The 57,369-nt window shown below is 38.3% G+C and carries 64 protein-coding genes and 1 other annotated feature (2 of these 65 running past the window's edge); of the genes, 54 read left to right on the top strand and 10 right to left on the bottom strand.

Annotated elements, in window-relative coordinates; genetic code table 11:
• Nucleotides 1–406 carry the 3' portion of a histidine phosphatase family protein gene (locus tag PT287_RS00635; protein ID WP_277131811.1) on the top strand. 182 nt of this gene lie to the left of the window's left edge, so the window shows 406 of its 588 coding nt (coding positions 183–588); its start codon lies off the left edge, out of view; the stop codon is at nt 404–406.
• Nucleotides 407–495: 89 nt separating this feature from the next.
• Here PT287_RS00635 and PT287_RS00630 read toward each other — a convergent pair whose 3' ends face one another.
• Both PT287_RS00630 and PT287_RS00625 read right to left on the bottom strand, forming a co-directional pair.
• Nucleotides 496–1,080, bottom strand: a complete 585-nt coding sequence (locus PT287_RS00630; protein ID WP_277131810.1) for a DJ-1 family glyoxalase III — start codon at nt 1,078–1,080, stop codon at nt 496–498.
• Between the two features lie 36 nt (nt 1,081–1,116).
• Entirely contained in the window at nt 1,117–1,776 is a 660-nt protein-coding gene (locus PT287_RS00625) for an HAD family hydrolase (protein ID WP_277131809.1), read from the bottom strand.
• Between the two features lie 71 nt (nt 1,777–1,847).
• Here PT287_RS00625 and PT287_RS00620 point away from each other — a divergent pair, with 71 nt between their 5' ends.
• The 12 genes from PT287_RS00620 (at nt 1,848) to PT287_RS00565 (ending at nt 13,424) form a co-directional block, all read left to right on the top strand.
• Nucleotides 1,848–2,609, top strand: a complete 762-nt coding sequence (locus tag PT287_RS00620; protein ID WP_277131808.1) for a sulfite exporter TauE/SafE family protein — start codon at nt 1,848–1,850, stop codon at nt 2,607–2,609.
• Between the two features lie 34 nt (nt 2,610–2,643).
• Nucleotides 2,644–3,324 (top strand): histidine phosphatase family protein, encoded by a 681-nt coding sequence (locus tag PT287_RS00615; protein WP_277131806.1) that lies wholly within the window; start codon nt 2,644–2,646, stop codon nt 3,322–3,324.
• Nucleotides 3,325–3,384: 60 nt separating this feature from the next.
• Nucleotides 3,385–4,275, top strand: coding sequence for a cation diffusion facilitator family transporter (locus PT287_RS00610; protein WP_277131805.1), 891 nt, complete (start codon nt 3,385–3,387; stop codon nt 4,273–4,275).
• An 11-nt stretch (nt 4,276–4,286) separates the two neighbouring features.
• Nucleotides 4,287–4,466 (top strand): hypothetical protein, encoded by a 180-nt coding sequence (locus PT287_RS00605; RefSeq protein WP_277131804.1) that lies wholly within the window; start codon nt 4,287–4,289, stop codon nt 4,464–4,466.
• Entirely contained in the window at nt 4,467–5,141 is a 675-nt protein-coding gene (locus PT287_RS00600) for a 2,3-diphosphoglycerate-dependent phosphoglycerate mutase (protein ID WP_277131802.1), read from the top strand.
• Nucleotides 5,142–5,245: 104 nt separating this feature from the next.
• Nucleotides 5,246–6,181, top strand: coding sequence for an AAA family ATPase (locus tag PT287_RS00595; protein WP_277131801.1), 936 nt, complete (start codon nt 5,246–5,248; stop codon nt 6,179–6,181).
• A gap of 130 nt (nt 6,182–6,311) precedes the next feature.
• Nucleotides 6,312–7,142 carry a DUF4097 family beta strand repeat-containing protein gene (locus tag PT287_RS00590; RefSeq protein ID WP_277131799.1) on the top strand — a complete coding sequence of 277 codons (831 nt, stop codon included), beginning with the start codon at nt 6,312–6,314 and terminating at the stop codon, nt 7,140–7,142.
• 105 nt (nt 7,143–7,247) lie between these two features.
• The gene (locus tag PT287_RS00585; RefSeq protein WP_277132446.1) at nt 7,248–8,414 is read left to right on the top strand and encodes a galactokinase; all 1,167 of its coding nucleotides are present in this window, start codon (nt 7,248–7,250) and stop codon (nt 8,412–8,414) included.
• Nucleotides 8,415–8,435: 21 nt separating this feature from the next.
• Entirely contained in the window at nt 8,436–9,911 is a 1,476-nt protein-coding gene (gene galT / locus PT287_RS00580) for a UDP-glucose--hexose-1-phosphate uridylyltransferase (protein ID WP_277131797.1), read from the top strand.
• Between the two features lie 163 nt (nt 9,912–10,074).
• A complete protein-coding gene (locus PT287_RS00575; RefSeq protein WP_277131796.1) occupies nt 10,075–11,646 on the top strand; it encodes an ABC transporter ATP-binding protein in 1,572 nt (523 codons plus the stop codon).
• Between the two features lie 23 nt (nt 11,647–11,669).
• Complete coding sequence (locus tag PT287_RS00570; RefSeq protein WP_277131794.1) at nt 11,670–12,290, top strand: Type 1 glutamine amidotransferase-like domain-containing protein; 621 nt, start codon at nt 11,670–11,672, stop codon at nt 12,288–12,290.
• Nucleotides 12,291–12,530: 240 nt separating this feature from the next.
• The gene (locus PT287_RS00565) at nt 12,531–13,424 is read left to right on the top strand and encodes a hypothetical protein (RefSeq protein WP_277131792.1); all 894 of its coding nucleotides are present in this window, start codon (nt 12,531–12,533) and stop codon (nt 13,422–13,424) included.
• 55 nt (nt 13,425–13,479) lie between these two features.
• Here PT287_RS00565 and pepC read toward each other — a convergent pair whose 3' ends face one another.
• Nucleotides 13,480–14,826, bottom strand: coding sequence for an aminopeptidase C (pepC, locus tag PT287_RS00560; protein ID WP_277131790.1), 1,347 nt, complete (start codon nt 14,824–14,826; stop codon nt 13,480–13,482).
• 282 nt (nt 14,827–15,108) lie between these two features.
• Here pepC and PT287_RS00555 point away from each other — a divergent pair, with 282 nt between their 5' ends.
• The 5 genes from PT287_RS00555 (at nt 15,109) to PT287_RS00535 (ending at nt 20,944) form a co-directional block, all read left to right on the top strand.
• Entirely contained in the window at nt 15,109–15,987 is an 879-nt protein-coding gene (locus tag PT287_RS00555) for a LysR family transcriptional regulator (RefSeq protein ID WP_277131788.1), read from the top strand.
• Nucleotides 15,988–16,069: 82 nt separating this feature from the next.
• Entirely contained in the window at nt 16,070–17,545 is a 1,476-nt protein-coding gene (locus tag PT287_RS00550; protein ID WP_277131786.1) for an FAD-binding protein, read from the top strand.
• 10 nt (nt 17,546–17,555) lie between these two features.
• Entirely contained in the window at nt 17,556–18,290 is a 735-nt protein-coding gene (locus PT287_RS00545) for an SDR family NAD(P)-dependent oxidoreductase (RefSeq protein ID WP_277131784.1), read from the top strand.
• Between the two features lie 11 nt (nt 18,291–18,301).
• Nucleotides 18,302–19,747, top strand: coding sequence for an FAD-binding protein (locus tag PT287_RS00540; RefSeq protein WP_277131782.1), 1,446 nt, complete (start codon nt 18,302–18,304; stop codon nt 19,745–19,747).
• Nucleotides 19,748–19,750: 3 nt separating this feature from the next.
• On the top strand, nt 19,751–20,944 hold the full coding sequence (locus tag PT287_RS00535) for an MFS transporter (RefSeq protein ID WP_277131780.1): 1,194 nt from the start codon (nt 19,751–19,753) through the stop codon (nt 20,942–20,944).
• A gap of 77 nt (nt 20,945–21,021) precedes the next feature.
• Here the strand turns inward: PT287_RS00535 and PT287_RS00530 are convergent, their stop codons facing one another.
• Nucleotides 21,022–21,324: a hypothetical protein gene (locus PT287_RS00530; RefSeq protein ID WP_277131779.1), complete on the bottom strand. Its 303-nt coding sequence runs from the start codon at nt 21,322–21,324 to the stop codon at nt 21,022–21,024.
• A gap of 114 nt (nt 21,325–21,438) precedes the next feature.
• Here PT287_RS00530 and PT287_RS00525 point away from each other — a divergent pair, with 114 nt between their 5' ends.
• From PT287_RS00525 to PT287_RS00495, 7 genes are all read left to right on the top strand, one after another.
• Complete coding sequence (locus PT287_RS00525; protein ID WP_277131777.1) at nt 21,439–21,990, top strand: dUTP diphosphatase; 552 nt, start codon at nt 21,439–21,441, stop codon at nt 21,988–21,990.
• The gene (radA, locus tag PT287_RS00520; protein ID WP_277131775.1) at nt 21,991–23,367 is read left to right on the top strand and encodes a DNA repair protein RadA; all 1,377 of its coding nucleotides are present in this window, start codon (nt 21,991–21,993) and stop codon (nt 23,365–23,367) included.
• A 76-nt stretch (nt 23,368–23,443) separates the two neighbouring features.
• Nucleotides 23,444–24,943, top strand: a complete 1,500-nt coding sequence (gene gltX / locus PT287_RS00515) for a glutamate--tRNA ligase (protein WP_277131773.1) — start codon at nt 23,444–23,446, stop codon at nt 24,941–24,943.
• 175 nt (nt 24,944–25,118) lie between these two features.
• Nucleotides 25,119–26,522: an APC family permease gene (locus tag PT287_RS00510; RefSeq protein WP_277131772.1), complete on the top strand. Its 1,404-nt coding sequence runs from the start codon at nt 25,119–25,121 to the stop codon at nt 26,520–26,522.
• 141 nt (nt 26,523–26,663) lie between these two features.
• On the top strand, nt 26,664–27,272 hold the full coding sequence (locus PT287_RS00505) for a helix-turn-helix transcriptional regulator (protein WP_277131770.1): 609 nt from the start codon (nt 26,664–26,666) through the stop codon (nt 27,270–27,272).
• A 75-nt stretch (nt 27,273–27,347) separates the two neighbouring features.
• On the top strand, nt 27,348–28,238 hold the full coding sequence (locus PT287_RS00500) for an ATP-binding cassette domain-containing protein (RefSeq protein ID WP_277131768.1): 891 nt from the start codon (nt 27,348–27,350) through the stop codon (nt 28,236–28,238).
• Nucleotides 28,231–29,448 (top strand): ABC transporter permease, encoded by a 1,218-nt coding sequence (locus tag PT287_RS00495; RefSeq protein WP_277131766.1) that lies wholly within the window; start codon nt 28,231–28,233, stop codon nt 29,446–29,448. Before PT287_RS00500 ends, PT287_RS00495 begins: the two co-directional genes overlap by 8 nt.
• Before the next feature lie 153 nt (nt 29,449–29,601).
• On the opposite strand, the gene PT287_RS00490 is transcribed toward PT287_RS00495, so the two are convergent.
• Nucleotides 29,602–30,477 carry a helix-turn-helix transcriptional regulator gene (locus tag PT287_RS00490; protein WP_277131765.1) on the bottom strand — a complete coding sequence of 292 codons (876 nt, stop codon included), beginning with the start codon at nt 30,475–30,477 and terminating at the stop codon, nt 29,602–29,604.
• Nucleotides 30,478–30,743: 266 nt separating this feature from the next.
• Here PT287_RS00490 and PT287_RS00485 point away from each other — a divergent pair, with 266 nt between their 5' ends.
• The 9 genes from PT287_RS00485 (at nt 30,744) to PT287_RS00445 (ending at nt 39,797) form a co-directional block, all read left to right on the top strand.
• Nucleotides 30,744–32,228: an FAD-dependent oxidoreductase gene (locus PT287_RS00485; protein WP_277131763.1), complete on the top strand. Its 1,485-nt coding sequence runs from the start codon at nt 30,744–30,746 to the stop codon at nt 32,226–32,228.
• A 1-nt stretch (nt 32,229) separates the two neighbouring features.
• Nucleotides 32,230–33,423, top strand: coding sequence for an MFS transporter (locus PT287_RS00480; protein ID WP_277131761.1), 1,194 nt, complete (start codon nt 32,230–32,232; stop codon nt 33,421–33,423).
• A gap of 288 nt (nt 33,424–33,711) precedes the next feature.
• Complete coding sequence (locus tag PT287_RS00475) at nt 33,712–34,719, top strand: LacI family DNA-binding transcriptional regulator (protein WP_277131759.1); 1,008 nt, start codon at nt 33,712–33,714, stop codon at nt 34,717–34,719.
• A 49-nt stretch (nt 34,720–34,768) separates the two neighbouring features.
• Nucleotides 34,769–35,245 carry a PTS sugar transporter subunit IIB gene (locus PT287_RS00470; protein ID WP_277131757.1) on the top strand — a complete coding sequence of 159 codons (477 nt, stop codon included), beginning with the start codon at nt 34,769–34,771 and terminating at the stop codon, nt 35,243–35,245.
• 10 nt (nt 35,246–35,255) lie between these two features.
• Nucleotides 35,256–36,059: a PTS sugar transporter subunit IIC gene (locus PT287_RS00465; protein ID WP_277131756.1), complete on the top strand. Its 804-nt coding sequence runs from the start codon at nt 35,256–35,258 to the stop codon at nt 36,057–36,059.
• On the top strand, nt 36,052–36,864 hold the full coding sequence (locus tag PT287_RS00460; protein ID WP_277131755.1) for a PTS system mannose/fructose/sorbose family transporter subunit IID: 813 nt from the start codon (nt 36,052–36,054) through the stop codon (nt 36,862–36,864). Before PT287_RS00465 ends, PT287_RS00460 begins: the two co-directional genes overlap by 8 nt.
• Before the next feature lie 41 nt (nt 36,865–36,905).
• Nucleotides 36,906–37,328, top strand: coding sequence for a PTS N-acetylglucosamine transporter subunit IIBC (locus tag PT287_RS00455; protein WP_277131753.1), 423 nt, complete (start codon nt 36,906–36,908; stop codon nt 37,326–37,328).
• Nucleotides 37,328–39,010, top strand: coding sequence for an alpha-glucosidase (locus PT287_RS00450; RefSeq protein WP_277131751.1), 1,683 nt, complete (start codon nt 37,328–37,330; stop codon nt 39,008–39,010). The genes PT287_RS00455 and PT287_RS00450 overlap by 1 nt, the downstream gene beginning before the upstream one ends.
• Nucleotides 39,011–39,038: 28 nt before the next feature.
• A complete protein-coding gene (locus PT287_RS00445; protein WP_277131750.1) occupies nt 39,039–39,797 on the top strand; it encodes a MurR/RpiR family transcriptional regulator in 759 nt (252 codons plus the stop codon).
• Between the two features lie 210 nt (nt 39,798–40,007).
• Here PT287_RS00445 and PT287_RS00440 read toward each other — a convergent pair whose 3' ends face one another.
• Nucleotides 40,008–40,382: a hypothetical protein gene (locus tag PT287_RS00440; protein WP_277131749.1), complete on the bottom strand. Its 375-nt coding sequence runs from the start codon at nt 40,380–40,382 to the stop codon at nt 40,008–40,010.
• A 136-nt stretch (nt 40,383–40,518) separates the two neighbouring features.
• Between PT287_RS00440 and PT287_RS00435 the strand changes: the two genes are divergently transcribed.
• Nucleotides 40,519–40,791: a hypothetical protein gene (locus tag PT287_RS00435; protein ID WP_277131747.1), complete on the top strand. Its 273-nt coding sequence runs from the start codon at nt 40,519–40,521 to the stop codon at nt 40,789–40,791.
• 385 nt (nt 40,792–41,176) lie between these two features.
• Here PT287_RS00435 and PT287_RS00430 read toward each other — a convergent pair whose 3' ends face one another.
• From PT287_RS00430 to PT287_RS00420, 3 genes are read right to left on the bottom strand one after another with little or no spacing between them, the layout of a single operon-like run.
• Nucleotides 41,177–41,473, bottom strand: coding sequence for a hypothetical protein (locus PT287_RS00430; protein ID WP_277131746.1), 297 nt, complete (start codon nt 41,471–41,473; stop codon nt 41,177–41,179).
• A 9-nt stretch (nt 41,474–41,482) separates the two neighbouring features.
• Entirely contained in the window at nt 41,483–41,785 is a 303-nt protein-coding gene (locus tag PT287_RS00425) for a hypothetical protein (RefSeq protein WP_277131745.1), read from the bottom strand.
• A 9-nt stretch (nt 41,786–41,794) separates the two neighbouring features.
• A complete protein-coding gene (locus PT287_RS00420; protein ID WP_277131744.1) occupies nt 41,795–42,097 on the bottom strand; it encodes a hypothetical protein in 303 nt (100 codons plus the stop codon).
• Nucleotides 42,098–42,292: 195 nt separating this feature from the next.
• On the opposite strand from PT287_RS00420, the gene cysS reads away from it, so the two are divergent.
• The 5 genes from cysS (at nt 42,293) to PT287_RS00395 (ending at nt 45,963) form a co-directional block, all read left to right on the top strand.
• Nucleotides 42,293–43,717, top strand: coding sequence for a cysteine--tRNA ligase (gene cysS, locus PT287_RS00415; protein WP_277131742.1), 1,425 nt, complete (start codon nt 42,293–42,295; stop codon nt 43,715–43,717).
• Nucleotides 43,710–44,153, top strand: coding sequence for a ribonuclease III domain-containing protein (locus PT287_RS00410; RefSeq protein ID WP_277131741.1), 444 nt, complete (start codon nt 43,710–43,712; stop codon nt 44,151–44,153). The genes cysS and PT287_RS00410 overlap by 8 nt, the downstream gene beginning before the upstream one ends.
• Nucleotides 44,140–44,895, top strand: a complete 756-nt coding sequence (gene rlmB / locus PT287_RS00405; RefSeq protein ID WP_277131739.1) for a 23S rRNA (guanosine(2251)-2'-O)-methyltransferase RlmB — start codon at nt 44,140–44,142, stop codon at nt 44,893–44,895. Before PT287_RS00410 ends, rlmB begins: the two co-directional genes overlap by 14 nt.
• 210 nt (nt 44,896–45,105) lie before the next feature.
• Nucleotides 45,106–45,669, top strand: a complete 564-nt coding sequence (locus PT287_RS00400; protein WP_277131737.1) for a sigma factor — start codon at nt 45,106–45,108, stop codon at nt 45,667–45,669.
• A 78-nt stretch (nt 45,670–45,747) separates the two neighbouring features.
• The gene (locus PT287_RS00395) at nt 45,748–45,963 is read left to right on the top strand and encodes a hypothetical protein (RefSeq protein WP_277131735.1); all 216 of its coding nucleotides are present in this window, start codon (nt 45,748–45,750) and stop codon (nt 45,961–45,963) included.
• A 102-nt stretch (nt 45,964–46,065) separates the two neighbouring features.
• Here PT287_RS00395 and PT287_RS00390 read toward each other — a convergent pair whose 3' ends face one another.
• On the bottom strand, nt 46,066–47,802 hold the full coding sequence (locus PT287_RS00390) for a 1-deoxy-D-xylulose-5-phosphate synthase (protein ID WP_277131733.1): 1,737 nt from the start codon (nt 47,800–47,802) through the stop codon (nt 46,066–46,068).
• Between the two features lie 295 nt (nt 47,803–48,097).
• Between PT287_RS00390 and rpmG the strand changes: the two genes are divergently transcribed.
• From rpmG to PT287_RS00320, 14 genes are all read left to right on the top strand, one after another.
• Nucleotides 48,098–48,247, top strand: a complete 150-nt coding sequence (gene rpmG, locus PT287_RS00385) for a 50S ribosomal protein L33 (protein WP_277130642.1) — start codon at nt 48,098–48,100, stop codon at nt 48,245–48,247.
• 6 nt (nt 48,248–48,253) lie between these two features.
• Nucleotides 48,254–48,424, top strand: coding sequence for a preprotein translocase subunit SecE (gene secE, locus PT287_RS00380; RefSeq protein ID WP_277131731.1), 171 nt, complete (start codon nt 48,254–48,256; stop codon nt 48,422–48,424).
• 101 nt (nt 48,425–48,525) lie between these two features.
• Nucleotides 48,526–49,074, top strand: coding sequence for a transcription termination/antitermination protein NusG (gene nusG / locus PT287_RS00375; protein ID WP_277130644.1), 549 nt, complete (start codon nt 48,526–48,528; stop codon nt 49,072–49,074).
• A 124-nt stretch (nt 49,075–49,198) separates the two neighbouring features.
• The gene (gene rplK, locus PT287_RS00370) at nt 49,199–49,624 is read left to right on the top strand and encodes a 50S ribosomal protein L11 (protein WP_046307440.1); all 426 of its coding nucleotides are present in this window, start codon (nt 49,199–49,201) and stop codon (nt 49,622–49,624) included.
• A gap of 73 nt (nt 49,625–49,697) precedes the next feature.
• The gene (rplA, locus tag PT287_RS00365; protein ID WP_277131727.1) at nt 49,698–50,390 is read left to right on the top strand and encodes a 50S ribosomal protein L1; all 693 of its coding nucleotides are present in this window, start codon (nt 49,698–49,700) and stop codon (nt 50,388–50,390) included.
• Nucleotides 50,391–50,535: 145 nt separating this feature from the next.
• On the top strand, nt 50,536–51,411 hold the full coding sequence (locus tag PT287_RS00360; protein ID WP_277131725.1) for a phosphate ABC transporter substrate-binding protein: 876 nt from the start codon (nt 50,536–50,538) through the stop codon (nt 51,409–51,411).
• A complete protein-coding gene (pstC, locus tag PT287_RS00355; RefSeq protein ID WP_277131724.1) occupies nt 51,404–52,399 on the top strand; it encodes a phosphate ABC transporter permease subunit PstC in 996 nt (331 codons plus the stop codon). The genes PT287_RS00360 and pstC overlap by 8 nt, the downstream gene beginning before the upstream one ends.
• On the top strand, nt 52,399–53,292 hold the full coding sequence (gene pstA / locus PT287_RS00350; protein ID WP_277131722.1) for a phosphate ABC transporter permease PstA: 894 nt from the start codon (nt 52,399–52,401) through the stop codon (nt 53,290–53,292). Before pstC ends, pstA begins: the two co-directional genes overlap by 1 nt.
• A gap of 9 nt (nt 53,293–53,301) precedes the next feature.
• Nucleotides 53,302–54,102: a phosphate ABC transporter ATP-binding protein PstB gene (gene pstB / locus PT287_RS00345; RefSeq protein WP_277131720.1), complete on the top strand. Its 801-nt coding sequence runs from the start codon at nt 53,302–53,304 to the stop codon at nt 54,100–54,102.
• A 12-nt stretch (nt 54,103–54,114) separates the two neighbouring features.
• Nucleotides 54,115–54,870, top strand: a complete 756-nt coding sequence (gene pstB / locus PT287_RS00340; RefSeq protein ID WP_277131718.1) for a phosphate ABC transporter ATP-binding protein PstB — start codon at nt 54,115–54,117, stop codon at nt 54,868–54,870.
• A 15-nt stretch (nt 54,871–54,885) separates the two neighbouring features.
• Nucleotides 54,886–55,554, top strand: a complete 669-nt coding sequence (gene phoU, locus PT287_RS00335) for a phosphate signaling complex protein PhoU (RefSeq protein ID WP_277131716.1) — start codon at nt 54,886–54,888, stop codon at nt 55,552–55,554.
• 32 nt (nt 55,555–55,586) lie between these two features.
• Nucleotides 55,587–55,712, top strand: a sequence feature (ribosomal protein L10 leader region).
• A 35-nt stretch (nt 55,713–55,747) separates the two neighbouring features.
• Complete coding sequence (gene rplJ / locus PT287_RS00330; protein ID WP_277131714.1) at nt 55,748–56,257, top strand: 50S ribosomal protein L10; 510 nt, start codon at nt 55,748–55,750, stop codon at nt 56,255–56,257.
• Nucleotides 56,258–56,305: 48 nt separating this feature from the next.
• Complete coding sequence (rplL, locus tag PT287_RS00325; RefSeq protein WP_277131712.1) at nt 56,306–56,668, top strand: 50S ribosomal protein L7/L12; 363 nt, start codon at nt 56,306–56,308, stop codon at nt 56,666–56,668.
• 278 nt (nt 56,669–56,946) lie between these two features.
• Nucleotides 56,947–57,369, top strand: the beginning of a protein-coding gene (locus PT287_RS00320; RefSeq protein WP_277131711.1) for a C39 family peptidase. It continues 513 nt past the right edge of the window; the window shows 423 of its 936 coding nt (coding positions 1–423); it begins with the start codon at nt 56,947–56,949; its stop codon lies beyond the right edge, outside the window.

Below are 57,369 nucleotides of genomic sequence, written 5' to 3'. Positions count from 1 at the left end.
TTGTGACACATTGGAGAATATTACGGACCAGCCATATACCAGATTAAAAGGTTTGAAAGAATGGAACTTTGGCGTTTTTGAAGGTCAAAGCGAGCAGCTTAATCCCCATGATGACAGCAGTCGGCATTCATACGGTGACTTCTTTTTGCAATTTGGCGGCGAGTCAGATATTGAAGTACAGGAGCGAATGAATAGCACGCTAACGTCAATCATGGAGCAGCCAGATGCGCATCGCGTTCTAGCAGTTAGTCATGGTGGAGCATGCTTCATGTTTTTACAAAAATGGCTGCCTTATGATGAAATTAAGCAGCGAGTAACCAACTTCCATAATTGTTGCATTCTCAAGTTTACTTATGAAGATGGTAAGTTTACCTTTGTTGAGGCAATTAATGTTGAAAAGCAATAAGGTTATCGGCGCGTAACAATCTAATTAAATTGGCGTTAACCCAGAATACACAAAAACCACTACTAAATTTAGTAGTGGCTTTTGCGTTATTATAAACTATCTTGAATGTGGTCGCCAAGATACTCATAAAGCATACCTTGCTTTAATGCCGTAGTATTAATTCCCAGTGCCTCAGCAATCGCATAAGCAAAAGCCCAAGCTGTTGCTGGGCCTCGACTGGTAATTACCCGGTGATCTGAATCTGTAACTGTAATGTTTTTTTTAAAGTTACCACTTGGTGCGTCATGCTTAGTTTGAGTGTCAAAACCAGGATAACAGGTATAGTTCGCGTCATTCAACACGCCATAGCGAGCCAAGGCAATTGGTGCCGCACACATGGCAGCATCCCACTGCTGATTTTCGTGGCGTTGCACTATTAAAGACCTTAGCAGCTGATTATCGCGCAAATTTTCGGCGCCGGTTTTACCACCCGGGAAAGCCACTAAATCATAGTCGAGCAAACTATCATCGACAATTTTGTCACAAGTTAACTTAATATTGTGATCGCCAAGTACATCCTTGCTAATTAATCCTACCATGTCGGCTTGCACACCTAAACGACGTAGAACGTCAATCACGCTCAAACCTTCAACTTCTTCGCAACCATCGGCGAAGACTACCGCAACTTTAGTCATCTTTTATACCTCACAATCTGTTACTTTTATTATAAACTAGCTGAGCTGAAGGTAAAATAATAAATCGCTTAACTTGTTAAGGTGCAGTGTGGGATGCGGGGTAATTGGAATTTTGCTTTTTTTAGGTGCCAGCCAAAGCGATGGTAGGTTGGCATTTTCAGCACCTTGAATTTCCTCGGTGAGATTGGTACCGATAACTAGAGTGGTTGCCGGGTTAAAGTTGTTGTGCTCCTGAAAAATAGGTACAAACACATTTTTATTAGGCAATTTGGCAGCGGAATTTTCTGGGAAGTAAACAGCAGAAAAATAATTGAGCAATTCGCTTTCTGCTAGTCGGGGTGCTAATATTTTTTGCGGTTCTTTTGCCAGCATTACCAAATTAACTTTAGTTGTAACTTCATCTAAAAAGGTAATTGCATCTTGAGCCAGTTGCTTTTGATCGGTCATTTTTTGCCAAAAAATTTGCTGGGAAGCTTGTAAATTATCGTTGCAGAAAGTTTGCAAAATTAGCTGGATGCGCTCGTCTTGACCGAGAAACTTTACTTGTTCCTGCAAACTGGTGTATTTAATTCGTTCGGCGGGTCCAAAATCGCAGCCTAGCTCGCGTAAAGTTTGCCGGAGAGCATTTCTTTCGGCTACTTTTTGATTTAACAGACTACCTTCGGGAATAATTATCAATGTTTCAAACTTTGTCACTGTTAGTTTACCTTCTTTATTTGTTTTCTACTTGCATTATAATAGATATTATTGCTAAAAAGGAGTTAAAAATGCCGTCAATTTTTACATTAATCTTTATTTTGCTGGGAGGAATCGCAGGAGGTCTACTGTCATCAGTGGCCTCAATGGCCTCACTTGCATCATATCCAGTCTTATTAGCCGTGGGGATTCCGCCGGTTTATGCGAATGTCACTAACGATGCCGCTCTCATTTGGACGAGCGTTGGCTCGACGATTTCGTCAACTAAGGAACTTAAAGGACACTGGAAGCAAGTGGGCTTTTATGGCTTATTCACAGTTGTCGGGTCGCTTTTAGGCTGCTTTTTACTATTATCGTTTCCATCAAGTGTCTTTGAAAAGCTCGTGCCGTTCTTCATTGCTGGCTCGGGAATTATGGTGCTGGCATCCGGTAAGCATCACAGTTTGGAACCACACAAAAGACCACTCTGGCAAGAAATTTTCTATATCGCAGCGTTACTCGTGATGGGTGTTTATACTGGCTACTTTGGTGCTGCCGGTGGCGTTATTGTGCTGGTACTCTTAACCTACATTACAGATGAAAAATTTATTGTCGTAAATGCCATCAAAAACGTTATTTGCGGCTTGGCTAACCTGGTAGCGTTAATTGTGTTTATTTTTACGTCACACATTTATTGGACTCAAGCTATTCCACTTGCCATCGGGATGTTTATCGGTGGTTATTTGGGAATGGGAATTTTGCGCAAGGTTCCGGCAAATGTTGTTCGACTGTTCATTGCGGCTCTAGCGTTTATTCAGGCGGGGTATTTCTTTTACAAAGCATATATGTTATAGTTTAATACAATCTATTGTGAAAGGAGAATGCGGATTGAGTACAGAAGTTTATTTGGTTCGGCATGGTGAAACGATGTTTAACCAGCTTGATAAGGTTCAGGGCTGGTGTGACTCACCATTGACAGTTAAAGGAATTAACGATTTAAAGCGAACCGCACAGGCTTTAAGTCAGGTTCATTTTGATAATATGTATTCTTCAGATTTGAAGCGAGCAATTGATACGGTGCATTTAATGAAAGATGCCAATCAGATATCTGAAATTAACAAAATCAAAAAGCTGCCAGAATTTCGGGAAGTCTTTTTTGGTTCGTTTGAGGGTGATGACGTTCATCATACTTGGGAGCAAGTTGCAATGGCTGCTGGTATGGGTCATGAGGATAACGTGACCAAAATCATTAATCAAGTTGGTATTTATGAGTTTCGGGAGGCAACCAAAGAAGCTGATCCACGACATTTAGCCGAAAATAAGGAAGAACTTGATGCCAGAATGGTGCGTGCGGTTAATGTGCTAAGCAATTTAACCAAGAATGAGAAGCGCGTTTTGCTAGTGTCACATGGTGACTTTATTAAAACCTTGGGAATTAAGTATTGGAATCAAAGTGATGGTTTACACGATATTATTTTTCCTGATAACGGTAGTGTCAGTCGTGGCATTCTCCATGACAATGGCAAATTTGAAATTGTCGATTACAATATTAATGCAGAAAATATATAGTCTTACTGGGAGCAGTAAGACTTTTTTGTTACACTAAATGCAAAGAAAGGAACGCATAAAATGAAAGATCACACAACTAAGCGTTATGCTTATGTAACGCTACTTAACATTATCATTACCATTGCAGAGTTTATTGGTGGGTTCGTGTCTGGTTCTTTAGCCTTATTGTCAGATGCTGTCCATAATTTAAGTGATGTGGGTGCGATTATCATTTCATTTGTCGCACATTTAATTAGTAATCGCAGTCGCAATCAGAATAAAACGTTCGGCTATGAGCGCGCTGAAACCTTGGCTGCCTTCACTAACGGAATTATTTTGATTCTAATTAGTATTACTTTATTTGTTGAGGCAATTGAGCGTTTTTGGCAGCCTAGCCAGATTAAGGGCGGTATTATGCTGGTGGTCGCGGTCATTGGTCTGATAGCTAATTTTGTTTCTATGCTGGCGATGCATCGGGATGCACAGGGGAGTTTAAACGTCCGCTCAACGTTTGTGCATATGATGAGTGATGCCTTGTCTAGTGTTGCTGTTGTCATTGGCGCAGTGTTTATTTACTTCTGGCAGATTACCTGGCTTGATCCTGTCATGACGATGTTAGTGTCAGTTTTTGTTCTGCATGAGGCGTATCAGATTACCAAAAAGGCAGCGAATATTTTAATGGAATCAAATCCTGATATTGACCTTGAACAAATGAATCAAATTGTGTTATCTTTTCCAGAGATAAAAAATATTCATCATGTGCATTTATGGCGCTACAGCGACAATTATATTATGCTTGATGCCCACGTTAACGTGGATGCAAAATTAACTGCCGGTGAATTTGAAAAGTTAACGCAGCAAATTAGTAAAAAGTTGCAGCAATTGGGGATTAATCATATCAATTTTCAAGCCGAGTGCGAACGCGGCAAGAATGATGAGATGATTGTGCCGGGCCATGATCACGAAAATTAGGGGAAATAGAAATGAAAGTTAGTCTTTTTACAGCCATTATTGTTTTGATTGTCGGACTTTATGACATGGCGTATTCATATAATCGGCGCCGACATAATCAGCGCGGAGGCGGTACAACGGCCTTTATGATTTTGGGAATTATTTTTGTCATCGGCGGTATTGCAATGATGATTTTGCATTGGGTCAAGTAGATGGTCAAGTTAGTTTTAGTTAGGCATGGTGAAAGTACGGCCAATTCGGCTAATGTCTACACTGGATGGAATGATGTGCCACTGACCGCTAAGGGCAGGGCACAAGCAAGGCATGCTGGCGAACTAATTAAGCAAATTCCTGATTTTGCGCCAACACATATTCATACTTCGGTTTTATCGCGGGCAATTGTGACCGCAAATATTGTGGCTGATGTTTGTCACTTCTTGTATTTACCAATTAACAAAACTTGGCGATTAAATGAGCGGCATTACGGCAAACTCCGCGGCATTAATAAGGATCTGTCCCGCCAAATTTATGGCAAGCAGCAAATTCTAGAATGGCGCCGCGGCTTTTATTCAATTCCGCCAGAGGGAAAAAAGATTACGGATCGCCGCTATCATACCTGTGACTTGCACCGCCTGCCGCTTGCCGAGAGCTTATATCAGACGCAACAGCGCTTATTGCCATACTATAATAATGAAGTTGCAAGTAGATTGAAAAACGGTGAGGATCAATTAATTGTTGCTCACGGCTCAAGTTTGCGCGCCTTAATTAAAAAAATGGAAGAAATTAATGACTGCGACATTGTTCAGGTAGAAGTTCCTAATGCAGAGCCAATTAGCTACACTTTAAATGCTCGTTTACAAATTGTTGATAAACAAATTTTGCGCTAAATTTTAAGATTGCTTTTAGTTCTGATTAAGGAATTTGGCAGATGTATGTTAAAATTTATTACGATACTATATAAGTTTTACATTCTTAGTTTGGAGTAAAAGGCATGCGTAAAATATTTTTATTACGAGGCGCACCCGGCTCCGGTAAATCTTCATTCATTGCTCGCCATCACTTACAACCATACGCGATTAGTCGTGATCAAATTAGATTATTATTGGCGAACTTAACCTATTTTTATGAAGAAGATACCGATTGCTTACATCAAGTAATTCCGCGCTATGCGAATAAGCAGACAGAGCGGTTAGTTGACTACCTCGTAGAAGAAAAGATGAAGCGCGGCGAAACGGTAATTGTTGATAGTACCCATGTTGTTTCTGATAGTATTGAACACTATAAGCCTTGGGTTGAGCGTTATCGTTATGAATTATTCGTCGTTGATTTAATGTACCACAAGAGCTTGCGTAACTTGCTTAATCGCAATCAAGTACGCCGGCAATATGATTGGGTCAAGCCAGATGTGGTTAGAGAAATGTACTTGACCTACAAGGATAATTGGCAGGTGCCTGAATGGGCACACGTAGTTAATCCTAATCAGATGGGCAGTGTGTTGTCACAAAAGGAGAGTGATTTAGATCATTTTGCACACGTAATTGCTGTGCCAGATAAAGTTGCGGAGGCAGATTTTCCGCATGTACATATTTCTAATTTTTACTTTTCCTTTAATGATCGGTTTACAGAAAAGTACGGTACTTACCGTAATGTGGTTACAGTTGGTAAGACGGAAGAAGAGGTTATTAAGGAATTTCGCTTACCATATTTTGTGTTCAAGTTTCATCACAAACACTTTTTAATTTCAGCGTATCCAATCAGAAATGAGTTGCTGGATCCGATTAAAAAAGTCAAAGGTGTGTGGACGTATTCAACTGGATTGGTTAATTTGGCTGATTTTATGCACAAAGTACCACAGAGCAGACCACAACATGTGCACCAATTTAATTTGAGTAAATTACACTCTGATCGCTTGTTGCATATTTGGTAGTCTAATAGACGCTACATTTAGGTGTGGCGTCTTTTTTGTGGGCAAAATTAGGTTGACTAAAGAATATTAATAAATTAAAATATAGTGTATTAGCATACTAGTATGCATAGAAAGGGAAAATTGTAAAAAGATGAAGAAAAATAAAAAAGCAATTATTACTTTAGTAATTTGTTTAATCGTGGTCTTATTATGTGCCGTTATTTACTTAGGACATCGAGAAAGTGCGTCAGGTAAGGCGAATAGTCAACCAACGAAAACCAGAATAATTTATCCGCAAAAATTCACTAAAGTTAAGGTGGATGTTGATGTGGCTGATGTCAGTATTCAGCAAGGTAAGAAATATCAAGTAAAGATTAGCGATAATCAGAAGAGTAGAATTACCACTAACGTTAAGAATGGTGAATTAGAGGTTACTCAGCATGGACAGCTGCATAATCACTTTTTCAATATTGGCAATATATCTATTAATGGCAAGCGTATGACTGCTAAATATCGAGTTGAAATAACAGTTCCACGTAAAAATTCACTTACTAAAATTACTGCCCAAACAAGTACAAGTGACTTTGAGTTAAATAATTTACAGTTGCAAAAGTTAGCTGTCGACTCTGATACTGGTGATATTGACTTTAACCATATCATTGCAAATGACTGCAAGTTATCGAGTGATACTGGCGACATTGAGATTCATGCTAGCCAGCTTAAAAATGTCATTGGCGATGTTGATACTGGGGATGTAGATATTTCTACGTCGCGTTTATTAGGTAATAATTCATTTTCATTAGATACTGGTGATTTTACTTTGGACGATGCTAGTAAAAAGATGACATACCATTTGTCAGTCGATACTGGTGATATTGAGTATTTTGGCGATGATGTAGATGATCATTTAATTAAAAATTCTTCCAGCAGTAAAGCAACACTTAAGGTTGATTCCTCGACTGGTGATATTACGATTGACTAACGTTCACTTATTTTTGCCATTTAAATTTGCTGGAGCCGTAAAAAATAGTACAATAAGGTAGCAATACTTTTGAAAGCGCTTTTTATGAAAGCAGATAGAATGAAAATGCAAAAAGAAGAATTAAAAGATAAGTTTACTGAAATATATCATGAAAACCCTAAGGGTTATTATTTTTCTCCAGGTAGAATTAATTTAATCGGCGAGCACACTGACTATAATGGCGGTCATGTATTTCCGTGTGCAATCACCCTAGGAATATATGGTGCTGTAGGTGCACGCGATGACCAGACGTTTCGTCTTTACTCCACCAGTTTTGCCGAGCTAGGCATAATTGATGTTGACCTGAATGACCTCCATTTTGTCAAAGAGGATTCTTGGACTAATTATGCTAAAGGGATGCTGTACTTTTTATTGGCTAAAGGTGCGCAAATCACGCATGGTTTAAATATATATATCGATGGCAATATTCCTGATGGTGCGGGCTTGTCTTCGTCAGCTGCTCTGGAAATGCTAATCGGCGTTATTTTGAAAGACCAGTTTGACCTCGACTTCAGTGCGCTTGACCTTGTCAAAATGGGCGTTTCAACTGAGAATGACTTCATTGGCGTAAATTCAGGGATTATGGACCAATTTGCAGTGGCAATGAGTAAGCAAAATCAGGCAATCCTGCTTGATACTAATACATTAGACTACAGTATGGTGCCCCTTAATTTACAAGATAATGTCATCGTCATTATGAACACGAACAAGCGCCGTGAACTAGCAGATTCTAAATATAATGAGCGCAGAAGTGAGTGCGAGCAGGCACTTCACGACTTACAAAAAGAATTAAATATTAAATCTTTAGGCGAGCTTGATAGTAGAACTTTGGACCAATATAGTTCGCTGTTATCTTCAGAAACACTGCTCAAAAGGGCGCGGCATGCAGTCTGGGAAAACGAGCGGACATTATACGCTGAACAGGCGTTGCAAAAAGGCGACTTAGCACAATTTGGACGATTAATTAATGCTTCTCATGTGTCTTTAGAAAACGACTATGAGGTTACAGGCAAGGAGCTAGATACACTTGTTCATACCGCATGGCAGCAGCCAGGCGTATTAGGTGCAAGAATGACAGGCGCTGGTTTTGGCGGTTGTGCAATTGCACTGGTTAATAAAAAAGATGTGGAAGCATTTAAGCAAAGTGTCGGCACTGTATATGAGCAAGTAATTGGCTATGCGCCATCGTTTTACCTTGCTGAAACTGCAGATGGTGCCAAGGTCTTAAAGTAGTTAGTGATGGGAATGTAAAAAATGCAGACAAATTTAGTTGATCAATTTGTTACGCAAATAATTGCTGCAGGCGATGCTACAGAACTGGATCAGATTTATTTAGTTAATCAAGTGTTAGCGTTAGTCGGCGACGAAGCACGGGAATTGATGACAACAAGTACGGCGTTAATTGATTTAAAGGATGAACTGGTTGCCGCTGCTTTGAAAAATGGTAATTGTGGTCCAACTCTCAACGAGCAGGATGTGTTAGGTGCTCAGTTAATGAACTTGTTAGTGCCGCGTCCGAGCGTTGTTAACCACAATTTTTGGCAGACATATCAAGAAAAGCCGGAACAGGCGCTGGCTGACTTTTATCAATTAAGTAAACGCAGTGACTATATCAAAACGCGCGCAATTGCTAAAAATATTTACTTTGTCACGCCTAGTGAATATGGCGATTTAGAAATTACGATTAACCTGTCTAAGCCGGAAAAGGACCCGCGGGCAATTGCGGCAGCTAAGAAGGTAAAGGCAACAGGGTATCCCTTATGTCAATTGTGCAAGGAGAATGAGGGCTATTTAGGCCGAGTTAATTATCCTGCTCGCAGTAATCATCGGATTATTCGCTTTAAGATTGGCGACGAGGTCTGGGGTTTTCAGTATTCTCCTTATGCTTATTTTAATGAGCACTGTATTTTCCTTTCGGCTAAACACGAAGGAATGAGAATTTCAGAAAAAACGTTTGTGAGACTGCTTAATATTATTGAACAATTTCCGGGATATTTTGCTGGAAGTAACGCTGATTTGCCAATTGTTGGTGGTTCGATTCTTGCTCATGAGCATTATCAAGGTGGTCGGCATAATTTTGCAATGATGAAAGCTAAGGTGAAGACTGAGCTTAATTTTGCGGGCTTTGATGATATTGCAGCTGGGATTGTGAAGTGGCCGATGTCTGTTATTCGCTTGTGCAGTCAAAATAAACAGCAATTGGTTGCGCTGGCTAACAAAATTTTGCAGGCATGGCGTGATTATAGCGATGAACAAGTGGATGTTCGGGCATTTACTGGTGAGACGCCGCACCATACGATTACACCAATTGCACACAAGCAGGGCAACCAGTTAGTACTGGACTTAGTATTGCGGGATAATCAAACTTCGGATAAATATCCCGATGGTATTTTTCATCCTCATCAAGACGTCCAACATATTAAGAAGGAAAATATTGGCTTAATCGAAGTGATGGGGCTAGCAATTTTGCCACCACGACTTGAACCGGAGATGCAAGAAGTGCAGAAGTTTCTGTTAGGTGAAAAGAACGATATTGCAGCAATGCATTTGCCGTGGGCTGAACAGATTAAGGCGCAAAATTCTATTACAGCAGCAAATGTTGATGCAATTTTGCAGACAGAACTAGGCAAAGTCTTTGCGAGAGTGCTTGAAGATGCGGGTGTCTTTAAGCAAACAAAGGTCGGGCAAGAGGCGTTTATGCGTTTTGTTCAGAGCGTTGGTTTAAATTAAAGTAAATAAACGTTGAAGAAATTCAACGTTTTTTTAATACGCAAAAACGACCACTTAGTCGAGATGAGTGACCACTTGGACAGAAACTATTGTTTTAACTGAGGAAAAGATTTTAATTAGCTTAAAGAGATTTATTTAAGCTTAATTATTTGAAGGAGAACTCATGATTGTAAAGTACTACTCCAAGTCGAAGCTCGTTTTAATGTGCATTTTAGGAATTATTGCCAGCACGGAAAACATCGTGATGGCGTATATGACAGGCACTTTAGTTAATATTGGTACAACAGGCCAGCTGCAAAAACTGCCACGATTTTTGGTAACGATTTGCCTTCTTTTTCTTATCGTCTTTTGTGCTAAACTCGGTTACAATTATTTGAAAAATGACGCAATTAGGCAAACGAACAGTACATTAAGAACTAAAATTTTTAATGGGATGCTGCACGAAGAGCGGGCGGAAAACTCAGCAGGGTTAAGCTTTTTGACAAGTGACTTTAAGCTGCTTGAGACTAACCGGTTCGGTGCTGAAATTAACATCGCGATGAGTTCTTGTATGCTGGTATTATCTTTAAGCTACGCGTTTTATATTAATTGGCTGCTCACCATTCTGTTCTTTGTCGGGTCTGCTGTGCCAATGTTTGTTGTCACTTTCTTCCAGAAGCCATTGCAAAAAGCATCGGACTCTTGGAGCGATGCTAATGAGCAATACGTTAACCAGACTAAGAACTTTTTGGCCGGAGCTGATTCCTTGCGGTTATATCGCCGCCAGCAAAGTGGTGTTGTTAAAAACCGGCAAGTTGTTAATCAACTGGAAAAAGCATTAGCACGGATGAATTTGCTAAACGACAATTCACAAGCCTTAGTTAATCTTGTTGCCGAAATTGGTACGTTTTTATTGCCAATTTTGGTTGGAATTTACTTAATTGTTAAGGGTCAGACAACACTAGGAGCATTATTTGCGGTTGTTCAGCTGTCAAACTCATTTGTGAATCCAATTTTAATGATTATGCAAGAACGTAATCACTTTTCAACGACTAAAAATATTGTGGCTAAGATTAAACAATATTTGGCTTTTGGCGAAAAGATCGAGCCGGTCAAGGTAATTGACTTCAAGCAAGAAGTTACTTTTTCGCAAATTGATTTAGCCAGAAACCAGCAGCAATTAGCTCAAGGCATTAATTTAGCAGTTAAAAAGGGCCAAAAGATAGCAATCATCGGGCCATCGGGTAGTGGTAAGTCAACCTTGTTCCAATTTTTGTTGTCCGGCAAGTTTGGCCAAGCTGCTAAAATTTTAGTTGATGGTCAAGATTATCCAATTGAGCAGCTCACCGATTTGTTTGCTTATGCCAGCCAAGCGCCAGTGATTTTTGCGGATAATTTGTGGTTTAATCTGACTTTAGGAGCTGAAATTCCTGCAGCCAAAGTTAAGGCGGTTTGCTCAATGTTGCAGTTAGATGAAATAGTCCAAGAAAAAGGTTTCGCTTACCAATTAGGTGAGAATGCCGACCAGTTGTCGGGCGGTCAGTTAGCGCGAATTGAGTTAGCACGGGCGATTTTGGCAGAACGGCCAATTCTGTTGCTAGATGAAATTAATGCTTCGCTTGATCGGGCAACTGCGAATAAAATTCACCACTATTTGCTTAATTCGGACTTGACTTTTGTTGAGGTGATCCATCATTATGAAGCAAATGAATTAAAGCAGTATGATCAGGTAATCGATTTTAATGATTACCAATAAAATCTTGGGGGGAGCAGAAAATAATGGCAAAATTGTTTTTAGCATCAATGTTAAATAATGTCCGTGATTTATTACCTGAATTCGCGGGTGATTTGCACGGCAAAAGCGTGGCGTACATTCCAACGGCCAGTAATATTGAACGAGGCCATCATGCGATGGTGCGGACAGAAAGCAAATTACTGGCAAACTATTTGGGCATGCAGGTTAACGTTTTGGATGTAGCAGTTGCTTCTGCTGCTGAAATTGCAGCTGGTCTGCAAACTGCCGATGTAATTTATGTTTCTGGTGGCAATACTTTTTATTTACTGCAGGAATTGAAGCGAACGGGTGCTGACCGCTTGATTATTCGCGAGGTTAATGCCGGTAAATTATATTTTGGCGAATCAGCCGGAGCCGCAATCACAGCACCTGATATTGAATACATTAGTTTGATGGACAGCACCAAAAAGGCCCCGAATTTACATGATTTTCATGCACTAAACCTAGTTGATTTTTATGTTTTGCCGCACTATTTAAGCTTTCCATTTAAACAGAAGTCGCAGCGCGTTTTTGCTAAGTATTCTTCCCGATTACCTTTAAAGACGATTAATAATCACGGAGTAGTAATGGTTAATGATGATGTAGTTACAATTACTGAAAAATAAACAAAGCGTTACTTCAAAAGTAGCGCTTTTTTAAATATTAGCTTGAAAATAATAACTAATTTTTGATATGACAGTATACTTAAGTAATTTTAGTACATGATGCAGGTACTATTATTACACCACTTTAGTCTTTAAACTGCTTTGGCCGCAAATCTTGCGTGATGGTTAACATTTTAACGGAGCAGAATCGGTAAAAAGTAAGTGGAAGAATGAAAATTCTTCAATTTTGGAGGTAGACTAGTGGCTATTAGTAATTTTTTATTAATTATTTTTGCGTGTGTGTCATCGTTTTCACGCGGCATTATTTCGGTAATTGACCGGTACCAAATGGGATACCGGAAGCAAAGTTCAATTAATGTTAACTTTTTGAATAATCTGTGCAGTACGGCACTTGTAACTGCGTTATTAATTGGGATGTTAAATCGGTTTTCGGCACCAGCATTAACAGGTGAATATCTGTGGCACATTGGTATTTATGGTTTGCTTGCGCAGTTAGTTGCCTATGGCTATAGTTATGTGTTTAAAAAGGTCACAATTATGCAGTCAATTGTTTTGAGTAAAATGACCGACCTGTTTATTCCAGTGGCAATCTTTTTGACGATGGGCTATTTTAGTCAATCAGCTTATTTAATTTCAATTATCTCAACAATAATTGTTGTTTGTTACATTATTTTTAAACAACGGCATAGCGAATTAAGCGTTAAGACTTTGCTGACAACGTTTATGGTTATTGGGCCGTTATTGATAATTCAGGCAGCTCTTTCACCCCTTCTGACTATAGGCGTGGTAAAGCCAATTGATTTGATTTATTTTACAATCGCGACGATTTATATTCGGTGCATAATCACAATTATCACTTTTGGGGTAAAAAATCATGGCCTTAAATTTAAGCCGGGAAAACTTACTAAGCAAGTTTTCTGGATTTATGCGGCGCGGGCAATTTTGACATTGCTGGCGCAAGTGACATATACGTTAGCAACGTCATCACCAAATTCGGGAATTGCATGGGTCTTTCTCAATATGACTAACTTGTACAGTGTTATTTTTGGTAGTTTTGCCTTAAAAGAAAAAATTCATGTTGCTGATGTTTTACTAATTATCTGTATTTTTGGCTTGGCACTGTTATCAAGATAGTTTTACTGCAATCAAAAAAGCGTTACTTAATGTAGCGCTTTTTGTTTACAATTCTTTATTTAAAAGCTAAAGCACCCATTGGGTCCCAAGGCAATAGTTGAATTGGATCCTTGCTGCCTTCATCAAATGTCTTCTTCAGGTCATCAGGCAGGAACTTCTTGTTGATGACAGCTTGATAAACAAATGAATCAAACCAAGCATCGCTCATGACGAAGTAGCCTTTAAATCCAGGTTTAACGCCCCATGAATTTTCAATCTTCCATTTAGTTGGCTTATCGTCTACAAGGTCTACACCAGTAATTACCATGGCGTGGTCCATCATGCTTTCGCCGGAGTCAAGCATGTCAGCTTTGGACATTGAAAAGTCAACGTCAAATAATTCGTCACGCTTGTATATGTTGGTATCGAGCAAGCCGAGTTGGCGGTCAGAATCCTTACCAACATTGGAGCCGAACCAGACAACTTCGCCAGCCTTTAATTGCTTGATAATCAATTCTTTCATTTCGCCAATCTTCAAGTTTAAGTGGCGCACTTGCCGACCACCGACAACGTTGCCAAGGTATTCAACTGAGAAGACCTTGTGGTAAGGCTTGTCGCTTGTTGGTGAATTGATAGTAGAAACGTGGTCCTCAAGATTCATGCCGACATACTTGTCGAAGAATTCCTTTGGTGTAATTGCAGCTTCTCTGTGGTAATTACCGTCATCATCCTTGTATTCGAAGTCAAATTTGGTAGGTGGTACACCAAGTGAAATAGCTAAAATCCGGAAAACGTCGTTTAACATTTCGGTCTTACGTGCTTGGATTTCATCTTCAGACTTGCCTTCGTTAACTAAGTCGCGTAATTCTAAGCCGTCCTTACGTAATAGGGTGTTCAAGGTGTCGTTTAAAGCACTTGAATTTGTGGCGTTAGCTGTTTCTGGGTAAACCGTCTTTGGCACAATACCATATTTTTGAATTAAGCCGCAAAGCATATCCCATTGACCACCGTCTTGTTGAGGGGTGGCGAATAAAAAGGTAACTTTGCGATCGCCTAATGGCTTATCAGCTGTGGCAATAACGTTTTCGAAGAACCAGTTAGATTTTTCAAATTTATCCCAGAAATTAGTATAGTTTTGGGATAATTCAAAGTCCTTAACCTTGTATTCTTTTTGCAGTGGGTGACGCATCGTGTTCAAAGCTGAGAACATCCAGCAGCGACCTGATTGCTTTTGGTCGGCTGGCTTACCCGTGTCAATTTCAACTGAAAAAGTTGGGTCTAAGTCGATTTTGGTTTGCGTATTTTGACTAGCCTTGTAAATGCCATTTTCTTGGGCAGCATGACTGGCAATATTAACACCAGCATGTTTAGCAAGATTTTGGGTGTATTTGCTAATAGCATCGTTTGTGATTTCTTTTGTCATAAAATATTCCTCCTTGATAATTGGTATAACTAATATTTTAGCCTATAACAGTAATAACGTCTATTAGCTATGCAATAATTAAATAGTATTTGTGAATATTAAACAAAAAAAGCCATAATTGTTATTTAGTTAATTAAATTTAAAAACTATTTTGCTAACAGCTAGCAATATTTACAGTAAATTCAATAATATTTTCTTACAAGATAATTGAATTAATACGATAAATTTATGTTATCTTATGTGAAAAGGATAATATATTGGTTAAACAAAAAGGGAAGAACAATGAATTATAATTTAATGCCAGTCAAGTATTTTGTAGATGTTGTTCAAACACATGGCTTTATTTCTGCTGCTAAAAGAAATTATGTTTCCGAAACTGCTGTCAGTTCAGCAATCAAAAAGTTAGAGAATGAGTTGGGACACAAGTTGCTTAATCGGACAGCAGGCGAATTTTCTTTAACGCCAACTGGGGAGCTTTTTTATGAACGAGCTGTCGAAATTATTAATTCTTATAGCGAAATCTGGCACAATCCGGATAAGCATCCCGAAAAATTATTGCGCATTCATTTTTTGCAAGGACTAGAGGCTAATGCCGCTAGGCTTGCTAGTTGTCTGCCTAAAAAGTACGTCGTTAGCTTTGATGAGGAAGCGTTCAACACCAGTATCAGCCGGCTGCTTAAAAATAATTATGACCTACTAATTGGCTTCCAACTTGAGTTTGCGGGTAATAGTAAAGTGGTAACTTTACCACTGGAAAAAGTTGACTTTGACTTGGTATTTAATTCTAAAGCTGTTCAAAAATACGGTCAGGACCTAAAGAAATTGGCACAAAATTCGACAATCTATATGCAAGATTGGCGATCAACAGGAATTTTAAATATTCAAACAGCGATGCTTGAGACATATGCTCAAGAAGGTTGGAGCTATAAGGAAATAGCAGCGGTGAATGATTTTTCGGCTGCATATTTAAATGTTAATTATAAGGGAGGCATGACAATGGTGCCTAGTACCTTTCAGTCTGTCGATTATTGTGAAAATATTTACAGAATATCGCCTGAACATTTGAAGGGTAAATTTGAAATTGTTGCAGCGTTTAGTACCAGTAAACAAAAGGAATTTTCTAAGTTAATCACCAAGGCAATAACTTTAAGTTATCGGTAGCAACTTTTATATGTTAGCGTTTTCTTGTGATTAGTTTTACAATTCTTATTGTAATAAAAGTCACAAGAAAGGTGGAATTTGAATGGAAACTATTTCAACGAAAGTAGTGGTTGTAGGTTCTGGCTCATCTGGAATTTCTGCAAGTTTTGAACTTTATCAACAAAATATTCCGTTTGTTCTCATTGAAAAGGGAAATAAAGTTGGGGGCGCTGGAAAGTTTGGTGCCCACGGAGTTTTTGCGATTAATTCTGAGCAACAGAAGAAGTTAGGCGTTAAGTATAACTATCGAGAAGCATTTCAAGGCTTAACAGACTACAATCACTTTTTTGTTAATGGTGAATTGTTGGCCAGATTTTTAAAAGAATCTGGTAAAAATATTGCGCGGTTAACCGAAATGGGCTTGCCGGTCACTGTTGAGCAAAGTGAGCAAAAGGCCCACTTGAATGACCCACTTGTTTATCATAAGTTTAACGATTTTAAGGAAAAGATTGCTAACTGGGACAAACTACCAGCCAAATTTGAAGCAGCTGGGAATCATGTATTAACCGAAACTGAAGCTGTTGACCTTGACTACGACAATGGTTTAAAGGCTGTCATTGCCAAAGATAGTACTGGTAAGCAAATCAGAATTGAAGCCAGCAAAGTTATTTTTGCCGATGGTGGATATTGTGGCAGCGACGAGATGATGCGGGAGCGCTATTCAGACACCGACGAGTTACTAAACTTGGGCGAACACAAGTCAACTGGTGTTGGTATTCGGTTATCGCAGAAACTGGGTGCTGATTTGCGTCACAGTCCTGTCTTGTTTGCTCACGGTTGTGCACCAAGTATGCAAATTAATCCGATGAAGCGTGATAGCAGCGTTGAAACTCTAACTAACGTGCCACTATTGTGGTTAGACCAAACGGCTAACCGGTTTGTTAATGAAGATGTTGTTTACGACTTTGCGATGTGGGCTAATGCGGCACACAACGTTCATGGTAAATATTATGTTGTGGTAGACCAGGCAACACTTGATTATTTCAAGAATCATGAAGTCGAGTTAGAGGATACGTTTGAAAGACAGTTCTGTGATGTTGGTGAAGAACCACGGACTGCTGTTGGCCCGCTGCCAAATATTCAACAAGACTTTGATGCTGCTATTAAGACCGGTGAGGTTGTCAAAGCAGATACGCTTGAAGAATTAGCACAAAAGTTAAATGTGCCAGTTGCTGCTTTGAAGCGCAGCCTAGATTCATACAACAAAGCGGTTGAAAATAAAACTGACGATACTTTCTTAAAGCCTGCTGATGAACTGCTTTTTGGTGTTCATGATGGTCCATTCTACGCAATTATTGAACATTGTGCGATTTTAGGAACTTTGGATGGTGTGAATGTCAACCGCAATTGTGAGCCGGTTAGAGAAGATGGCTCACAAATCAAGGATTTGTATATTGTTGGTAATAATGTTAACGGACTTTATTCAGATGGTTACCCAAGTTATGAAGGAATTGCGAATGGTTTTGCCTTTGTTTCTGGTTGGATTGCCGCTAAAGAAGCAATTAAGAGTTTAAATTAGGAGAAGAAAAATGTTAAAAGATAAAGTTGCAATGGTTACAGGTGCTGCTCAAGGAATTGGTTATGCAATTAGTGAAGAATTTGCCATTCAAGGTGCAAACGTTGTATTGACGGACTACAACCCAAGCGTTGTCGACACAGCCAAAGATTTGAACGAAAAATATGATGGTGAGATTACTGGCATGGTTTTAAATGTTATGAAAACCGACAGTATTGTAGACAGTCTAAATAAAATCGTCGACACTTATGGCAAGCTGGATTATGCCGTTAACAATGCCGGTGGTGGTGTGCTGAAGCCATTTGCTGAATTAACCGATGATGATTTTGATAAGACAATCAACCTTGACTTGCGTGGGACATTCTTGTGTATGCGTGAAGAAATCAAGATTTTCTTAAAGCAAGGTTATGGCTCGATTGTTAACGCTGGTGCTTTAGGTAGTGTCTACAATCCGGGTGGTATGGGTGCTTATAACGCTGCCAAGAACGGTATTATGGGAATGACCCAAGCAGCAGCGGTTGATTATGCAGAAAACAATATTCGTGTAAACTGTGTTGCCCCAGGTTTAACAAAGACGCCATTAAACGATGGTGGTTTCCTTGAGAAGATTTTACCAACTGTTCCAATGAAGCGTTACGAAACTGCGGCAGAAGTCGCAAAAGTTTACGTCTTTGTCGCTAGTGAAGCAACCTTTATGACTGGTCAAACCATTCTGAGTGATGGTGGTGTTTCAGTTGGTTTGAAATAGGAGGCAAGTTAATGTTTCCTAAGAAAGCACACTATGATTTAGTGATTGTCGGTGGTGGCCTGTCGGGCTTAACTGCGGCAGTGAGTGCTGGTGAAAACCATCTTGATACTTTAATCATTGAAAAGGGCCGGACATTAGGCGGCGACGGTAATTATGTTGAAGGTGCCATGGGTGTAGATAGTTATTTGCAAAAGCAAGAGGAAATTGAAATTGATCCTACTCAGCTTTTACAAGATGAACTAAATTATTCTCACTATGAAGCTAATGCACCACACTTAAAGAAGTTTATTAACCAAAGTGGTGCAATCATTGATTGGCTGCATGATTTAGGTGTTGACTTTGTTAAAGTTGGTCCGCAAGGGAAAAGCTGGCCAACAATTCATACCTTTACAGGTGGTGGTCAGGCCGTAATTGCGACTTTACTAGCTAAAGTTAATGAATGTGGAATTGAAATAGTTACGAGTATCAGTGCGCAAAAGATTTTGCAACACAATGGGCATGTTTCTGGATTGATGATTAAGAACGAAGCAACTGGTCAAATGCGTGAATTAGCAGCAGACGATGTGATTCTTGCCACAGGTGGCTATATTGATAACCCAGAATTAGTTAAGAAGCGGACGCCACTTAACAGTCGGTTGTTATCCGTTAGTGATGGCAAGTCGACTGGTGATGGGATGCAGCTTGCATGGCAGGCAGGAGCTGAACACTATCAAATGGGCGCAATCCAATACGGTGGTGGTGCCATTTTTGATAAAACAAGACCACCGTTTATGCACATGGCTTCGCAATTGGCAGCAGCAGCTACGCAAGAAGCGATCTTATGGGTTAATGAGCGCGGTGACCGGTTCGTCAATGAAGATGTTAACGACAACATGTGCCATGCCGGGAGCAGTATTTTGACGCAGGCGAGAACATTTTCAATTTTGGATCAAGCTGCTGTGGACCATTTAACTGACGTTGGCTTGTATAAAGAACTGGGTAACTCACCGGTTTCACCAGAAAAGTTAGATAATTTAACCACAGAGATTGAGCACGATCTTAAAAATAATGAGAAATACTTAACCAAAGCTGATTCAATTGCTGACCTTGCTGACAAGCTTAACTTGCCTAACTTGGAATCGACAATCGAGCGTTATAACGAAGTTGCCAGTCAAGGTAAAGATAGTGACTTCGGCAAGGCTGCAGATTATCTGACACCACTCAAAAAGGGTCCATATTATGCTGTTGAACTTGGTGTTGGGATGGCATGTGCGCTTGGAGGCATTCGGGTTGACAATGATAATGAAGTTTTAAACAGTTATGGTTACCCTCTTGAGGGACTCTATGCTGTTGGTAACGACGCTGCAGGCATGCTAGTTGGTGATACTTACGCTGTTACCTTGCCGGGAAGTACAGCTGGTTATGCTGCCTTTTCTGGTCGTAATGCAGTCATGAGTATTTGCAAAGGAAAGCGGTAAAGAGTGGAAGTTTCTCAACAATATGTTACTAAAACACGTATCGGTGTTTTAGCAGTTAGTATGATTGGCATGGCAGCCTTAGCCATTACCCCGTCGTATGCGGCGATTGCCCAGCACTTTGCCTTAAACAATACCAGCGTGCAGATGCTGACCTCGCTGCCTAACCTGTTTATGATGGTGGCTGGCTTAATCATCGGTAAATTGACGGCCAGTAAGATTAATTTAAAAAGCTTAACGGTTGGCTCAATTCTGCTGGTCGTAATCGGTGGCTTATTACCGGTATTCTTCCATGAAAGCTTTGCTTTTTTGATAATTTGTTCTTGCTTAGTTGGTTTGGGTCAAGGAGCTTGTACTAATTTAACGCAAGTTTTAATCTCACAAATTTTACCTAAAAAAGAACGCGAATCAACGATGGGCATTTCAACCACCTTCATTAATATTGGTGGGGTTGTCTTCATCATGGGTGGTGGTCAGTTAGCTGCCGCAAGTAGCTGGGTTAATAATTATTGGATTTATCTCTTTTCATTAGTAATTCTGCTAGTCGTTCTTCTGTTATTGCCGTTGCATCCCAAGGATGTTTCTGGTAATAATAGTCAGCATCAAGAACCGGGTAAAATTAAGCTAAACAAGTATGTGTTCTATTGTGCATCGTGGGCATTTTTAACAATGCTATTAAATAATGTCTTGAATAACAATATTTCACTCTTTGTTGTCCAACAGCACTTGGGTGCCACGTCGCAAGCCGCATTGACCTCGACAATTTCCCTAATTGGTGGGATGCTTTGCGGCTTAATCGTTGGGATTATCGGTAAGAAATTCAGATATTCGTCAATTGCACTTTCATTTTTACTTTATGGCGTAGCGTATTTATTAATTGGCTTTATCCATTCATTAATTATTGTCTTCGTTGGCAGCTTTTTAGTTGGTGCAGCCATGAGTATTGCAATGGGGCAGTTTCCGTATCTGATTTCCCTTGCCGTTGATGACAGCAGTGTATCGATGGCGTTAGGCGTTTATGTGGCCATTTACTCAGTTGGCGGTGTTGTTAGCCCGTTTGTTGTTAATCCGTTGACGGCAATGGTTAAGAATATCGGGATTAATGTCTTCTCAGTTAGTGGGATCTTGGCAATAATAATCAGTTGCTGCTGTCTGCTATTTAAGTTCCAAAAGAATTTAATCAAAAATTCCTGTAATTAGTAGAATATTTTAACTGAAAAAGCTCGTAAGGATCATACTTGCGAGCTTTTTGGTTAGTTAAATTTTAAAGAGTGCTGCTATTTTTGCGCTGGCTTGTGATACCAAACTTTGTTAAATTCGGGATGCTGACTAAAGTAGTCAATTACGAGCGGGTCGAGCGGCCAGATTGGCAGCTGTGAATCTTGAGCAATTTCTAAGACTGATGACATTTGCTCTGCTAAAATTTGCTTACTGTCCGCTACGGGATTAATAAAGAAGTGGTTCATAACCCAGACAGTGGCATCTTGGCGTTCAATCTTATCCATCGTCCAGCAGCAAAGAAGAACGTCGTTATCATCATAAATTTCACAAAATTGGTGTGGATCGTTAATATTATCCATTGGTGTATCCTTTACAAAATAAATTTGACTTTTTACGTATTTATTATAGAAGATTTTAATTAAAGCTCGCAATCTATTGTAAAATAGTTTTACAAAGGTTAAAGGGAGTAAATAATGAATAAAACACGGGGTTTTGAGATCGTATCGAGTTATGAAAATAAAAATATTAATTTACCGCGGCGGCAAACAATTGCCAGTGCTGGTTATGACTTAGAAGCTGCTAAGGACATTATTATTCCCAGCATTTGGCGGTTGAATTTTGTGCGGATTTTTCGCTTAATTAGAAACGGGCACCACTTATATGAACCTGATTATCAGCTGGCAGACCAAATCTTGCAGCCACTGCTAATTCCAACCGGCGTTAAAGCTTACATGCCTGATGATGAGGTGCTATTGCTAGCCAACCGGTCGTCCAATACTTTTAAGCGTAACTTAAGCCTGCCAAACGGGATTGGTGTGATTGATTCTGACTATTACAATAATCCCAATAATGAGGGTGAGATTTTTATGCAGGTAATTAATTATGGCGTGCGGCCGCTGCAGATTCACAAGGGTGACCGGATTGGACAGGGGATTTTTGTTCAATATTTAAAAACCGATAACGACTTGCCTGTTAGCCGGCAGCGAACCAATGGCTTTGGCTCAACTAATAAGAAAGGAAATTAAATGGCAAAAATCAAAACTAAGTATAAATGCCGTTCGTGCGGCTATATCTCGGCTAGTTACTTAGGCCGTTGTCCCAATTGCGGAGCGTGGAACCAGTTTGAAAAAGAAACTGAACAGGTAGTAGCACGTTCGAGTAAGGCCAGCCCTAGTCGATTGATTAAAAAAACGGGAGTTAATGAGCCGGTACAACTTAATAGTGTTAAAGCTGAAAAAGAGGAGCGCATCCAGACAAAATCCGAAGAATTAAATCGGGTGCTTGGCGGCGGAATTGTTCCCGGGTCATTAGTTTTAATCGGTGGCGACCCCGGAATTGGCAAGTCGACGCTAATGCTGCAGATTATGAGTGATTTGGCTAAAGATCATAAGGTATTGTATGTTTCCGGTGAGGAATCGGCTAACCAGATTAAGCTGCGAGCTAATCGTTTGGGGTTAGGCGCTAGTGACATGTTGCTGTTTCCAGAGACAGACATGGAAGATATTCGCCAGCAAATTGCGGACGTGCAGCCTGACTTTGTTGTTATTGATTCAATTCAAACGATGAATGAGCCAAGCCTTGATTCGATGACGGGCTCAGCTTCGCAGGTGCGCGAGGTTACTAGTGAATTAATGAAAATTGCCAAGATGGATGCAATTACGGTTTTTGTGATTGGTCACGTAACTAAAGAAGGCGCAATTGCTGGGCCGAAAATTTTGGAACATATGGTTGATACTGTTCTATACTTTGAAGGCGACGAGCACCATGCTTACCGCATTTTGCATTCTGTGAAAAATCGCTTTGGTGCTGCTAACGAAATTGGGATGTTTGAGATGGTTAATGAGGGCTTGCAAGAAGTCACCAATCCATCCGCAATTTTCTTAGATGAACGTTTGCCTAAGTCCACGGGGTCGGCGATTGCCGTTTCGCTTGAAGGTACAAGGCCATTACTGGCAGAAATTCAAGCGCTGGTAACCCCGACGGCCTTTGGTTATGCCAAGAGAACAACATCGGGAATTGATTATAATCGTGCCGCATTATTATTGGCGGTTTTGGAAAAGCGTGGCAACTTAATGCTGCAAAATCAGGATGTTTATCTGACTGCAACGGGTGGTATTCGTTTGAATGAGCCAGCAGTTGACCTAGCTGTTGTGATGGCAATTGCATCCAGTTATAAGAATCAAGAAATTTTACCAACCGACTGTTTTGTAGGTGAAGTTGGTCTGACTGGCGAAGTCCGCCGGGTTAATAAAATTGAAGTTCGAATTAAGGAAGCAGCCAAAGTCGGCTTCAAGCGGATTTTTATTCCGCGGCACAATATGCAGACTAGCTTGAAGGACTTAGGAATTGAAGTAATTCCTGTTTCTAGCATTCCGCAGGCATTAAAGTTGGTTTTAGGCTAGGAAATATTGAACTTTTTGCTGATTACGGGTAAACTAAAATTGTTTGAATTTACTATTTTTGAAAGAGGCATGAATTTTGGCTAAACAAAAGATTCGTGTAAGATATGCCCCAAGTCCAACGGGACACTTGCACATCGGTAACGCACGGACCGCGCTGTTCAATTACTTGTTTGCGCGGCACACTAAGGGAACTTTAGTGTTAAGAATCGAAGATACAGACCAGAAGCGTAACGTTAAGGGTGGTTCACAGTCACAGATGGAGAATCTGCACTGGTTAGGCATTGACTGGGATGAAGGTCCAGACAAGGGCGGCGACTTTGGCCCGTATCGTCAATCTGAACGTAAAGACATCTATAACAAGTACATCAAGCAATTAATTGATGAAGGTAAGGCATATTACTCATACAAGACTGAAGAAGAGCTTGAAGAGCAACGTGAAGAGCAGCGAGCAATGGGAATTGCTCCGCACTACACTTATGAATATGAAGGTATGACTGCTGATGAAATCAAGCAGGCACAAGAAAAGGCTGAAGCTAAGGGCTTAACGCCAGTTGTCCGGATTCATATTCCAGAAATGGTTACTTATTCTTGGGACGATATTGTTAAGGGTCATTTAAGTTTTGAATCTGACACTATCGGTGGCGATTTTGTTATTCAAAAGCGCGATGGCATGCCAACTTACAACTTTGCAGTTGTTATTGATGACCACTTGATGGAGATTACACATGTTTTGCGTGGGGATGATCATATCTCAAACACACCTAAGCAGTTAGCTGTTTACCAAGCTCTTGGCTGGGAACCACCAAAGTTTGGTCATATGACTTTAATTATCAGTGCTGATACGGGTAAGAAATTATCTAAGCGTGATGAATCAGTCTTGCAATTTATTGAGCAATATCGTGACCTTGGTTACTTACCAGATGCGATGTTTAACTTCATTACTTTGCTTGGCTGGTCACCGGGTGGTGAAAACGAAATCTTTAATCAACGTGAATTGATTAAGCAGTTTGATCCAGAACGGTTGTCCAAGTCCCCAGCTACCTTTGACCAAAAGAAGTTGGAATGGATTAACAACCAGTACATCAAGAAGGCTGATCGTGATACCTTGCTAGACTTGTCATTGAACAACTTGCAAGAAGCTGGCTTAGTTGAGCAAGACCCGACACCAGAAAAGATGGAATGGGTTCGTCAATTAGTTAACATTTACTCAGTACAAATGTCTTATACTAAGCAGATCGTTGACTTGGCTAAAATTTTCTTTGATGCACCAAAGGATTTGAGCGATGAAGAAATTGATGAAATCCGTAAAGATGAAGCTCGTCCTGTAATTGAAGAATTTAAGAAGCAGATTAATTTGATTTCACGCTTTACGGCGCCACAAATTATGAATGCCGTTCAAGCTACTCGACGTGAAACTGGAATTAAGGGCAGACGCTTGTTTATGCCAATTCGAATTGCTACAACTAGATCAATGGTTGGCCCTGGAGTAGGGGAAGCTATGGAACTTTTGGGTAAAGCAAGAGTGGTTGAACACCTTGACTTGACCTTAAAGCAAATGAGCGAAAATGGTCTTTAATTTATTAATAAATGAAAAGCTGACTTACTGTTAAAGTAGGTCAGCTTTTTGTTTTGTAATTCGAAAGCAATAGATATAACTCAAAATCAAGATGATAAAATATTATATTTAACTAGCAATTATTTTATTAATCTAATATAATGTTAACAATATACTCAAGAAATGGGGCGGGATAATGAGCAAGCATAAACAAATAAGCGATAAGTTAGGATTTATTGCGATTGTCTTTTTAACAATTAACTTAATTATCGGGTCAGGAATCTTTTTAACTCCTGGTACGGTAGTTAGACAGGTGGGGAGTAAGTCACTGCTGGTCTATCTTTTAGCTGCAGTTTTTGCAGCTGTACTAGCATTGCCATTTGCCTCCGCATCTAAATACGTTAATAAATCCGGCTCCTCCTATGCTTATGCTAAAGCCGCATTTGGTGATAAATTTGGCTTTTATATTGGTATTACCTGTTATTTTGCCAATGATGCCGTGTGGTGCACAAGTTCGGTTGGCATTGTTAAGGCAATTATTGCAATTTTAGGTGGCAATCCCAATCGTTTTATGTCGATTACTGCTGGCTTACTTCTATTAATGTTGTTGAATTTAATTATCAATTTATTTGGTCAGCGAATAACTAAATATGTGATGAATTTATCAACAGTTTGCAAGACTTTATCATTAGTGGTCTTAATTGTTGCCGGAGCGATTATCTTAATGACTACTGGTGGCAATTATGATTTGAGTGCAGTTGACCGTATTCGTGAGGGGGGCAAAATTATTGTCCCTGAAGTAACAGTTAGCACCTTTATGATGGCAGTTGTTTCGGCACTGTATGCTTTCTCGGGTTTTGAAGCCGTGGCATCGGGTGCTGAAGATATGGAAGAACCCGAAAAAAATTTGCCGCGGGCAATTCCGTTAGCCGTGATTTTGATTGCTTTCATCTATATTGGCGTTTTAGCAGTGGCCATGCTGCTAAATCCAAGTGCCTTGATGAAGACAAATCAGGTGGTAGCACTGGCTACAATTTTTAATAATCCGTTGTTGAACAACATTGTGTTGGCTGGGGCGTTAATCTCAATGTTGGGAATAAATTTTGCTTATAGCTTTAGTGCACCGCGATTTTTAGAGGCAATGGCACGTGAGCACCAACTATCAACGCGTTTGACTAAGAGAACCAAACGTAATTTTCCAATTAGAACGTTTTTCATCTCGGCAGCAATTACAACGTTGATTCCGATGGCCTTTCAGTATGAATTGACTAATTTAGTCACTTTGGGTTCCATTGTCAGATTTTTGGAATTTGCAGTCGTGCCAGTTGCGGTCATCCAATTTTATCGTGGCCATACCAAAGGTAAGGTTTTGCCGGCAAATAAAAATTTGCTGACCGATGTGGTGGCATCGGTGCTGTCCGTCATCATTGTGCTATTTATGTTAGTTGAATATAACTGGCGCGTGCAGTTTGGCATAATCGTAAACGGCCATGTGGTTGGCGTTAATTGGTACGCAATTTTAGCAGTTGTCTTTGGTTTTGTGATTTTGCCATTATTGATGTATTTGATTTCTCGCCGAGAATGGCAAGATGCAGAATAAATATTTTATACATTCAGGTCCTATTAAATGATAGGACCTTTTTTCTTGGCAAAAACCTTGCTAGACCGGCATGCAAAGAATCTTTGCTTGAACTTTCATCAATAATTAAGCAAAATTGATGGTGTAATGGAGGGGCAAATAATGAGATTCGGTGAACATTTAAGGCAAGCGCGGCTAGCTAAAAATTTGACGCAGGAACAGGTAGCGCAAGAATTTGCCATCACTAGACAGACACTTTCAAATTGGGAAAATGAAAAGTCCTATCCCGACATTGGCAGCTTGATTAAGTTAAGTGATTATTACCAAATAACACTTGATGAATTGCTGAAAGAGGATTCTGGGATGCGGGAAAACTTGGAGAAGCGCGAAGTTGTTAATAATCTGAAACAGATTAAGAAAAAACTGGTGGTTGCTGTTATCGGAATGTTAGTTGTCGGTTTAAGTGCAGTACTTTCAAAAGACGACGTTTCAACTATAGCAATGATTTTATTTTGGATTAGCGATTTGACGCTGTGCTCAGCCTTGATGGACATTAATAACTTCGATCAGTCACAATCTTTAGGCTTGGAGTATGGCTGGCAGAAATTTTTGACAAGTAATAAAGGGAAATACGTGGAAGTCATACTGGTCATTGGGCTAACAATCGGGTTGAGTTTGATTATTGGTCAAGTTAAAGGCGTCGTCATGTCGATAGGATTAGGCACCGGATTTTTAGTAGGAGCTTGGCTATATCGCCATCATAAATATTAAGATATTAGCAAAATAACCTAGTATTTACATATTAACTTTTATATAATTTTGATATAAGTCATGAAAGGAGATAATATGTTAAAAATTGACCATGTTAGTAAAAATTTCGGTGAACTGGCCGCGCTGAAAGATGTTTCTTTTACTGTTGAGCCAGGGCAAATTCTGGGCTTAATTGGGCAAAATGGTGCGGGAAAGTCAACATTATTTCACAGTATCTTAAATTTGTTTTCTTATGAAGGCAATATCACTTGGCAGGACCAGATGATTACTGGATCAGCTTTTGATCAAATCGGTTACTTGCCAGAAGAAAGAAGTCTGCTACCTAATTTGACAATTGAGCGACAAATTAAGTATCTGGCAAAATTGAAGGACTTTAATGCTAGCTCGAGCTTAATTGATGATTGGCTCAAGCGCTTTGAAGTTAAAGGTGATCGTAAGACCAAGATTAAGCTGCTATCTAAGGGTAATCAGCAGAAAGTACAGTTGATTTGTACCTTGATTCATCAGCCTAAACTAATTATTCTTGATGAACCTTTCAGCGGGCTTGATCCGGTAAATGCGGAATTGCTCAAGCAAGCAATCTTATCGGCAAAAGAAAATGGCGCCGCGATTATTTTTTCTAGTCATAATATGGCTAATGTCGAAGAAGTCTGTGACCAGCTTGTGATGCTCAACCTAGGGGAGATAGTGCTGCGTGGCAACGTTAATGAGGTGCGCAATCAGTTCGGTAAAATCAACCTGTTTGTGACAACGGATTGGACTGAGCAACAGCTAGCTGAGCTTACTGGCGTGAAAAGTGTGAAAAAGTTGTTGCCGCAACATTATTTACTTAAATTGCTAACGCCAGAAGCTGGTAAGCAAATTTTTATCCAGCTAACACAAGGACAATATATTGAGCAGTTCAGTCAAGAAGCCCTTAGTTTGGACGAGATTTTCCGGATGAAAGCAGGTAAGAGCAATGAGTAAATTATGGACAATTATTAGCGAAACCTACTTAAGACAAGTTAAGTCATGGAGCTTTCTATCCTTAATTTTTGGGCCGTTTTTAATTCTGGCAATTGGAATGGGAATTGGCTACTTTACGGCAAGTAATGGCGACTCCAGCACAGCCAAAATTGTGGTAGTTAGTTCGCAGCCGGCCTTGAAGCAGGCGTTCATTAGTCAAAATAAGAAATTGAAGGTTGAAACTGCAGTTACGTCAAGTAAGCAAGCAGAAAAGCTAACTAAAAAAGACGATCTGCAGGGCTATCTTGTACTTAATGAAAAACAGGGTAGGTTGCAAGCGGAATTTTATCAAGGAGATTCTGATAATGCGCCTGATAAGGAAGATTTAGCTCCAAGCATTAATGCGTTGCAGACTGCAGTGAATGTGCAGCAGGCTCGCCTAACCGTTAAGCAAGTCCAGGAACTGCAAACGCGGCCGCAGCTTAAAATTAAACAAGTCACGGGTAAAGCTAATGACACCACGATAAAAATGATCACGTTTATGGTAGTTATTTTTGTAGTGTATTTCGTGATCTTAATTTATTCCTCAATTATGGCCCAGGAAGTTGTTGCCGATAAGGGACATAAAATTATCGAAATTATCTTTTCTAGCACTACACCCGAAAAATACTTTTGTGGCAAAGTAATTGCTATTTTACTAATGATTATTACCCAAATGTTATCTTATATCGCCTTTGGCCTTATTGCATGGCCTTTTGCACAGCATATAAAGTCTGCACGCAACTGGTTAACTGCTAATCAAAGCTTGATTAGACAAATTTTGCATAATTTATTAGGGTCGGCAATGTTGTATATTATTTTAGGTGTGACTGCCTATGTTATTCTGGCTGCGTATTTCGGTGCTATTTCTAAGTCTAGTGCAAATGCGTCTCAGGCGGCACAATGGCCAACAATGATTTGTGTTGTTGCCTTTATTCTGGCACTGACATACGCAACGCAACCTCATGCAGTCTTGGTTAAAATTTTGTCTTATGTACCATTATTTTCATCTTACTTTATGCCTTTGCGGGTATTTGGCGGCAATGTCAATGTGATAGAAATTATGGGTTCATTGCTGCTATTAATGGTAGCAATTATTCTAGCCGTCTATTATATTGGCAAGAGTTATGGCAGATTGATGTTGCAACAAGACTGGTCAAAACGCAAGCTTAGTTTATTTAGAAGAAATTAAAAAAGGTAATGAAAAAAATATCGTTGATTAACGCTATATAATTAATAATCGTAATCTTTATGTCAATTACATTGTTCATATTGTTAAAAAACTTGATATTTATAAAAAGGAGGCAGTTTCGTAATTGTTTCCTTTTTTGTTGAAAAATATATGTTATTTATTTTTGGAAAAAAGTTCTCGATATTTATTAGGACTAATTTGAGTTCGCTTTTTAAAGCTTCTGCTAAAAGAAGTTGTACTCTTATAACCTAAGTCTTTGCTAATTTCGTTGATTGATTCATTGGTAAAAGAAAGAAGTTTTTTGCCAATTTCTGTTTTTGTCTCACCTAATTTATCTGCAAAAGTTTGCGAAAAAATATTTACAAACATCTTTGAAAAATAGTTGGGCTGATAATTAAAGTGTCTTGAAATATTTTCAAGGTTAACTGTTTGAATGTGTGTAACCATGTACTTCAAAATTGCACCACCTTTCATGTCTCGAGATTGGTAACGAATATTTTTTGTTCGTGGTAAGTGTGAATCAGAAGCAGAGTTACTTTTAACTCGGACACGCAAAAGCTCTGTCAATAAAGCAATTACTAAAATTTGTACTTCATAATGTAGATAACGATCGATTGAGTGAGTTTGTTCTAAAAGAGCAATTTGCTGACAATAACCGTGGCAATATTTTAAATTACGGAAAATAAGGAAGGTGCTATTTTCGTTATCGTGCTTCAAAAAGTCAGACATTAATGAATTATTACCAGCAATAAAAATAGGTTTTGCCATTAATAGATCAATTTCTTCTTGATAAGTTCTAATAATAGTTTCCGTATTATTTATAGGAGCAGCTAAGGCTACTTTTTTAAAAGCGGAAAGAAGAATTATATCGTATTGATGCAGAGCATTGGTGTTACCGTCAATATTGAGAATGCAATTGGTGAGACATTCAATAATGTAGATTTTAGTCACGTTTTTATGACTTGTTTGTTTAAATTTAATTTGTATTTCTCTTTGGTCAGAGGTATTTGTCTTAAAAGTTTCCATCATAGTTATAATTATCACATGTTCTGTATAAAAAATAACTACAAAACTTAACTATTTTATTGTCAATATATATCTTTTTTTATTTTTATACATAAAAAAAGATTTAAGAAACACCGAATTACCAAGGATAATGTCGAATAATAGAATCATCGGTAATATCTGCCTGTGAAAAAATGACAGAATACAATTAATCAATTACTATGATTATGATTTAAATCACAAATAATAATCATGATTATCAATGAATTTTAAAAATTAGGAGAATGAAAATGACTCAAATTATTGATACAGATGTTTTGGTGGCAGGTTCCGGTGGTACTGGTTTAGCAGCTGCATATTCAGCAGTCCAAAATGGTGCCAAAGTAACTGTGATTGAAAAGCAAGGACAGATTGGTGGCAATACTAAGATTTCTAGTGGATTTTTTGCAATTAACTCACAAGAACAAAGAGATGCAGGCTTAAAGTTATCTACGAAAGAAGCTATTTCGCAAATAGCCGAATATAATCACTATTTATCGAACGGTGCCCTACTTTCCAAAATTGTAAATACCTCTGCTGACACTTTAGCTTGGATTGAACAAATGGGAATGGAAATCAAGTTAAATCCTACAGCAAATACTACTCAGTTTGCTCATCGTGGAAATGATTATCGTGGTGGTTCTTATCATATGTATCAAAATAAAGATAATAGCTATCATAGAATTGAAAAAACGCTTAAGGATGCAGGGATTAAATTTATTTTCAATACTACGATGAAAGACCTGATTGTAGATAATGGTCAGGTAAAGGGTGCTACTGCAGAAAAAGATGGAGAGTTACTTACTATAAATGCTAAAGCTGTAGTTGTTGCTACTGGTGGCTATGGTGGTGACTTTGCTAGAGTCAGCAAAACAATGCATACTAATAAATTAAGACGTTTAGGTGTCCCAAATAACGGTGAGGGAATGACTGCAATGGTTAAAGCAGGAGGAGTAGATATTGATAGCCATGCTTTGATTCATGCTTCTCAGCTTGCTAAGTCAACAGTAACTCAAAATACTTCGGCAAAGCACCTGGCAGGCTTTTCTTCAAATCCATTGACCCAATTATTATTGACACCACAATTATGGGTAAACAAAAAGGGTGTTCGTTTTGCTAATGAAGACGTTGTTTATGATACAGTCGAATGGGCAAACGCTGCTTGGTCACAAGGCGGTGAGTATTTCTTTATTGTTGATCAAAGTACACTAGATACTTTTACTAATAATAAAAATGAAGAAGAGGTATCTGAGGCGGGTCCTGGTGCAACCAAAGATGGCGGTGACTTTACCGAACTTGCTAAAGAAGCTGTAGCTGGTAAGACAGCTTTTGTCGGTCAAAGTTTAGATGAACTTGCTGAAAATGCTGGATTAGATCAAGATACCTTTAGTAAAACGATTGCTAAGTACAATCAAGAAGTCGCAGAAAAGAATGACCAAGAATTTTCAAAATCAGCTAAGTCATTACTATATCCGGTTAAGAATGGCCCGTTTTATGCTTTTATTGCTCAAGCTACATATCTTGGAACTGTCGGTGGTGTTCGTGTTGATGAAAATTTGGCGGTTCTAGATAAAGATTTGAATCCAATTCCAGGTCTGTATACTGGTGGAGCTAATGCTGGTGGTTATTACGAGGGACACAGTTATCCAGCTTTTGAAGGCTTGGCTTCTGGTTTTACATGGACATCTGGTCGGATAGCTGGTGCTAGTGCGGCTGAGTACGCTATAGGTGCATAACATGGCTGAAGAAAAATCTTATATTTCAAAAACTCGGCTTGGAATTTTAGCCGTTAGCTGTATGGGAATGGCTGCTTTGGCAATAACGCCTTCTTATGCAGCAATTGCAAAATATTTTAGTCTGAATAATACCAGTGTACAAATGCTGACATCCTTGCCTAATCTATTTATGATGTTAGCAGGCTTAATTGTTGGTAAACTTACTGCTAGTAAGATAAATTTGAAAACCCTGACTTTAACAGCAATCATTTTGGTTGTAATCGGTGGTTTAATTCCACTTGCTTATCATGAAAGTTTTGTAATTCTTTTACTTAGTTCATGTTTAGTTGGATTAGGACAGGGTGCTTGCACTAATCTATCACAGGTATTGATTTCTCAAATGCTTCCTGTAAAAGAACAAGAAGGAACAATGGGGTTAACAACAACTTTCACTAATATTGGTGGCATTATCTTTATTATGGGAGGAGGCCAACTAGCTGCAAAAATCGGTTGGGTTAATAACTATTGGATTTACTTATTTTCATTCTTAGTTTTGTTAACGGCTATTTTGTTAATACCACTTCATCCCCAAGTTGAGCAAGATAATAACAATAAATCAAACTCTCAAATCAAATTAAATAAGTATGTCTTTTATTGTGCTGCATGGGGATTCTTAATTATGTTACTAAACAATGTTTTAAATAATAATATTTCTTTATTTGTTGTTCAGGAAAAATTAGGTGCAACTTCGCAAGCAGCACTTACATCTACTATTTCTTTAATTGGTGGTATGTTGTGCGGTTTAATTGTAGGGAAAATTGGTAGCAAATTTAAATATTCTTCAATTGCACTTGCCTTTCTTTTATATGGCATTTCGTATTTAATTGTTGGCTTTGGTCATACGTTATTTTTAGCATTTTTAGGTAGTTTTTTTGTTGGTGCAGCAATGAGTGTTGCAATGGGACAATTTCCTTATTTGATTTCTATTTCAGTAGGAAAAAGTAGTGTGTCAATGGCATTAGGAGTTTATACAGCTATTTATTCGGTAGGAGGAATAGTTAGTCCTTTTGTCATTAATCCCTTAACGGAATTATTTAAACGAGTCGGTTTAAATGTATTCTCAATTAGTGGTATTTTAGCGTTAGTGATAGCTATAGTTTGCTTGTTATCGCAATTTCAAAAACGGCTAGTAACTGCTTCAGTTGTACAAAAGTAAAAAGCATATCTAGTAAATAAGAAAAAGATCAACTAATAAAAAACTTTCGTTGGTTCTTTTATTTAATTTAATTATTTGATTAAGTAGCTCATATATAGTGATTACTATGAATTGGCACTTTTTCCCAGACAATAGATACTTTTTTTATAAAGCCTGTAAATTTTCTTTTTTAGTTACAGCTGTTGAAAACGCTTCAAAATAATATATAATAAAAAATGTAATCGTAATGATTACATTTTTTATTTGTAAATTTTGATATCGATACCAAAATAATGGAAGGAAGTAGTTATGGCAACAATTTCGGATGTGGCAAAAAAGGCAGGATTATCTGTTTCTACTGTTTCTAGGGTAATAAATAGAAAGCCTCATGTTTCACCAGAAAAAGAAGCAAAGGTAAAAGCTGCAATGCTTGAATTAGGCTATCAACCAATGCCTGCTGCACGTAAGCTTAGAGGCTCTAAATCTAAAACTTTGGTTGTTACTGTTCCTAGAATTACTAATCCTTTCTTTTCTGATTTGGTAGATGCAATTGAAAGGACACTTGATGTAAAAGGGTATACAGTAATTTTAATTCAAACCTTTGGTAGAAAAGATAAGGAACTTGCTGCTCTTGAACTTTTAAAAAATCATACTGCAGACGGTGCAATATTATGTTCTATTGAAAATGAGATTGCACTTATTGAAGACTATCAGAAATTTGGGGTAATTGTTTTAGTAAATGAATATAACAAGGATCTTAATTTGCCATCAATTTATGCTGACCAATATCAAGGATTTAAAAACGCTACTGAGGAATTAATTAAGCGAGGTTATCGAAATATTGCTTATGTTACTGGGCACAAAAGCATAAATTTAACCAATCAAAAGCGAGGTGACTTAAATTCTGATCGTTTTGCTGGATTTTTAGGAGTAATTAGAAAAAATAAGTTGCTTTTCAATTCGGATATGTTGTTTACAAATGTACAAACAATAGATGATGGTCGAAAATTGTTCAATAAAATTTATATTGGGAATGTGAAGATTGATGCAATTATCTCTGGTAGTGATGAGGTAGCCATTGGCATAATGGAGTCTGCACGACAGAAAGAAGTGAAAATCCCTAGTGACTTAGGTGTTCTGGGTGTCGATAATCAACCCTTATCAAATGACCTATTTATCCCACTTTCTTCGCTTCAGCAACCTACGCAACAGATGGGAACAGAGGCTGCACACACGATGTTGTCAATATTAGAAAAAAACTTAATACCACAGAATCGGGTGTTTTCGTTAAAGTTAATATCTAGAAAATCAATTTAAAATTTTGATTATTTTGGTATCGATACCAAAAATGTAAAGGAGAAATAAAATGAGTGTAGTATTAGCTAGAATTGACCAAAGGTTAATTCACGGTATTGTTGTAACGCAATGGGCAGGAGCTACAAAGGCGAAAAGATTGATGGTAGTTGATGACGAGATCAGTAAGGATGAGGTTCAAAAGGCAGCCATGAGAATGAGCAAGCCTTCTGGTACAGGGATGTCAATTATAGATACAGAAAAGGCAATTACTAATTTTAATGATGGTAAGTATGAAAATCATAATGTTTTTTTGATTGTGAGGGAGCCTGAAACATTATTAAAACTTTTAGCTGGAGGAGTAAAAATACCTAAGGTTAATATTGGAATTATGTTTGATGGACCAGGAAAAAAGACAGTTAAGAAGATGGTTTCTCTAAGTGAAAAAGAAATTTCAGATCTTAAGGAATTACAATCTCAAGGTGTTCCAGTCACTTTTCATTTTGTACCAAGTGAGACTGAAGAACCTTTAAATAAGTATGTAAAATAGGAGGTAAATAATGGTTATTATTCAGGGTATCTTAACAATCTTGTTATCATTTTGGGTTGTTTTGGATCAACAAGGATTAGTAATTACAACTTGGTTCCCAATTATGGTAGCTCTATTTATGGGCTTAATTATGGGTGACATGAGAACCGTAATGATAATAGGTGGTACTTTTCAATTAATGGCACTTGGAGTAGCAAATATAGGTGGTTCATCAGTTCCTAATTGGGGATTGGCAGCTTTAGTTGGTATTTATATTGCATGTAGAACAACCAATAATATTGCCGATGCTAAGGCTGTTGCTTTAGCTGTTGGCGTTCCAGTAGGGATGTTAGGTATTCAACTGGATGTTTTGGCCAAGTTATTAAATACATATGTTTCACATGCAGCTCAAAAAGCATTAAATCAAAATAAATTTAGAAAAATGAATTTAATTTTTTGGTGTGGCCCACTTATTTTTGGATTGACAACAGCTATCCCAACAACTTTGGTAGTTTTATTTGGGAATACGTTAGTAAGAAGTGTTTTAAAGGTAATACCTATTTGGGTAACTAATGGATTATCAATTGCAGGGAGTTTGCTTCCAGTAGTTGGTATCGCTATGTTGTTACAAGTTATGCCAGCGAAAAAATATTTATCAATGCTTTTAATTGGATTTGTATTTTCTGCTTATCTAAAAGTTCCAATGCTAGGAGTTTCAATTATTGGTTTAGCTATGGCTTATTATTTCTTTGAAACCAACATTAAAAAAGCACCTGTAGTCGCTGCAAATGAAAGTACTAATAATCAAGAAGAAGGAGACGAATGGGATGAATAACAAAGAAAAGAATATTTTAACTAAAAAAGATATCAATAAGGCAGCATTTCGTTATATGTTTATGGCATGTAATGATTTTAATTATGAAACTCAGCAAGGACCTGCAGTTGTATTTGGTTTGGAAAAAGCTTTAAGAAAAATTTATCCAAATGACGATGATTTCAAAAAGTCAATGAATAATCAGTTTAATTATTTTAATACCACTACTTGGATGGCTAATATACTTCTAGGAGCGAGTTTAGCAATGGAAGAAGAAGGCGGTATTAAAGCAATCGATGCTGTTCAGAACTTTAAGACAGGTATGATGGGACCACTTGCTGGAATTGGAGATACTTTAATTTGGGTATTATATCCAACAATTATAGGTTCGATTTCTGCATATATGGGTCTTCAAGGTAATCCAACTGGGGCAATTATATGGTTGCTATTAAATATCTTTTTCTTATTCTTTAGACTTAGACTGTTTCACTTAGGATATTCATCAGGGTTAAAGTTAGTTACTTCTTTAGGCGATAAAATCTCTGTTTTTACTGAAGCAGCGTCTATTATGGGATTAACAGTTATTGGTGCATTAATTCCATCAGTAGTAAAAATAAATGTTGCATTAGCCTTTCAGACTGGAAAAGTAAAAATGGGAATTCAAAGCCAGATCTTAGATCAAATTATGCCAGCGCTTTTACCAGTCGGATTAACTTATGCTGTTTATAAGATTATTAGTTCTAAGAAGATGACAGTTATTCAGATTATTTTTGTATTAATTATTTTATCGCTGGTTTTATCATTTTTTGGTATTTTGAAACCATAGTAATTGTGCCAAATCTGTTGTTAATTAAATAAGGAAAAATAATGAGGAAAATAATATTTGCTAGTCATCATAAATTGGCTGAAGGTTTACGCGATACTTTTGACTATATTACAAATAATGTGGTTGAAGTAAAAACTATCAATGCGTATATTTCTAATAACCCAGTTGAAGAAGAAATAGTAGCTACACTAAAAGATTTGGATTTACAAAAAGATGAAGTACTTGTTTTTACTGATATGCAGGGTGGATCGGTTAATCAGGCATTTGTAAAATATTTACAGTATCCACACTTTCATTTGATTGCAGGAGTAAATCTACCCTTAATTTTGGAGTTGCTAATTAACTTACCTGAAAATTATATTGACTCTAATCAAATTACTGCAGCTATTGATAATGCAAAAAAGCAAATAATATATGTCAATGATGTAATGAATAATCTTCAAATTGATGAGGATGATGAATAATGGCAAATACACAATGGTGGAAAAAAAGTGTAGTTTATCAAATTTATCCTCAAAGCTTTCAGGATAGTAATCATGATGGAATTGGAGATTTACAAGGAATAATTAAAAAATTACCTTATTTAGAAAAATTAGGGGTTAACGTTTTGTGGCTAAATCCCATATATAAGTCACCACAAGTTGATAATGGATATGACATTGCCGATTATTATCAAATTGATAAGCGTTATGGAACAATAGCTGATTTTAAAGAGCTGCTACAAAAGGCGCATAATAAAAATATTCGAATTATTATGGATTTAGTCGTTAATCATACTAGTGATCAAAATATTTGGTTTCAAGAATCTAAGAAATCGCGTGATAACAAATATTCAGATTATTATATTTGGCATGATCCTAAACCAGATGGGACGCCACCTAATAATTGGGGATCTACTTTTACTGATTCGGCTTGGGAATTTGTTCCTGAACGAGGTCAATATTATTTACATTTATTTGCTAAAGAGCAGCCAGATCTTAATTGGGAAAATCCAAAAGTTAGAAAAGAAGTCTATCAATTGATGCGATATTGGCTCGATTTAGGAGTTGATGGCTTTAGAATGGATGTAATTACTCTACTTAGTAAATTACAAGACTTTCCTGATGCACCTAAAGATTTACCAATACACAAAAATTATTACTTCGGCTCTTCTAATGGTCCACGTGAACATGAATTTTTACAAGAAATGGCACATGAAGTCTTCGATGATTATGATGTAATGACAGTTGGTGAAGCAGCTAACACTAATAGCGATCAAGCTATTCTTTATACTGATCCCAAACGTCATGAATTAAATATGTTATTTCAGTTTGACCATATGCATTTAGATTATGGTAAATATGGAAAATTTTCGGATGTACGATTTAAACTATCTGATCTACGAAATGTTTTTACAGAATGGCAAAATAAGCTAGTAAATGGTTGGAATTCGCTTTACTGGAGTAATCACGATCAGCCACGTCCTACTACTAGATTTGGTAATGAACAACAATATCTTACTCAATCTGCCAAAATGCTTGGAACTTTATTACATATGATGAAAGGCACACCATATATTTTTCAAGGTGAAGAGTTGGGTATGCGGAATGTTAAATTTAATTCTCTTTCTGACTATCAAGATATTGAAACCAAACAAGTTATTCAAGAAATGAGAAAAGCTGGGGAAAGTGAAGCATATATAAAAAAAGTATGTTACTTAAAGTCAAGAGATAATGCGCGTACTCCTTTTCCTTGGAATGATTCAAAAAATGGTGGTTTTACAGATGCTCAGCCATGGATGAAGGTATCTCCCGATTATTCAATAATTAATGCTCAAAAGGAATTAAATGATCCTAATTCTGTATTTTATTATTATCAAAAATTAATTTCTTTACGCAAAAAGTATCAAGTAATTGTAGATGGTAAGTATCAGAATTTTAATTCTAATGATTCTGCAGTGTATGGCTACACTCGAACTAATGAAAATGAGCGTTTAGTTGTTATTTGTTCTTTTAGCACTAATAAAGTAAATTATACAGTGCCATATGAGCTAGCAGGTGGGCAACTTCTTTTGTCCAATTATAGAAGTGCACATGAAAAGCTAGGAACTCACCTAATATTAGAACCATATGAAGCATTGATTTATTATCAGAAATTAACTCATTAATAGTATTTGCTTGAAGAGGAATATTGTAGTGGATTTTGAAGACAAAGTTAAACTAATTTATGATGAGTTGACAGATAGCGAGAAAGATATCGTAGACTATATTCGAAAAAATGCTGATGGAGTTTCTCAAACGAATATAGTAGATGTTGCTAAGCAAACCTTAACATCTAAAAGTTCTGTTTTGCGATTAGCAAAAAAATTAGGTTATTATGGTTATAGCGAGTTGAAATATAGTCTAAAAGCAACTACTGCAAAAAAACAAAAAACTTCGCATGATTTAATTCAAAACCTACAATATGATATTAAAAAAACTTTCGAATATGTGGAACAATGTAATTTTCGGGGATTAATTGAAAAAATGTTCAATGCAAAAACTCTAATAGTTTATGCAACGGGATTTTCACAGGCAAATTGTGCTCGTGAATTTGCAAATGATCTTTTTATCTTAGGCTTAAAAAATTATTTTGTTTCTGGTGAAGATAACTTAGCAATTACAGCTGAGAATTTAGGTAAAGATGACTTAATAATTATTATTGGTTTAAGTGGTAATACTCAAGGCATAAAAGATACTATTAACTTACTTAATATGAACCATGTGCCTATTTGTTCTATTACTAGATTGAGCGAAAATTATTTAAATAAGCATTCTCAGTATAATTTATATTATGAAACTGATCGGTTACCTAGTTTTAATGTGAAACAGCCGATTTATTCGTATGCTTGTTTATCAATTCTACTATCCATTTTAAGTAGAAAATGTCGCGAGTATCTATTGAATACTGAATAAAATTATAAATTCTGATGGAAATTGTGCTTGTCTAATTTCGACAAACTTTTGAATAAATTTGTCATGTAAAATAAAAATGCTGCTTCAAATTGAAGCAGCATTTTTATTTGTTAAAAGTTAAGTGTTAGGAAGGCTAAACCGCCATATTCGACGATTAACCATAGGAAAAAAATACCTGCGGCGGTAAACACCAGATAATACGTTTTTATGTTAATTCTTTGTTGATTTATCAGGCATTGGTAATATTAGCAAGTAAATTAAGGAACTATCTATACAAAATAATTCAGAGTCAATATCTGAAATATTAGTAATTATCAATAATAATGTCAATCCTAGTGTAAGAAGTTCAAGTTTTTGTTCTAATTTTTGATTTTTTGTCATATCAGCTTGCTTAACAGTTTTTCCAGAAGTTAAGTGCTTGGAAAAAGATATGCCTAAGAATAGAAGACCAATTCCCAGGTAAATAATAGTACTAGTTAAATCAGGATTTGGACGATCAATGTAATAGTCAATTCCAGCAACCACTACTTGTAGAATTGCGATTAACCGCATTATTTGTTTTTTAGTTAAGTTAATTTCAAACATCAGTAATTACTTCACTTTGCTTTATATTTATACTGTACATTTTTTATATTAATAAGAATATTATAAAACAAAATATTGTAATCGGAGCAAAAAGATAGTGTTATATTATTAATAACTAAGAGAGGGAGTACGAGCGATGTTCAAAAAATCTGAAAACAACTTTGAGCTACTAAAATTATTGCAACAACAGCAATTGCCCAATACCAATGAACAGTTCATTATTAAACAAGCAATTATTAAATTAAACAAGCACGAAAATCCATATTTGGTTAAAACTAATGTGAAATCTGCTTTGACTGAGCTTGCCCTTAAAAGGCAACTATCTAAGGCAGGAGTACAATTATTAACCCAGTTGAGTAAGTCAAACATCAATGAAGATGTTGCTCGAAGTTCGACAACTTGGTTTTAGATTCAAAAAAAGCGAATTACTAGCAATAAGTAATTCGCTTTTTAATTTGTTAAAAGATAAATCTAAGAAGAGATGGTGCAATAAATATTAAAAATATGCACAAGAAAAGAATACCTGCTGCGGAAAATAATTGTTTCCAAGTTGCCTTACTCGTGTCAAATTGATCATAGTAACTGATTAGCCAGTAAGTAGATAATGTTGTTAATATTATTAAGATTATACTGCAAATAATTGCCCTGCTTGATCCTGAAAATAAGTATTGCCAACAATCTGATACACTATATAATCCGAAGAATAGGGCTGATAAATCAACCTTATATTTATGATAAAAATTTTTGATTGTAATTTTCATGATTGTCTTTCTTAATTAATAGCTACTTTTTATTTAAAAATTCAGTCTAAGAAAAGCTTGACCACCAAATTCGACAATTAGCAATAAGAAAAAAATTCCCGCAGCAGAAAGTAATTGTTTCCAAGTGGCATTGTTGATGTCAAAGGCAAAAAGATGAATGCAAGATGCAATTAACATTGTCAAAATCATCAGAATAATGCTACTAGTGACTGCCGTACTTGATCCTGAAAATAGGTATTGCCAACATACATATAGGTTATATAGACCAATTATTAAAACAACCAAAATAGTTTGATATTTATGGTAAAAATTCTTAATTGTAATTTTCATAATCTAACCTCAAACGTGCAAAAGATACATACTGATAAGCCGCACAGCAACGCAAACTACAAAATATAGTATAGCGCAACCAGCCATTGTGAACAGTTCGCTCCATTCGTTCTTATTAGGATCAATGCGTTTTTCCATCCAAAAGCCGCCGATAATCAACGCAATTGCAGTTATCATATCAGTTGAAATCATCTTGGGTGAATGTCCTAAGGATAGTCCGATAATGTCAAAAATAATATTCATTATGGCATATAATGTCATACCTGAAACGATTCGATGGCGATAATAAAAGTTTTTAATTGTAATTTTCATAATTTAACCTCAGACGTGCAAAAGATACATACTAATAAGCCGTACAGCACCGCAAACTACAAGATAAAGTAGGGCGCAACCAGCCATCGTGAATAATTCACTCCACTCGTTTTTATTAGGATCAATACGCTTTTCTATCCAAAAGCCGCCAACAATCATCACTATTGCAGATATCGCGTCAGCTAAAAACATCTTGGGCGAGTGTCCTAAAGCCAAACCAATGGTGTCGAAAATAAAATCAACTATGGCATATAGAATCATGCATGAAACAAAATAATGTTGATGAAAAAATCTAGTAATTGCAATTTTCATATCTATCACCTTCATATACTATACATTATTAATACTAGATACTAATATTATAGTCCGGAAAATTTAAAATGATAGTCAAAATAATTTTTTAATAACTATTAAAGCAAAATTGATGGCAATTCTTGCCTGGAGGTTAGCAAGTTGGCTGGATTCTGCTAAAATGGGAATAGCTATTAACAGAAGAGAGGCTTAGCCGTGAAAATTTATAACACTTTGACAAAGAGAAAAGAAGAATTTAAGCCACTAGTTGCAGGACAAATCTCAATGTATGTCTGTGGCCCGACAGTTTATAATTACATTCATATTGGGAATGCACGCAGTGTCATCGCATTTGATACAATTCGGCGATACTTTGAATATCGCGGATATAAGGTGAATTACGTCTCTAACTTTACAGATGTTGACGACAAGATGATTAATGAGGCGCGAGCTGAAGGCATTACTGTGCCAGAACTCGCTGATCGCTACATTAAATGTTATCTTGAAGATACGACTGCGCTAAATGTGGAGCCAGCAACTAAGCATCCCCGAGCAACTCACGAAATTCCTGAAATTATCGAATTTATTGAACAATTAATTAAAAATGGTTATGCTTATGAAGCTGAAGGTGATGTTTATTACCGGGCTAAAAAGTTTAAGCATTATGGTGAGTTAAGCAGCCAGAACATTGCCGAACTTGAAGAAGGTGCCTCTGAGCATGTCAATGATGAAGAGCAGCAGCGTAAGGAAGACCCAATTGATTTTGCCTTGTGGAAGAAGCAGAAGCAGCCTGATGAGATTGCATGGCAATCGCCGTGGGGATTGGGGCGCCCAGGTTGGCACATTGAATGTTCAGTAATGTCGACTAAATATCTGGGCAAGACGATTGACATTCATGGTGGCGGCCAAGACTTGGAATTTCCACACCATGAAAATGAAATTGCGCAGAGTGAAGCCGCAACAGGTCAAAAGTTTGTCAATTATTGGCTGCACAATGGCTTTGTAACTGTGGGCCACGATGAAGAAAAAATGTCGAAGTCACTGCATAACTTTGTGACGGTGCACGATTTGCTTAAAACGGTTGACCCACAGGTGTTACGCTTCTTCATGGCAAGTGTGCAATATCGCAAGCAAATTAATTACTCACAGGAGAATCTGGAGCAAGCAAAAAATATTTTGCAGCGTTTTAAAAATACGCTAATCAATATTGACTATCGCTTAGAGGATGCCACTTCTGAGAGCATGGCAACTCAATTACGGCAAACTATCCAAGAAACGCAAACAAAGTTTGTCACTGCAATGGATGACGATATTAATGTGCAAAATGCTTTAGCAGCGATTTACGATTTGTTGCCGCTAGTTAACGCTAATGCTAATAGCGCCCAGGCTGATAAAGAGGCTTTGGCACAAGCTAAGGAATTACTGGTGCAGTGGCTCAGCATTTTTGGCATTGATACGGCTAAATTAATTCAAAAGTCGCAAACAAGTGATGATGAAAAAATTACGGCATTGGTTAATGAACGCGATGAAGCACGCAAAAACAAGGATTGGGCTAAGAGCGACCAATTGCGCGATCAATTAAAGGAGCTGGGGATTACAATTCAGGATACCCCACAGGGAACAAGGTGGACACGTGACTAAAATTAAAAAGTTAACGGAAGAAAAAATTAATCCAGATACGCTTAGTGGCCAGACGCTGGCGTATTTGGGGGATGCTGTATACGAGTTATTTATTAGACGCCATTTATTGAAAGGCGGCATTGTGAAGCCGCAGGTATTGCAGCGCGAAGCAACGCATTATGTCTCGGCTAAGGCGCAAGCAGCACTGATTACCAAGTTGCAGGATGAGCAGCTCCTTACTGAAGATGAGCTGGCAACTTTTCGGCGGGGACGAAATGCGAAGACTCATACTAAGGCCAAAAACACGAGCCTCGCAACTTACCAGCTGTCAACGGGCTTTGAAGCTGTATGGGGTTATTTGGATTTATTGGAGAAAAAAGACCGCGTCCGTGAATTGACAGCGTGGTGCATTCAGACTGTTGAGGAAGGCGGGATTGATAACTATGACTTCAATTGATAAAGATTTTGTTTTCGGTCGGCATGCAGGGGTTGATTTTTTAAAAACACAAGATGCTGATCGAATTAACAAGGTATTTTTACAGCAAGGTGTTCAGGATAGCTTTGCCAATGAGGTCTATGGCTTGGCGAAAAAGAAGGGGATTGTTATTCAAACTGTCCCTAAGACTAAGCTGGACCGGTTAGTGCAGGGTGGCAATCACCAAGGCTTGGTCTTAACTGTTGCCAGCTTTGAATATGCTGACCTGGAGCAACTACTTGATCAATTTGACGAGCAAGGCAAAGAACCGTTTTTGTTAATGCTTGATTCAATTGAAGATCCGCATAACCTGGGCTCAATTTTACGGTCAGCTGATGCAACGGGCGTTGATGCGATTATTATTCCTAAACGTCACGCGACTGGCTTAACCTCTGTTGTTGCCAAGACATCGACGGGAGCGATTGATTATGTGCCAGTTGCCCGCGTTAATAATCTTGTCCAAACCAGCCAATTGTTGAAAAAGCGCGGCTACTGGCTGTTTGGTACTGATATGCAGGGCACTGATTACCGTGAATGGAATGCTAAGGGTAAAACAGTGCTGGTTATTGGTAATGAAGGTAAGGGTATTGCTCGACTTTTAAAGAAGCAAATGGATCAGATGCTCACTCTGCCAATGGTGGGCCATGTTCAGTCACTTAATGCTAGTGTGGCAACTGGTATTTTACTTTATCAGATGCTAAGTAGTCGCAATCCACTTAAATAATATAGACAGCTTGCAATTGCAGCTGTTTTTTTGTTTAGGACGATAATTTTTTTGAATTAACGCGCTTTCAACAAAAGCTAGTTTTTGTTTTTGTTGTTTTGAGCAAATAAATTTGATTGCGTTATTAGAACACGTGTTTGATATTTTGAAATTAAAAAAATCAGTATTCTCAACTTAATTAGTTTTTTAATTAATATAAGGAGAAAGAGAATGCAATTAACAGAAGCATATGAGCAAAAATTAATTAAGCAGATTCAAGCTGGTAACGACGATGCATTAGTAGAATTATGTTACTTTTATCGGCCATTAATTAATAGTATTAAACAAAAATATTTTGTGCGTTGTTATGATAGTCAGGATTGGGATCAGGATGCGCTTATTGTATGCTACCAAGCGGCGATGAGTTATGAGCAGGGCAAAGGTAAGTTTGGCAGTTACTTTAAGACTAGACTCCATAATCATGCTAGGTCACTGCTTCGTCATGACATGGCATATAGGCGGCGTGCACTTGCGCAGGCAACTTCACTTGAGGCAGCAATGGAAAAGGGAATCGAACAATTGCACCAGAAAACAACACAGCTGGCGGAAATTCCACTTAGTGAAAAATTCACCGAACTATTTGCCCAGCTATCTGATTTAGAAATTAAGACTTTATTAATTGTTCTGGGTGTTTGGCATCAAGAGGAAGTCTTACAGAAATTGCAGATAGAGCAAGTCGCTCTAGTGCGTGCGCGCTCACGGCTAATGCAAAAAATGCGTAAGACACTTTTGTAAAAAATAATAATATTATATAGTTATGTAAAAATGCGGTATAATAGACCTTGTAGAATTAATTTTTAGGAGGTAACTAAGATGGCAGAGATTGAAAAGACTGCATTGTTGGATCGTCACATGAAGGAAGTTTTTGACTGGAGTGATTCTGATGTTCCAGTTAGAGATGCCCTTTGGGACTATTTTATGGAAAAGAATGGTAGAGATACCATGAAGACAGAGGCAGATATGCTTCCGTTCCTAAAAGACACTGATGATAAAATCGAATCCTTTGTAAACGAAAATCTTAAGAAGTAAATCCGACTATTACAATGTTCTACGCCCGGTGGTTACGCATTAAGTTTGACCACTAGAAAAGCAGCTGCTCATTTGAGCAGCTGCTTTTTGTTTGGCAATTAACTATAATAAGGAATTTAAATCACTAATAATTTGGTCAACAGTAAGGTGGTTATCATGATAATTGGTTTCAAGCGGCAACTGATCGGTGTAGACGCGCTTTTGTCCATAATTTAAAACTTTAACATCTTTGTTACCCAAGTATGAAGCAATCTTTTGCCCTAGGCCAGCGTCAATTAAGTCATCTTCTATTGTGACAATGACTTGATTTTCTTGTGCTAGTTTATCTAGCGCAGCCTTATCTAAAATATTGGCTGCAAGTGGATTAACTAGCGTGGCGCCAATTTTAGCGGCAACTTGCTGACCTAATTGGTAAAAGTCACCAAGTGCGATCACAGCAACGTTTTTGCCAGGAGTTACTTGGTAATGGATGGTACTATAATCGGTTAAAATATTAGCGTCATCTTCTGGGACTGGCTTGGTTGGCAGCTTGATGGCAACGGGATGTTGTCCCTGGTTGATTGCCCACTTGAGCATGACCCGTTCTTCGGCAAGAGAAGTTGGTGCAAGATAAATCCAGTTAGGTAAGTTAGCGACTAGCACTTGGTCAAAGAGCCCGAGGTGCGTTTTTGATTGGGTAGTGATGCCATTATTACCGATGACCATTACAACAGGTAAATCGTTGGCGGCTACATCATGTGACAGTTGGTCGAATGCACGCTGCAAGAAGCTCGAGTTTTCAAATAAAACTGGAATAGCACCTTCCTTAGCAAAGCCAGCAGCAAAGGCAACGGACTCTTGCTCGGCAATTCCGACATCTATGTAGTGGTCAGGATAGTTATTCTTAAATTCGTCAAGACCAAAGCTGCGCGGAATCGCGGCATTGATAATCATTGCCTGTTTGCCAGCCTTGATTTCATCTTCAACAGTAGCAATGGCAACTGAATTAGCGGTTGGAGCAGTAGTAGCCTTATCTTTACCTGACAGTAAATCAGCAGAAGCCCAGTGATAAGTCTCTTCATCTTTAAGAGCAGGAGCATAGCCCTTGCCTTTGAGCGTATTAATATGTAATAAAATCGGATGATCTACATCTTTAATTTGTTGAAAAGCTGCAATCATTGCCGCAAGATCGTTGCCGTCTGCAACATAATGGTAGTCAAATCCCATTGCTGTAAAAGGATTCTCTGGTGACTTACCATTTGTGTCACGCAACTTTTTTAGAGCAGTGACAAGGCCACCTACATTTTTATCAATCGACCATTGATTGTCGTTAACAACAACGGCGAGATTGTGAGGCTCAATTGCCGCATTGTTTAAGCCTTCATAGGCTAGGCCACCTGTCATTGCCCCATCACCAATTAGTGCCATAATGTTTTCGTGATTACCAAGAAAGTCGCGAGCCTTTGCCATTCCTGTTGCTAAGGCAATTGAAGTCGAGGTATGGCCAACAGAGTAATAATCGTAGGGACTTTCATTGGGGTCTGTATATGGCGAAACGTCTTCGTAATGGTCGGGATCAAGCCAGGCTTGCGCGCGACCCGTTAACATTTTATGAGGGTAAGTCTGGTGGGAAACGTCCCAGATTAGTTTATCTTTGGGTGCATCAAAGACGTAGTGGTAGGCAATGGTCATTTCAACAATGCCTAGGTCTGGGCCAAAGTGCCCGCCAACAGCTGTGTCTTTTTCAATAATTAGTGTCCTAATTTCTTCGGCTAACGTTTCCAGTTGCGGCAGCGTTAACTTTTTAAGGTCATTAGGGCCAGAAATTTGGTTTAATAAATAATGTGGATGTTTATTCATAATGTATACTCCTTATGTTGGTATCAATTAGATTATACAGCTACCGAAACCGCTTTTACCAATATTTTTACAATATTAAATTGTGAACTGAGTAACGTTTATCATGATGCTTATAAGATTGATAATTGAAAAATTGCGTAAATCAGGCTAATTCTAACTGCAACGCCTTTGCTCAACCAAGCTATTTGCGCCGGATATTTTTTAAAAAGGTTACGCAGTGAATAAATTTGTTGGCCAATATTAATTGCTCATATGGTATTTTTTTGCTAAAATAAAGGAGTTTGGAAGTGAGATTATGGCAGTGAAAAAAGCATCTTTGGCCTGCAGCGTCTGCGGCTCGCGTAACTACTCAATCACGGCAAGTAAAAATCGCACTCAACGGCTTGAACTGAAAAAGTTTTGTAAGCATTGCGGTAAAATGACTGTGCATAAGGAAACGAGGTAGGAGTTAATGATTAAGTTTTTTAAGAGTGTTGTCCAAGAAATGAAGTTAGTTACTTGGCCAACTGCTAAACAAAACCGTCACGATACAGCAATTGTTATCGTAACTTCAATCCTGTTTGCGGCATATTTGGGTCTATTTGACTTAGCATTTAGTAGTTTGACACAGATAGTGATGTAAATAGAAATAATTTTAGATCCGTGTTATAATGGACATTAGTTGAAAGAACCTCGGTCGAGGTTTTTTTGTTTGCCAAAAATCAAAAGGAGAAATTGAGTTAAATGGTTGAAACAACAAAGAAGCAATGGTACGTATTGCATACTTATTCAGGTTATGAAGATAAAGTTAAGTCTGACCTGTTATCACGTGCGCAAAGTATGGGGATGCAAGACTATATTTTTCGGGTAATGGTTCCTGAACAAGAAAAGATTGAAACCGTCCACGATAAGAAAAAGGAAGTCGAAGAAAAGATTTTTCCAGGATACGTTTTAGTTGAAATGGTTATGACTGACGAAAGTTGGTTTGTTGTTCGAAACACACCAAACGTTACGGGTTTTGTTGGTTCCCACGGTGGTGGTTCTAAGCCGTCACCATTACTTGATGAAGAAGTTAACCGCCTGTTGCGTCAACAAGGTGAACCAGCTAAGCGGCCACAAATTGACTTTGAAGTTGGCGAAACAGTTACAATTATCGATGGTGCCTTTAACGGTGTTGAAGGTAAAATCACTGAAATTCAACCAGACAAGTACAAGTTATTTGTTTCTGTAGATATGTTTGGTCGTGCAACTACAACTGAACTAGACTACGACCAAGTTAAAAAGATTGATTAAAGTAAGTTAGTATTGCAATTATCGCCAAACGATGATAAGATACTAACGTACTTTTATTATTGTGGGAGGAGAAGTAGGTAACTTCTCCATTTTAACCACACACGGAATCAAGGAGGTTTTGACCGTGGCAAAGAAAGTTATTAACGTTGTCAAATTACAAATCCCAGCTGGTGCTGCAACACCCGCACCTCCAGTTGGTCCAGCTTTAGGTCAAGCAGGTATCAACATTGTTGGTTTTACTAAGGACTTCAATGCTAGAACAGCTGATCAAAAAGGCATGATTATTCCTGTAGTCATCACTGTATATGAAGATCGTTCATTCGAATTCATTACTAAGACTCCACCAGCTCCAGTATTATTGAAGCAAGCTGCTAAGATCGACAAGGCTTCTGGTGAACCTAATACCAAGAAGGTTGGTAAGGTAACCAAGGACCAAGTTAAGGAAATCGCTGAAACAAAGATGAAGGACCTTAACGCTGCTGATGTCGAAGCTGCTATGCGGATGATCGAAGGTACTGCTAGAAGCATGGGTATCGAAGTCGAAGACTAATCCTGTTATTTATAACAATTTAGGTGGGAGAGCTGCTCGGGCTTGTTTGACCACATATTAAGGAGGAAATCACATGCCAAAGCATGGTAAAAAATATGTAGAAGCTGCTAAAAAAGTAGATTCAAAGAAATTATATTCAGTTGCTGAAGCAATGAAGTTAGTTAAAGAAACTTCATACGCAGGTTTTGATGCTTCAGTTGAAGTTTCATACAACTTGAGTGTTGACCCTAAGCAAGCTGACCAACAAATTCGTGGTTCACTTGTATTGCCTAACGGTACTGGTAAGACTCAAAAGGTTGTTGTTTTTGCTGAAGGTCCACAAGCTGAACAAGCTAAGGCTGCCGGTGCTGACGAAGTTGGTTCAGACGACTTAGTAGAAAAAGTTCAAAACGGTTACTTGGACTTTGACGTTGTTGTTGCTACACCAATGATGATGGCCAAGGTTGGACGTTTAGGTCGTATTTTAGGACCTAAAGGTTTAATGCCTAACCCTAAGACTGGTACTGTTACAATGGACATTGAAAAGGCCGTTAAGAACGTTAAAGCTGGTCAAGTTGAATACCGTGTTGACCGTCAAGCTGCTATTCACACAGCTATTGGTAAGGTTTCATTTACTGATGAACAATTAGTAGAAAACTTTGATGCTTTACGTGACGTTATCTTACGTGCACGTCCAGCAGCTGCCAAGGGTCAATACATTAAGAGCGTTGCTGTTGCAGCAACCTTTGGCCCAGGGATCAAGCTTGATCCATTAAACTTGGACTAATTTAATATAGATTAATCAATTAAAAGCAATTTACAGAAATGTAAGTTGCTTTTTTTTCGTATACCTTAAAGGTAGTTATCATTTGGTCTGCTATGCTTTATTTGTTAAACTATAGCAAAATCTAATTTATATATTGAGGAAACGTATGCATAAATTACACTTGGGTAAATTGATGGCTCTAATTTTGTTGTTGCCAATTTTTTTGGTTGGTTGCAGTAAAGACCGCAACAAAATAACAATTGTGGGGTCAAGTGCCTTACAGCCGCTTGTTGAACAAGCGGGCAATGACTATCACTTAACTAATCCTGATAGCAACATCATTGTTCAAGGTGGTGGCTCTGGTACTGGTCTAAGTCAGGTGCAAGCTGGAGCGGTGCAGATTGGCACCTCTGATGTGTTTGCTGATACGCAAAAAGGTATAAAAGCAGCCAAGCTTCATGACTTTCAAGTAGCAGTTGTCGGGATTGTTCCGATTGTCAATAAGGGGATTGGGATTGATAATTTGTCTTCAAAACAGCTAATGGAAATTTTTACCGGTAAAATTACGAACTGGCGCCAAGTTGGTGGTAAGAATTTGCAGATTATTGTTATTAATCGCTCTCGCGGCAGTGGTACTCGGACAACTTTTGAAGACTTAATCTTAAAGGGTAAGGATGCCGTCAATTCACAAGAGCAGGATTCTAATGGTACGGTTAAAAAGATTGTCAGTTCAACACCGGGTACAATTTCGTATATTTCTTTTCCTTATGCAAATGATCCCAATATTCAAAAAATAAGTATTGATCATACAAGGCCAACAAATCAAAATATTCCAACTAACAAGTGGCGACTTTGGTCCTATGAGCATCTGTATACCAAGGGTAAGCCAGATAAGGAAACTGCGGCTTTTATTGATTACATTCTGAGTAAAAAAGTGCAGTGTGATCTGGTACCTAAAATTGGTTACCTAAGCATTAATGAAATGAAGGTTACTCGCGATAGTCATAATCGAATTACAAAAATAGGTAGTGCACATGAATAAACACGAACAAGACTTGCAAGAAGTCGTTGACCAAGCAATTGCCGAGCAGAAAGTACCACATGTCAAGTTTAAAAAGATTGATCCCGAAAGTGTTGATATTGCCCGCTTAACCAGTCCGTCTAAGGAAACGCGGCAAGAACACTGGGGCAAAGGGCTAACCTCGCTAGCAATTGCAGTTATTGGAATTTTAATTGTGGCAATTATCGGTTTTGTTGGGGTGCGTGGTCTTGCAACTTTTGTTGACGATAAAGTGAACATTTTTCACTTTTTGTTGACGAGTAATTGGAACCCAAGTGCTGGCAAAGATCATGTGGGTGCTGCAGCAATGATTGTTACTTCTTTTGCAGTGACGTTATTAGCTGCCTTGGTAGCAACGCCATTTGCCATTGCCATCGCCTTGTTCATGACCGAGTATAAATCTGGCAAACAAGCACAATTTTTACAATCGGTTATGGAACTACTCGTTGGCATTCCATCGGTTGTTTATGGCTTCTTGGGCCTCACAGTGATTGTCACGGTTATTCGGACCATTTTTGGTGGCACGGGATTTGGCATTTTAGCCGCAACGTTAATTTTGTTTGTCATGGTTTTACCAACGATTACTTCGCTAACGGTTGATGCCTTTAAGGCTGTCCCGCAAGATTTGCGAAAATCATCTGCGGCTCTAGGGGCAACACGTTGGCAGACAATTTATCATGTTGTATTGCGAGCCGCACGGCCACGGATTTTAACCGCGATAATTTTTGGTATGGCCCGAGCCTTCGGTGAAGCCTTGGCCGTCCAAATGGTTATCGGGAATGCCGTCCTAATGCCGTACAACCTAGTTAGTCCCTCGGCAACATTGACTAGTCAATTGACAAGTCAAATGGGTAACACTGTCATGGGCACATTGCCTAACAATGCTCTGTGGTCATTAGCACTGCTATTATTAATCATGTCATTGGCGTTTAACTTTCTGGTTCGCCTTATTGGAAAAAGAGGTAGCTGATGAATTCAAAAAGAACCGACCGACTGGCTACAAGGGTAATTTACCTGTTAGTTGCAATTATCATTCTGGTATTAATTGGCATTTTAGGCAATATTTTAATTGCTGGTGTGCCGCACTTGTCGTGGCATTTTTTAACATCAGCTTCATCATCATTTGAAGCTGGCGGCGGAATTCGTGACCAATTATTTAATTCACTTTACTTATTAGTTTTAACGCTGCTGATTTCACTTCCAATTGCATTAGGGGCCGCCATTTATTTAGCTGAATATGCCCAGGACACGTGGGTAACGCGACTGATTAGAACAACGATTGAAATTTTAAGCTCGCTGCCATCAATTGTTGTCGGCTTGTTCGGCTATCTCTTGTTTGTAGTTCAGTTTGGACTAGGATTTTCGATTATTGCCGGTGCGTTAGCGCTAACCTTTTTCAATTTGCCAATCTTAACTAGCAATATTGAGCAGGCGATTAACGGGGTACCGCAAGCACAGCGCGAAGCCGGCTGGGCGTTAGGATTATCAAATTGGAAAACAATTCGCGGAGTTGTCTTGCCATCGGCATTGCCTGGAATTATTACGGGAATTATCTTAAGTGCTGGGCGTGTGTTCGGTGAAGCAGCTGCATTAATCTATACTGCTGGGCAAAGCGGCTCAATCGTCGATTATTCTAACTGGAACATGTTCAGTTCAACCAGCTTTTTGAACGTGATGCGACCAGCAGAAACCTTGGCAGTTCATATTTGGAAGGTGAACACCGAGGGGATTATTCCTGATGTGAATCTTGTTTCAGCAGCGACATCGGCATTATTGGTAATTGTTGTGATTATCTTTAATTTTGGTGCGCGCTTGCTGGGCAACTGGCTCTATAGGAATTTAACTGCTGCTAAAGTAAAATAAGGAATTTATATGGAAAATTGGCAAAACCAAACGAAATATATTAAAACTTTTAATAATGATGAATGTGAACTTTATACTCACAATTTAAGTGTCTTTTATGGTGGTACGGTGCAGAAATTGTTTGATGTCAGCTTGGGCTTTAAAAAGAACACCATCACGGCCTTGATTGGTGCTTCGGGCTCCGGAAAGTCCACGTTTTTACGTTCTTTAAACAGGCTGAATGACCGTGTTGCCAGAGTTGATGGTAACATCATGTTTCATGAGCTTGACATTAATCAGAAAAGAATTAACGTTTACGAACTGCGTAAGGCAATCGGCATGGTGTTTCAAAAGCCCAATCCTTTTCCCAAGTCGATTAAGGAAAATATCACTTACGCGTTAAAGGCCAATGGTGAGCAGGACAAGGCCAAGCTCAATCAACTTGTTGAGGAAAGCCTAAAGGCTGCTGCCTTGTGGGATGAGGTCAAGGACAAGCTGGATAACAGTGCCTTAGCATTATCAGGTGGTCAGCAGCAACGCTTATGTATTGCGCGGGCAATTGCGTTAAAGCCAGAAATCTTGCTTCTAGATGAGCCAGCGAGTGCGCTTGACCCAGTATCCACGGCAAAGTTAGAAGATACGCTCAAGCAGCTGCGCAGTAAATATACGATGATTATGGTGACGCACAACATGCAGCAGGCTTCGCGAATTAGTGACTATACCGCATTTTTTCATTTAGGGCGTGCTCTTGAATATGATACAACTACTAATATTTTCACTAATCCGCAGGGCGAAATTACCGAAAAGTATATTCAAGGCAGTTTTGGCTAAAGGAGCATGACGATGAAGAACATTATGGAAGTCAAAAATGTCAAATTAAGATATGGCGATTTTGAGGCGCTGCATGGCATTAACCTAGCTTTTCCAGAGCAAAAACTGACGGCTTTAATTGGACCTTCAGGCTGTGGCAAGTCAACTTTGCTACGGTGTCTTAACCGGATGAATGATGATATTGCGGACATTAAGATTACAGGAGATATTTTACTGGCTGGGGAAGATATTTATCGGCCACACCTTGATTTGGTTGAATTACGCAAAAGTGTGGGCATGGTATTTCAGCAGCCGATGCCGTTTCCGTTTTCTGTTTTTGATAATGTAGCTTATGGCTTGAAAGTTGCGGGTATTAAGGATAAAGAGCTAATTCAGCAGCGCGTTGAAGAAAGCTTGAAGCAGGCGGCAATTTGGCAAGAAACCAAGGATAGTTTGGATCGTAATGCATTGGCCTTTTCTGGCGGCCAGCAGCAGCGCATCTGTATTGCGCGAGCACTTGCAGTTAGACCAGCGGTAGTGTTGCTTGATGAACCAACTTCTGCTCTAGACCCGATTTCTAGTTCTGAAATTGAAGAAACCTTGATGACGCTCAAGACGAAGTATACTTTCATCATGGTAACGCATAACTTGCAGCAGGCGAGCCGGGTTTCAGATCAAGTTGCATTTTTGATGAATGGTAATTTAATTGAGTCGGGGACAACTGAAGAAATGTTTTTAGCACCTAAAAAAGAAATCACAAGTAATTATCTAAACGGCCGGTTTGGCTAAAAGCGAGGGAAAACCATGCACGAAATATTTTTAGATGAATTAAAAAAGCTGAATACACAATTTATGGAAATGGGCGTCTTAGTTAACGATCAGATTGATCAGGGGACGCGTTCATTTGTCGCCCACGATAAAAAGACAGCTCAAAAAATGATTAAAGAGGCCGACGTGGTTCCTAAAGAGGCCATTAGAATTGAAAAGAAGGCGCTGGATCTAATGGCCCTTCAGCAGCCAGTAGCCACGGACTTTCGAGTTGTCATCAGTATTCTAAAGGCGGCCACTGACCTAGAACGAATTGGCGAAAACGCGATTAGTTTGGCTGTTGAAACAGTCAGAGTAAAGGGCAATCCGCGAATTCCTGAGGTTGAAAAAATCATTTCACAGATGACTCATGAGGTTCGCAAAATGCTAATCGAAGTCTTGACAGCTTATGTTCAAGAGGACGAAAAGACGGCACGCTCAATGGTTGATCGCCAAGAGGTGGTAACAGCCAACTACCAAAAGGCACGAAAAGTTATCATTGATGGCGTTGAAAAAGATTCTAATGCGGCAGTTGCCTCTGCCAGTTATTTTGTTATTATTAGATTACTTAAACGAATTGGTGACCACATCGTCAACCTGGCTAGTTGGGTTATCTACAAGGTTTCTGGGGAATTATTTGAACTAGCCGACCCAAAAGCAGAATAAATACTTGCTTAAATTAATTTGGCCTGCTATACTTGATAAAGTAAATTCTACCTAAGACTCGGGTGGCATTACGCCTTAATTTCCCGCCGAGGCCAGAAGATAATGAAGATTTTTTAAAACTCCATGTCTTTGTGGCATGGAGTTTTTTAGGCCTTTTAGGATTTATTAATGAATTTTATGGAGGTGAATTCGATTGAGTAAAGCTGCTATTGCTGCAAAGGAAAAGCTTGTTGATGCTTTTGCTGAAGAACTTAAAGCTGCAAAAGCCATCTTGGTAATTGATTACCTTGGTTTAACTGTTGAAGAAGTTACTGCTATGCGTAAGGAACTTCGTGAAAACGATGTTAAGATGAAGGTTATCAAGAATACTTTTTTGAGACGTGCTGCTGCTAAGGCTGGTATCGAAGGCTTAGATGATACTTTTGTTGGTCCTACTGCTGTTGTTTACACTGATAATGCCGATGACATTACAGAACCTGCACGGATCGTTTCTAAGTATGAAGATGACTTTGATGTTTTGAACATTAAGGGTGGTATGCTTGAAGGTAAATTGACTTCTAAAGAAGAAATCAAGGAACTTGCTGCTATTCCTGGTCGTGAAGGCTTACTGTCAATGCTTGTATCTGTATTGCAAGCTCCAGTTCGCGACTTCGCATGTGTTGTTAAAGCTGTTGCTGATTCAAAAGACGAAGCTGCAGAATAAAAAGATTGTAATTATATCTAATACTAATTTTTCGGAGGATACTTAAATATGGCTTTAGATACTGAAAAGATTATTGAAGACTTAAAAGGTGCTTCAATTCTTGAATTAAATGACCTTGTAAAGGCTATTGAAGATGAATTTGATGTTACTGCTGCTGCTCCAGTTGCTGCTGCAGGTGCTGGTGCCGAAGCTGCTGCTAAGTCAACTTACGATGTTGAATTGACTGAAGCAGGTCAAGAAAAGGTTAAGGTTATTAAGGCTGTTCGTGACATTACTGGTCTTGGCCTTAAGGACTCAAAGGACATGGTTGATGGCGCTCCTAAGAACGTTAAGGAAGGCGTTTCTGAAGACGAAGCTAACGACATTAAGTCTAAGCTTGAAGAAGTTGGAGCCACTGTAACCCTTAAATAGTTACAGTCCAACTGGACAAAGCTCATAAGAAACCGCATAAGCTCAGCATTTAGAGCTTGTGCGGTTTTTATTTTTGCCAAATTGTGGCCCAAATGTGTTCCCAGTACTAAATAATTAGCTATTAAATCCTTCGTGCTAATGCACGGAGGATCTTTATTTGCAATTAAAATTTTAATTGTGAACACGACAATTTTTGAAAACTATATTGAACCTAAATTTATAAAAGTGTAAATTATACTAGTATTGAATTTTATTTAAAGGATTACAGAAAGGAAATTATGTATAAAAAACTCATTTTTGCAATGATTACTGCTTTGTCATTAATGGGCTGGAAATCGACAACATCAGTTAAGGCCGCAACTATTGACTCAGCTAACATTCAAAACACTGTTGAACAAACAAGTAAAACTGATGATACTGAGCAAGATAGCACTACTAGTGAAAACAGTGTGACGAATACTCCTGCTAAGCCTAAGCCACAAAAGCAGGGCTGGGTAGTTAAGGGCAAGAGTACGTATTACTATCAATCCGGTAAAAAGGCTAAAGGCGTTGTTAAGATTGGTCAAAGCCATTATTTATTTAATAAAAACGGTGTGATGCTAACGGGCGTTCGCAAGACGCCGCATAAGACAACGTATAGCTATTACAATGCAAATGGTAAACGAAGTGAAAAATCTGCTTCAACCAAAAAAGCATACTAT

The organism is Lactobacillus sp. ESL0679, assembly GCF_029433515.1.
GTDB lineage: Bacteria > Bacillota > Bacilli > Lactobacillales > Lactobacillaceae > Lactobacillus.
The sequence above is the reverse complement of the archived record's forward strand: the minus strand, read 5'-3'. Positions and strand labels throughout refer to the sequence as shown.

What these genes read in the sequence shown, in the direction of transcription:
- PT287_RS00630 (WP_277131810.1), bottom strand. Translation starts at nt 1,080, where the DNA reads ATGACTAAAGTTGCGGTAGTCTTCGCCGATGGTTGCGAAGAAGTTGAA.
- PT287_RS00620 (WP_277131808.1), top strand. Translation starts at nt 1,848, where the DNA reads ATGCCGTCAATTTTTACATTAATCTTTATTTTGCTGGGAGGAATCGCA.
- PT287_RS00610 (WP_277131805.1), top strand. Translation starts at nt 3,385, where the DNA reads ATGAAAGATCACACAACTAAGCGTTATGCTTATGTAACGCTACTTAAC.
- PT287_RS00605 (WP_277131804.1), top strand. Translation starts at nt 4,287, where the DNA reads ATGAAAGTTAGTCTTTTTACAGCCATTATTGTTTTGATTGTCGGACTT.
- PT287_RS00600 (WP_277131802.1), top strand. Translation starts at nt 4,467, where the DNA reads ATGGTCAAGTTAGTTTTAGTTAGGCATGGTGAAAGTACGGCCAATTCG.
- PT287_RS00595 (WP_277131801.1), top strand. Translation starts at nt 5,246, where the DNA reads ATGCGTAAAATATTTTTATTACGAGGCGCACCCGGCTCCGGTAAATCT.
- PT287_RS00590 (WP_277131799.1), top strand. Translation starts at nt 6,312, where the DNA reads ATGAAGAAAAATAAAAAAGCAATTATTACTTTAGTAATTTGTTTAATC.
- PT287_RS00585 (WP_277132446.1), top strand. Translation starts at nt 7,248, where the DNA reads ATGCAAAAAGAAGAATTAAAAGATAAGTTTACTGAAATATATCATGAA.
- galT (WP_277131797.1), top strand. Translation starts at nt 8,436, where the DNA reads ATGCAGACAAATTTAGTTGATCAATTTGTTACGCAAATAATTGCTGCA.
- PT287_RS00575 (WP_277131796.1), top strand. Translation starts at nt 10,075, where the DNA reads ATGATTGTAAAGTACTACTCCAAGTCGAAGCTCGTTTTAATGTGCATT.
- PT287_RS00570 (WP_277131794.1), top strand. Translation starts at nt 11,670, where the DNA reads ATGGCAAAATTGTTTTTAGCATCAATGTTAAATAATGTCCGTGATTTA.
- pepC (WP_277131790.1), bottom strand. Translation starts at nt 14,826, where the DNA reads ATGACAAAAGAAATCACAAACGATGCTATTAGCAAATACACCCAAAAT.
- PT287_RS00555 (WP_277131788.1), top strand. Translation starts at nt 15,109, where the DNA reads ATGAATTATAATTTAATGCCAGTCAAGTATTTTGTAGATGTTGTTCAA.
- PT287_RS00550 (WP_277131786.1), top strand. Translation starts at nt 16,070, where the DNA reads ATGGAAACTATTTCAACGAAAGTAGTGGTTGTAGGTTCTGGCTCATCT.
- PT287_RS00545 (WP_277131784.1), top strand. Translation starts at nt 17,556, where the DNA reads ATGTTAAAAGATAAAGTTGCAATGGTTACAGGTGCTGCTCAAGGAATT.
- PT287_RS00540 (WP_277131782.1), top strand. Translation starts at nt 18,302, where the DNA reads ATGTTTCCTAAGAAAGCACACTATGATTTAGTGATTGTCGGTGGTGGC.
- PT287_RS00530 (WP_277131779.1), bottom strand. Translation starts at nt 21,324, where the DNA reads ATGGATAATATTAACGATCCACACCAATTTTGTGAAATTTATGATGAT.
- PT287_RS00525 (WP_277131777.1), top strand. Translation starts at nt 21,439, where the DNA reads ATGAATAAAACACGGGGTTTTGAGATCGTATCGAGTTATGAAAATAAA.
- radA (WP_277131775.1), top strand. Translation starts at nt 21,991, where the DNA reads ATGGCAAAAATCAAAACTAAGTATAAATGCCGTTCGTGCGGCTATATC.
- PT287_RS00510 (WP_277131772.1), top strand. Translation starts at nt 25,119, where the DNA reads ATGAGCAAGCATAAACAAATAAGCGATAAGTTAGGATTTATTGCGATT.
- PT287_RS00505 (WP_277131770.1), top strand. Translation starts at nt 26,664, where the DNA reads ATGAGATTCGGTGAACATTTAAGGCAAGCGCGGCTAGCTAAAAATTTG.
- PT287_RS00500 (WP_277131768.1), top strand. Translation starts at nt 27,348, where the DNA reads ATGTTAAAAATTGACCATGTTAGTAAAAATTTCGGTGAACTGGCCGCG.
- PT287_RS00495 (WP_277131766.1), top strand. Translation starts at nt 28,231, where the DNA reads ATGAGTAAATTATGGACAATTATTAGCGAAACCTACTTAAGACAAGTT.
- PT287_RS00490 (WP_277131765.1), bottom strand. Translation starts at nt 30,477, where the DNA reads ATGATGGAAACTTTTAAGACAAATACCTCTGACCAAAGAGAAATACAA.
- PT287_RS00485 (WP_277131763.1), top strand. Translation starts at nt 30,744, where the DNA reads ATGACTCAAATTATTGATACAGATGTTTTGGTGGCAGGTTCCGGTGGT.
- PT287_RS00480 (WP_277131761.1), top strand. Translation starts at nt 32,230, where the DNA reads ATGGCTGAAGAAAAATCTTATATTTCAAAAACTCGGCTTGGAATTTTA.
- PT287_RS00475 (WP_277131759.1), top strand. Translation starts at nt 33,712, where the DNA reads ATGGCAACAATTTCGGATGTGGCAAAAAAGGCAGGATTATCTGTTTCT.
- PT287_RS00470 (WP_277131757.1), top strand. Translation starts at nt 34,769, where the DNA reads ATGAGTGTAGTATTAGCTAGAATTGACCAAAGGTTAATTCACGGTATT.
- PT287_RS00465 (WP_277131756.1), top strand. Translation starts at nt 35,256, where the DNA reads ATGGTTATTATTCAGGGTATCTTAACAATCTTGTTATCATTTTGGGTT.
- PT287_RS00460 (WP_277131755.1), top strand. Translation starts at nt 36,052, where the DNA reads ATGAATAACAAAGAAAAGAATATTTTAACTAAAAAAGATATCAATAAG.
- PT287_RS00455 (WP_277131753.1), top strand. Translation starts at nt 36,906, where the DNA reads ATGAGGAAAATAATATTTGCTAGTCATCATAAATTGGCTGAAGGTTTA.
- PT287_RS00450 (WP_277131751.1), top strand. Translation starts at nt 37,328, where the DNA reads ATGGCAAATACACAATGGTGGAAAAAAAGTGTAGTTTATCAAATTTAT.
- PT287_RS00440 (WP_277131749.1), bottom strand. Translation starts at nt 40,382, where the DNA reads ATGTTTGAAATTAACTTAACTAAAAAACAAATAATGCGGTTAATCGCA.
- PT287_RS00435 (WP_277131747.1), top strand. Translation starts at nt 40,519, where the DNA reads ATGTTCAAAAAATCTGAAAACAACTTTGAGCTACTAAAATTATTGCAA.
- PT287_RS00430 (WP_277131746.1), bottom strand. Translation starts at nt 41,473, where the DNA reads ATGAAAATTACAATTAAGAATTTTTACCATAAATATCAAACTATTTTG.
- PT287_RS00425 (WP_277131745.1), bottom strand. Translation starts at nt 41,785, where the DNA reads ATGAAAATTACAATTAAAAACTTTTATTATCGCCATCGAATCGTTTCA.
- PT287_RS00420 (WP_277131744.1), bottom strand. Translation starts at nt 42,097, where the DNA reads ATGAAAATTGCAATTACTAGATTTTTTCATCAACATTATTTTGTTTCA.
- rlmB (WP_277131739.1), top strand. Translation starts at nt 44,140, where the DNA reads ATGACTTCAATTGATAAAGATTTTGTTTTCGGTCGGCATGCAGGGGTT.
- PT287_RS00400 (WP_277131737.1), top strand. Translation starts at nt 45,106, where the DNA reads ATGCAATTAACAGAAGCATATGAGCAAAAATTAATTAAGCAGATTCAA.
- PT287_RS00395 (WP_277131735.1), top strand. Translation starts at nt 45,748, where the DNA reads ATGGCAGAGATTGAAAAGACTGCATTGTTGGATCGTCACATGAAGGAA.
- PT287_RS00390 (WP_277131733.1), bottom strand. Translation starts at nt 47,802, where the DNA reads ATGAATAAACATCCACATTATTTATTAAACCAAATTTCTGGCCCTAAT.
- rpmG (WP_277130642.1), top strand. Translation starts at nt 48,098, where the DNA reads ATGGCAGTGAAAAAAGCATCTTTGGCCTGCAGCGTCTGCGGCTCGCGT.
- secE (WP_277131731.1), top strand. Translation starts at nt 48,254, where the DNA reads ATGATTAAGTTTTTTAAGAGTGTTGTCCAAGAAATGAAGTTAGTTACT.
- nusG (WP_277130644.1), top strand. Translation starts at nt 48,526, where the DNA reads ATGGTTGAAACAACAAAGAAGCAATGGTACGTATTGCATACTTATTCA.
- rplA (WP_277131727.1), top strand. Translation starts at nt 49,698, where the DNA reads ATGCCAAAGCATGGTAAAAAATATGTAGAAGCTGCTAAAAAAGTAGAT.
- PT287_RS00360 (WP_277131725.1), top strand. Translation starts at nt 50,536, where the DNA reads ATGCATAAATTACACTTGGGTAAATTGATGGCTCTAATTTTGTTGTTG.
- pstC (WP_277131724.1), top strand. Translation starts at nt 51,404, where the DNA reads ATGAATAAACACGAACAAGACTTGCAAGAAGTCGTTGACCAAGCAATT.
- pstA (WP_277131722.1), top strand. Translation starts at nt 52,399, where the DNA reads ATGAATTCAAAAAGAACCGACCGACTGGCTACAAGGGTAATTTACCTG.
- pstB (WP_277131720.1), top strand. Translation starts at nt 53,302, where the DNA reads ATGGAAAATTGGCAAAACCAAACGAAATATATTAAAACTTTTAATAAT.
- pstB (WP_277131718.1), top strand. Translation starts at nt 54,115, where the DNA reads ATGAAGAACATTATGGAAGTCAAAAATGTCAAATTAAGATATGGCGAT.
- phoU (WP_277131716.1), top strand. Translation starts at nt 54,886, where the DNA reads ATGCACGAAATATTTTTAGATGAATTAAAAAAGCTGAATACACAATTT.
- rplL (WP_277131712.1), top strand. Translation starts at nt 56,306, where the DNA reads ATGGCTTTAGATACTGAAAAGATTATTGAAGACTTAAAAGGTGCTTCA.